The organism is Streptomyces sp. WG7, from assembly GCF_049975785.1.
Lineage (GTDB): Bacteria > Actinomycetota > Actinomycetes > Streptomycetales > Streptomycetaceae > Streptomyces.
The window spans coordinates 57,004-113,689 of record NZ_JBNGGE010000012.1 but is presented as its reverse complement, the minus strand read 5'-3'; the positions used below and the strand labels follow the sequence as shown (position 1 = coordinate 113,689).

General features: G+C 71.4%; 51 protein-coding genes, 1 tRNA gene and 1 pseudogene (2 of these 53 running past the window's edge). 39 read left to right on the top strand and 14 right to left on the bottom strand.

What is annotated here, in order from left to right:
* From ACP4J0_RS15500 to ACP4J0_RS15490, 3 genes are all read left to right on the top strand, one after another.
* Positions 1–389, top strand: the 3' end of a protein-coding gene (locus ACP4J0_RS15500) for a hypothetical protein (RefSeq protein ID WP_426599246.1). The gene continues 3,091 nt to the left of window position 1, outside the view; the window shows 389 of its 3,480 coding nt (coding positions 3,092–3,480); its start codon lies off the left edge, out of view; the stop codon is at positions 387–389.
* A gap of 29 nt (positions 390–418) precedes the next feature.
* Entirely contained in the window at positions 419–1,984 is a 1,566-nt protein-coding gene (locus tag ACP4J0_RS15495; protein ID WP_426599245.1) for a hypothetical protein, read from the top strand.
* A gap of 316 nt (positions 1,985–2,300) precedes the next feature.
* Positions 2,301–4,226 (top strand): hypothetical protein, encoded by a 1,926-nt coding sequence (locus ACP4J0_RS15490; protein WP_426599244.1) that lies wholly within the window; start codon positions 2,301–2,303, stop codon positions 4,224–4,226.
* Between the two features lie 292 nt (positions 4,227–4,518).
* Here ACP4J0_RS15490 and ACP4J0_RS15485 read toward each other — a convergent pair whose 3' ends face one another.
* On the bottom strand, positions 4,519–5,049 hold the full coding sequence (locus ACP4J0_RS15485) for a peptidylprolyl isomerase (protein WP_426599243.1): 531 nt from the start codon (positions 5,047–5,049) through the stop codon (positions 4,519–4,521).
* A gap of 259 nt (positions 5,050–5,308) precedes the next feature.
* Here ACP4J0_RS15485 and ACP4J0_RS15480 point away from each other — a divergent pair, with 259 nt between their 5' ends.
* From ACP4J0_RS15480 to ACP4J0_RS15470, 3 genes and pseudogenes are all read left to right on the top strand, one after another.
* On the top strand, positions 5,309–5,590 hold the full coding sequence (locus ACP4J0_RS15480) for a hypothetical protein (protein ID WP_164251275.1): 282 nt from the start codon (positions 5,309–5,311) through the stop codon (positions 5,588–5,590).
* Positions 5,587–5,985 (top strand): PIN domain-containing protein, encoded by a 399-nt coding sequence (locus tag ACP4J0_RS15475; RefSeq protein WP_426599242.1) that lies wholly within the window; start codon positions 5,587–5,589, stop codon positions 5,983–5,985. Before ACP4J0_RS15480 ends, ACP4J0_RS15475 begins: the two co-directional genes overlap by 4 nt.
* Before the next feature lie 55 nt (positions 5,986–6,040).
* Positions 6,041–6,517, top strand: a pseudogene (locus ACP4J0_RS15470) (DNA repair ATPase); the annotation flags it as partial.
* A gap of 263 nt (positions 6,518–6,780) precedes the next feature.
* Here the strand turns inward: ACP4J0_RS15470 and ACP4J0_RS15465 are convergent.
* Together ACP4J0_RS15465 and ACP4J0_RS15460 are read right to left on the bottom strand one after the other, a co-directional pair.
* A complete protein-coding gene (locus tag ACP4J0_RS15465) occupies positions 6,781–7,200 on the bottom strand; it encodes a hypothetical protein (protein ID WP_426599241.1) in 420 nt (139 codons plus the stop codon).
* A gap of 307 nt (positions 7,201–7,507) precedes the next feature.
* Positions 7,508–7,581, bottom strand: a tRNA-Gly gene (locus ACP4J0_RS15460).
* Positions 7,582–8,115: 534 nt separating this feature from the next.
* Between ACP4J0_RS15460 and dcd the strand changes: the two genes are divergently transcribed.
* Together dcd and ACP4J0_RS15450 are read left to right on the top strand one after the other, a co-directional pair.
* Positions 8,116–8,691 (top strand): dCTP deaminase, encoded by a 576-nt coding sequence (dcd, locus tag ACP4J0_RS15455; protein WP_055418772.1) that lies wholly within the window; start codon positions 8,116–8,118, stop codon positions 8,689–8,691.
* 28 nt (positions 8,692–8,719) lie between these two features.
* Positions 8,720–9,217, top strand: coding sequence for a phosphoribosyltransferase (locus ACP4J0_RS15450; protein ID WP_426520919.1), 498 nt, complete (start codon positions 8,720–8,722; stop codon positions 9,215–9,217).
* A 149-nt stretch (positions 9,218–9,366) separates the two neighbouring features.
* On the opposite strand, the gene ACP4J0_RS15445 is transcribed toward ACP4J0_RS15450, so the two are convergent.
* Positions 9,367–10,389 (bottom strand): Yip1 family protein, encoded by a 1,023-nt coding sequence (locus ACP4J0_RS15445; protein ID WP_426599240.1) that lies wholly within the window; start codon positions 10,387–10,389, stop codon positions 9,367–9,369.
* Between the two features lie 248 nt (positions 10,390–10,637).
* Positions 10,638–12,920, bottom strand: a complete 2,283-nt coding sequence (locus tag ACP4J0_RS15440) for a (Fe-S)-binding protein (protein WP_426599239.1) — start codon at positions 12,918–12,920, stop codon at positions 10,638–10,640.
* A gap of 333 nt (positions 12,921–13,253) precedes the next feature.
* On the opposite strand from ACP4J0_RS15440, the gene ACP4J0_RS15435 reads away from it, so the two are divergent.
* The 7 genes from ACP4J0_RS15435 to ACP4J0_RS15405 all read left to right on the top strand — a co-directional run bounded on the left by ACP4J0_RS15435 (position 13,254) and on the right by ACP4J0_RS15405 (position 21,605).
* Positions 13,254–14,795, top strand: a complete 1,542-nt coding sequence (locus tag ACP4J0_RS15435) for a hypothetical protein (RefSeq protein ID WP_426599238.1) — start codon at positions 13,254–13,256, stop codon at positions 14,793–14,795.
* 95 nt (positions 14,796–14,890) lie between these two features.
* The gene (dnaK, locus tag ACP4J0_RS15430; protein WP_426599237.1) at positions 14,891–16,741 is read left to right on the top strand and encodes a molecular chaperone DnaK; all 1,851 of its coding nucleotides are present in this window, start codon (positions 14,891–14,893) and stop codon (positions 16,739–16,741) included.
* Entirely contained in the window at positions 16,738–17,424 is a 687-nt protein-coding gene (grpE, locus tag ACP4J0_RS15425; protein ID WP_426599236.1) for a nucleotide exchange factor GrpE, read from the top strand. Before dnaK ends, grpE begins: the two co-directional genes overlap by 4 nt.
* A gap of 42 nt (positions 17,425–17,466) precedes the next feature.
* Positions 17,467–18,657 carry a molecular chaperone DnaJ gene (gene dnaJ / locus ACP4J0_RS15420; RefSeq protein WP_426599235.1) on the top strand — a complete coding sequence of 397 codons (1,191 nt, stop codon included), beginning with the start codon at positions 17,467–17,469 and terminating at the stop codon, positions 18,655–18,657.
* A gap of 5 nt (positions 18,658–18,662) precedes the next feature.
* Positions 18,663–19,118, top strand: coding sequence for a heat shock protein transcriptional repressor HspR (locus tag ACP4J0_RS15415; RefSeq protein WP_426520905.1), 456 nt, complete (start codon positions 18,663–18,665; stop codon positions 19,116–19,118).
* Between the two features lie 174 nt (positions 19,119–19,292).
* The gene (locus ACP4J0_RS15410; protein ID WP_426599234.1) at positions 19,293–20,411 is read left to right on the top strand and encodes a sugar ABC transporter substrate-binding protein; all 1,119 of its coding nucleotides are present in this window, start codon (positions 19,293–19,295) and stop codon (positions 20,409–20,411) included.
* Between the two features lie 150 nt (positions 20,412–20,561).
* Positions 20,562–21,605 (top strand): LuxR C-terminal-related transcriptional regulator, encoded by a 1,044-nt coding sequence (locus tag ACP4J0_RS15405; protein ID WP_426599306.1) that lies wholly within the window; start codon positions 20,562–20,564, stop codon positions 21,603–21,605.
* Here the strand turns inward: ACP4J0_RS15405 and ACP4J0_RS15400 are convergent.
* Both ACP4J0_RS15400 and ACP4J0_RS15395 read right to left on the bottom strand, forming a co-directional pair.
* The gene (locus ACP4J0_RS15400; protein ID WP_426599233.1) at positions 21,568–22,587 is read right to left on the bottom strand and encodes a helix-turn-helix transcriptional regulator; all 1,020 of its coding nucleotides are present in this window, start codon (positions 22,585–22,587) and stop codon (positions 21,568–21,570) included. The two genes, ACP4J0_RS15405 and ACP4J0_RS15400, sit on opposite strands and share 38 nt — an antisense overlap.
* Complete coding sequence (locus ACP4J0_RS15395; RefSeq protein WP_426599305.1) at positions 22,584–23,555, bottom strand: helix-turn-helix transcriptional regulator; 972 nt, start codon at positions 23,553–23,555, stop codon at positions 22,584–22,586. The genes ACP4J0_RS15400 and ACP4J0_RS15395 overlap by 4 nt, the downstream gene beginning before the upstream one ends.
* Before the next feature lie 363 nt (positions 23,556–23,918).
* On the opposite strand from ACP4J0_RS15395, the gene ACP4J0_RS15390 reads away from it, so the two are divergent.
* A complete protein-coding gene (locus ACP4J0_RS15390) occupies positions 23,919–24,254 on the top strand; it encodes a hypothetical protein (RefSeq protein WP_426599232.1) in 336 nt (111 codons plus the stop codon).
* A gap of 309 nt (positions 24,255–24,563) precedes the next feature.
* The gene (gene clpB, locus ACP4J0_RS15385) at positions 24,564–27,161 is read left to right on the top strand and encodes an ATP-dependent chaperone ClpB (protein WP_426599231.1); all 2,598 of its coding nucleotides are present in this window, start codon (positions 24,564–24,566) and stop codon (positions 27,159–27,161) included.
* 215 nt (positions 27,162–27,376) lie between these two features.
* On the opposite strand, the gene ACP4J0_RS15380 is transcribed toward clpB, so the two are convergent.
* Positions 27,377–27,907, bottom strand: coding sequence for a hypothetical protein (locus ACP4J0_RS15380; RefSeq protein WP_426599230.1), 531 nt, complete (start codon positions 27,905–27,907; stop codon positions 27,377–27,379).
* A 138-nt stretch (positions 27,908–28,045) separates the two neighbouring features.
* Between ACP4J0_RS15380 and ACP4J0_RS15375 the strand changes: the two genes are divergently transcribed.
* Positions 28,046–28,582: a YbjN domain-containing protein gene (locus ACP4J0_RS15375; RefSeq protein ID WP_426599229.1), complete on the top strand. Its 537-nt coding sequence runs from the start codon at positions 28,046–28,048 to the stop codon at positions 28,580–28,582.
* 72 nt (positions 28,583–28,654) lie between these two features.
* On the opposite strand, the gene ACP4J0_RS15370 is transcribed toward ACP4J0_RS15375, so the two are convergent.
* Positions 28,655–29,857, bottom strand: coding sequence for a pyridoxal phosphate-dependent aminotransferase (locus tag ACP4J0_RS15370; protein WP_426599228.1), 1,203 nt, complete (start codon positions 29,855–29,857; stop codon positions 28,655–28,657).
* Positions 29,858–30,144: 287 nt separating this feature from the next.
* Between ACP4J0_RS15370 and ACP4J0_RS15365 the strand changes: the two genes are divergently transcribed.
* From ACP4J0_RS15365 to ACP4J0_RS15275, 19 genes are all read left to right on the top strand, one after another.
* Positions 30,145–30,444, top strand: a complete 300-nt coding sequence (locus tag ACP4J0_RS15365) for a hypothetical protein (RefSeq protein ID WP_426599227.1) — start codon at positions 30,145–30,147, stop codon at positions 30,442–30,444.
* Positions 30,445–30,840: 396 nt separating this feature from the next.
* Positions 30,841–31,377 (top strand): DUF2617 family protein, encoded by a 537-nt coding sequence (locus ACP4J0_RS15360; protein WP_426599226.1) that lies wholly within the window; start codon positions 30,841–30,843, stop codon positions 31,375–31,377.
* 131 nt (positions 31,378–31,508) lie between these two features.
* Positions 31,509–33,230: a polyamine aminopropyltransferase gene (locus ACP4J0_RS15355; protein ID WP_426599225.1), complete on the top strand. Its 1,722-nt coding sequence runs from the start codon at positions 31,509–31,511 to the stop codon at positions 33,228–33,230.
* A 543-nt stretch (positions 33,231–33,773) separates the two neighbouring features.
* Complete coding sequence (locus tag ACP4J0_RS15350; protein ID WP_426599224.1) at positions 33,774–34,970, top strand: sensor histidine kinase; 1,197 nt, start codon at positions 33,774–33,776, stop codon at positions 34,968–34,970.
* A 107-nt stretch (positions 34,971–35,077) separates the two neighbouring features.
* Complete coding sequence (locus tag ACP4J0_RS15345) at positions 35,078–35,773, top strand: response regulator (RefSeq protein WP_426599304.1); 696 nt, start codon at positions 35,078–35,080, stop codon at positions 35,771–35,773.
* Positions 35,774–35,825: 52 nt separating this feature from the next.
* The gene (locus ACP4J0_RS15340; RefSeq protein ID WP_426599223.1) at positions 35,826–36,836 is read left to right on the top strand and encodes an SRPBCC domain-containing protein; all 1,011 of its coding nucleotides are present in this window, start codon (positions 35,826–35,828) and stop codon (positions 36,834–36,836) included.
* 79 nt (positions 36,837–36,915) lie between these two features.
* The gene (locus ACP4J0_RS15335; RefSeq protein WP_426599222.1) at positions 36,916–37,704 is read left to right on the top strand and encodes an aldose 1-epimerase; all 789 of its coding nucleotides are present in this window, start codon (positions 36,916–36,918) and stop codon (positions 37,702–37,704) included.
* 10 nt (positions 37,705–37,714) lie between these two features.
* Entirely contained in the window at positions 37,715–38,287 is a 573-nt protein-coding gene (pyrE, locus tag ACP4J0_RS15330; protein WP_426599221.1) for an orotate phosphoribosyltransferase, read from the top strand.
* 148 nt (positions 38,288–38,435) lie between these two features.
* Positions 38,436–39,467 carry a class II fructose-bisphosphate aldolase gene (gene fbaA, locus ACP4J0_RS15325; protein WP_426520875.1) on the top strand — a complete coding sequence of 344 codons (1,032 nt, stop codon included), beginning with the start codon at positions 38,436–38,438 and terminating at the stop codon, positions 39,465–39,467.
* 103 nt (positions 39,468–39,570) lie between these two features.
* Entirely contained in the window at positions 39,571–39,984 is a 414-nt protein-coding gene (locus tag ACP4J0_RS15320; RefSeq protein ID WP_426599220.1) for a DUF3151 domain-containing protein, read from the top strand.
* Between the two features lie 152 nt (positions 39,985–40,136).
* Complete coding sequence (locus ACP4J0_RS15315) at positions 40,137–40,952, top strand: tryptophan 2,3-dioxygenase (RefSeq protein WP_426599219.1); 816 nt, start codon at positions 40,137–40,139, stop codon at positions 40,950–40,952.
* Complete coding sequence (kynU, locus tag ACP4J0_RS15310; protein WP_426599218.1) at positions 40,945–42,174, top strand: kynureninase; 1,230 nt, start codon at positions 40,945–40,947, stop codon at positions 42,172–42,174. Before ACP4J0_RS15315 ends, kynU begins: the two co-directional genes overlap by 8 nt.
* Before the next feature lie 148 nt (positions 42,175–42,322).
* Entirely contained in the window at positions 42,323–43,234 is a 912-nt protein-coding gene (locus ACP4J0_RS15305; protein ID WP_426599217.1) for an alpha/beta hydrolase, read from the top strand.
* A gap of 239 nt (positions 43,235–43,473) precedes the next feature.
* Complete coding sequence (locus tag ACP4J0_RS15300; RefSeq protein WP_426599216.1) at positions 43,474–44,463, top strand: alpha/beta hydrolase; 990 nt, start codon at positions 43,474–43,476, stop codon at positions 44,461–44,463.
* Between the two features lie 157 nt (positions 44,464–44,620).
* On the top strand, positions 44,621–45,790 hold the full coding sequence (locus ACP4J0_RS15295) for an acyltransferase family protein (RefSeq protein WP_426599303.1): 1,170 nt from the start codon (positions 44,621–44,623) through the stop codon (positions 45,788–45,790).
* Positions 45,783–47,258: a sensor histidine kinase gene (locus tag ACP4J0_RS15290; RefSeq protein ID WP_426599215.1), complete on the top strand. Its 1,476-nt coding sequence runs from the start codon at positions 45,783–45,785 to the stop codon at positions 47,256–47,258. Before ACP4J0_RS15295 ends, ACP4J0_RS15290 begins: the two co-directional genes overlap by 8 nt.
* The gene (locus ACP4J0_RS15285) at positions 47,255–47,941 is read left to right on the top strand and encodes a response regulator (RefSeq protein WP_426599214.1); all 687 of its coding nucleotides are present in this window, start codon (positions 47,255–47,257) and stop codon (positions 47,939–47,941) included. The genes ACP4J0_RS15290 and ACP4J0_RS15285 overlap by 4 nt, the downstream gene beginning before the upstream one ends.
* A 92-nt stretch (positions 47,942–48,033) precedes the next feature.
* Positions 48,034–49,371, top strand: coding sequence for a sensor histidine kinase (locus ACP4J0_RS15280; protein ID WP_426599213.1), 1,338 nt, complete (start codon positions 48,034–48,036; stop codon positions 49,369–49,371).
* Positions 49,368–50,033: a response regulator gene (locus ACP4J0_RS15275; protein WP_426599212.1), complete on the top strand. Its 666-nt coding sequence runs from the start codon at positions 49,368–49,370 to the stop codon at positions 50,031–50,033. The genes ACP4J0_RS15280 and ACP4J0_RS15275 overlap by 4 nt, the downstream gene beginning before the upstream one ends.
* 176 nt (positions 50,034–50,209) lie before the next feature.
* Here ACP4J0_RS15275 and ACP4J0_RS15270 read toward each other — a convergent pair whose 3' ends face one another.
* Positions 50,210–51,349, bottom strand: coding sequence for an endo-1,4-beta-xylanase (locus tag ACP4J0_RS15270; RefSeq protein WP_426599211.1), 1,140 nt, complete (start codon positions 51,347–51,349; stop codon positions 50,210–50,212).
* Between the two features lie 194 nt (positions 51,350–51,543).
* Between ACP4J0_RS15270 and ACP4J0_RS15265 the strand changes: the two genes are divergently transcribed.
* Entirely contained in the window at positions 51,544–52,764 is a 1,221-nt protein-coding gene (locus ACP4J0_RS15265) for a cytochrome P450 (RefSeq protein ID WP_426599210.1), read from the top strand.
* On the opposite strand, the gene ACP4J0_RS15260 is transcribed toward ACP4J0_RS15265, so the two are convergent.
* From ACP4J0_RS15260 to ACP4J0_RS15250, 3 genes are all read right to left on the bottom strand, one after another.
* Positions 52,747–53,010: a hypothetical protein gene (locus tag ACP4J0_RS15260; RefSeq protein WP_426599209.1), complete on the bottom strand. Its 264-nt coding sequence runs from the start codon at positions 53,008–53,010 to the stop codon at positions 52,747–52,749. The genes ACP4J0_RS15265 and ACP4J0_RS15260 overlap by 18 nt on opposite strands.
* A gap of 185 nt (positions 53,011–53,195) precedes the next feature.
* Positions 53,196–54,800, bottom strand: coding sequence for an ABC transporter permease (locus ACP4J0_RS15255; RefSeq protein WP_426599208.1), 1,605 nt, complete (start codon positions 54,798–54,800; stop codon positions 53,196–53,198).
* Positions 54,797–55,741, bottom strand: a complete 945-nt coding sequence (locus tag ACP4J0_RS15250; RefSeq protein ID WP_426599207.1) for an ATP-binding cassette domain-containing protein — start codon at positions 55,739–55,741, stop codon at positions 54,797–54,799. Before ACP4J0_RS15250 ends, ACP4J0_RS15255 begins: the two co-directional genes overlap by 4 nt.
* Positions 55,742–55,814: 73 nt before the next feature.
* Between ACP4J0_RS15250 and ACP4J0_RS15245 the strand changes: the two genes are divergently transcribed.
* The gene (locus ACP4J0_RS15245) at positions 55,815–56,327 is read left to right on the top strand and encodes a GbsR/MarR family transcriptional regulator (RefSeq protein WP_426599206.1); all 513 of its coding nucleotides are present in this window, start codon (positions 55,815–55,817) and stop codon (positions 56,325–56,327) included.
* Positions 56,328–56,333: 6 nt separating this feature from the next.
* Here ACP4J0_RS15245 and ACP4J0_RS15240 read toward each other — a convergent pair whose 3' ends face one another.
* Positions 56,334–56,686 carry the final stretch of a diacylglycerol kinase gene (locus ACP4J0_RS15240; RefSeq protein ID WP_426599205.1) on the bottom strand. 535 nt of this gene lie beyond the right edge of the window, so 353 of the gene's 888 nt are visible here — the last part of the coding sequence; its start codon lies beyond the right edge, outside the window — the gene reads right to left on this strand; the stop codon is at positions 56,334–56,336.

Genomic DNA, 56,686 nt, shown 5'->3' with positions numbered 1-56,686 from the left:
TCACGGCCGGGACGCCGCGGCTCCTGACTCTGCTGGTGGACCCGCATGCCCCGGTGCACGCCACGACCGGCCTGCTGCCCACCACGGCACTGGAGATCCCCCGCCGCTTCACCGACGGGCCGCTGAGCCGCATGCGCACCGTCCTGCGCAGCGGACCGCTGCTCACCTCGGCGGCCGCCACGCAGGAGGACGCCGTCGCCCTGCCGGTACGGACCGTCGACGACCGGACGTGGACCTGGGCGGAACGCGCCCCGGACGGCGCCTGGACCCGCTTCGCCACCTCGGCCGCGAGCACCGCACCGAGCTGGACCGGCCGGGCCCCCGTCCTCCGCTCCGGCCTGCTCACCTCCTACGACCCGCCCCCGCCGGCCCCCGCCACGTCCCGGTAACCGCCGCAAGAGCCGAAGGAGAACCTGACATGAGCGGCCAGCGCGACAGCACCAGCGGCCTGACCTACGGCCTGGCCACGGCCCCGGCCACACCGGCCACCGGCCGGCCGGCCCGTCTCTACCTGGTCGTGTCCAACTCGGGCACCGTTCCCGTCCTGTGCAAGCAGATCGTCGTCGTACTTCCCACCGGCGACCTCGCCCAAGACCTCGTGCCCGCGGGCCAACATCTCCTGGCCTCGGTCGAACCGGCCGACCAGTGGACCGTCGACCAGCTCCAGGACGGAGTCCTCCTCACCCTGCCCCAGGACGAGACGGCAGCCTTCCCCGGCAGGGGCACGGAGCTGAAGGTCGTCCCCGCCAACGGCGAGTCGGTCTCCCTCACCACCCACGGACTCCTCGTGCGCGTCAAGGACCTCAGGATCAATGCCCGCACCGGAACCGCCCTGCTGCGCATCCGGGAGACCGTCAGCGTCGACAACGGGAACACCTGGGAGGACCACCAGGTCACCCTCTCCGTCGCCAAGTACCCGCCGGAGGAGGCCCTGACGGACGACGTGGTCGGCAACCTCGCCGTCCACGCCGTCGACACCGAGGGCAACCCCAGTGCCACCCCCGTCACTCTGCTCAAGCCGGAGCACCGGGGAAATGCCGTCCTCACCTGGACCGCACCGCCGGACGCCGTCTGCGAGGTCCACTACGACGGCAGGGAGCCCGCGCGGCTGAGCGGCCAGGAGAAATGGCAGCTCCCCGTCACCGACATCACCCGCGACACGCACTTCCGTGTCCAAGTGACGCTGCAGCGCTCCGGCGAGACCATCACCCACCACCTCTCGACCGCGGTCGCCGTCGCGGAGCCTGTCATCCCGCGACTGACCGTTGACAAGATCACCGCAGGCGGTCAGAAGAACCTGCGTGGGCACCAACTCCTGACCGTCGACGGTGCCGTGGTGGTGGAGAAGGAGAGCCACTTCTACGGAGCTGTCTACGGAAAAGAGGCCACACTCGTCGTGGCCGACGCCCTCACCACGAGCCAGAAGCTCTCCGCCCCGGAGATCCACTCCGTCAAGCTCGCCGTGGCCGACAAGGTCCTCGTCGGCTCCACCGACTACACCGGGATGGCGGAAGGCGACCTCCGGGTCAGGAACGACCTCACGGCAAAACGACTCGCCGCAACCGACAAGGCACTCGTCGGCTCCACCAATTACAGCGGGATGGCGGACGGCGATCTCTGGATCAAGGGCAAGGCAACGGCCGCTCGTGCCCACATCTCCTCCGTGCTCGGCGCACCCACGAAGCTGACCGGCGCGTTCGACGACACCAAGCGCCAGGCACCCTCCAACGGCGTGCTGCTCCTGTGGATCAGAACCGCCGATCGCTATGCCACCAGGACCATCTTCGTGGACATCAACACCGACGGGGCATGGGGAGGGGTGTACGAGACCGTGGCGGCCGCGTCCATCGACTACGGCAAGACTCCTGACGTGTGGATGGCTTCGGCCACCGTCCCACTGCACGCGGGCCAGTGGTACAAGATCTGGCAGGCCGGGGAAGGCGGCAGGACCGACGCGTACTTCTTCCCCGTTCTCGCCGGCTGATGGCGACGGCATCGAGGACGGACGGCAGCGGTTCCCGGACCGCGAGTGGCGGCCACAGCGGCGCGGCGGGCCGAGGCGGCACCGGGCAAGGACAGTGAGGCCGGTACGTCCGCGGCGGTGGCCGACGAGGCCACGGTGGTACCGGCCGCGACAGCCACTTCGACGTCGGTAAGACCACGCTGTCTCCGCCGATTGAACTAGGCCGCCGGGCGAGGAGACCCGGCGCTCCAGGGTCCGCCCATGACGCCGACCCCTGCCTTCACCACCACTTGGTCGGCCGCGGCCGGCCGCACACCACCGAGGACGGGAGTCAGCAATGCCGTTGTCCGTCGACACCATCACCGAAATGGCACGGGCCGGGAGTCTGCGGCTCCAGGCCGACCAGTTCGCCGACCCCGTGGTCAGCGGCGTACTGACCACGTATCTCGGCTCCGAGCTGAAAATCCTGGAGTCCCTGGAGCCGGAGCCCACTGCGGAGAGCGTGACGGTACGGGGGCGCTGCGCCGTACCCGGCCTGGGCCTGGAGCCGTGCCCGGCCGTGGCGGAGTTCCTCCGGTCCGACGCCCAGGACGGGACGGTCACGGGACTCGTCCTGACCGTGGACGCCCCGCAGTGGCGACTGCCGCAGCCCTTTCCCACGCACGACCTCAGTCCGCTCCGGGAGCTGGGAGCACAGTCGCCCGTCGTCGTGCTCCACGCGGTCCCCGCCACGAAGAAGGAAGCCGGACAGAAACGGCCACCTGCCGTCTCCGGAGCCCGGTGGGAACGCTCCGACATCACCGAACCGGTGCTTTTCCTCGCCTCGATGCGGGACGGCGTGCTCACGGCGTCAGCCGGCTTCCCCGACGGACTCGCCCTGCCGGCCCTGGAACACCTGGGGCACCTGCCAGGCTGCACCGGCGCGGAAGCGTTCAGCGAGCGCTTTCCCGCCGAGTGGCGGAACTGTCTCATCTCGGTACGGCCCACGCTCCGCGAGGTCACCGTCCAGTGCTCCTCCGACGGTAAGCAGGTGAGCGGAGAACTCGAGATCGACCTGGCGCCTCGGTGGCCGCTGCCGGAAGGCGTCACACTCGGCGCGGTCCGAGCACGGATCGCCGTGGACCCGACCGCCCGCAAGGAGGCCAAGAAGGCGGAGGAGACCGAAGAGACGGCAGAGGCGGAAAAGACCGAGGAGACGGAGGAGACCGGCAAGGCGGAGGAGACCGAGGAAACCGAAGAGGCCGAGGAATCCGAAGAGGCCGAGGAATCCGAAGAGAAGAAGGACTGGCTGTCGGTCACGCTGACCGGAAACCTGACCGCGTACAGCCTGAGCAGCGCCGTCACGGTCGTACTGCCGTCCATGACCGCAAAGGGCGTGCTCGCCCACGACAGCGGCTTCTTCGAGCACATGGCATCCGACCTCCGCAAGGACACCAACGGGGAGCTCTCCTTCCAGTACGACCTCCAAAAGGGCACCTACGACATCACGGGGAAGCTCTCCGCCGCCCAGAAGATCGCCGGAGTGCAGGTCGCGAACGTGACGGTGAAGGCGGTCGGCGACGGAGACCGGAAACGTGAGCTCACCCTGGACGGCAGGCTCACCGTAGGCGAGGCCGAAATCAAGGCGACGGCCAGGAGGAGCCAGAAAGCTGAGAGCTGGACACTGACCGCAGAGGCCGAAAACATCGCCTTTCGCGACATCAGCGCCTGGGCCGAGCAGACCATGGGCAGTGGCCTGCCGGCGTCCCTGACGGAGCTGACCTTGCAGAAGCTCAGCTTCACGGTTGTCTCCACCGCCGAGGAGCGCACGTTCGACGCGAAGGCGACCGCCGAGTTCCCGCTGACCGCGGACCTGCGGACCACTGTCGAACTCGCCGAAATGAAGATCACCGCCAAGGGCAAGACCTCAGAGGTCTTGGCCAAGGGGTCCTTCGCACTCGGCCATGCGGACGCGGAGTCACCGCTCATGAAGTTCGAACTCGTGGCGGACAAGGACCCGAAGTCGACGAGCTGGACCGCGACCTCGACCCTCGAAAGGGGCATCACACTCAGCCAGGCGCTCGCCCCCCTGCTGCCCGCCAATGGCCAGCCGACGGCAGGTCTGCCGGACCTGCTGCCACCACTCAAGAAAATCTCACTGCGCTACACCGCGCCGAAAGCCACGGACCGTACCGCGCCCGAGACGGCCGAAGCCGCCGCCTCCCTGGTCCTGACGGCCGAAACCCCGCAGGAGGCTCGGGCAGTTCTGGTCGTCATGGGTTGAGCACCGCAGTTTCAACGAACCGTCGGCCTGCCGTTGATACCGCGCCCCACTGGTCGGCAGGCAGCCCCGCGCTGCCGGTACCGACAGACCCCGAAACCCGTAACCCCCACGGCGCGAGTACTGGCTTGCGGTAGCTACGGCGCGCCGGGCCCAGCTGGGCGTCACCGTGGCCACCTGCAGTTGGGGCATGCGAGGGGCACTGGCTGCGCTAAGTCGAGCTTCGGCAGGTGGCCGTGGCGGGGCCCGTCGTGGGCACGGCTCTTCGCGAGGCACTGGGACACCTGGTGCCCGCCTAACTGCCCTCGATGGTGACGCGCTTGATCACGATGTCCTCAAGGGGTTTGTCGGAGGGGCCAGTACGAGCGTGCGAGATGTCGTCCAGGACTTCGGTAGAGGATTTGTCGGCTACTTCGCCGAAGATGGTGTGCTTGCTGTTGAGCCACGTCGTGGGTGCGACGGTGATGAAGAACTGCGAACCGTTGCTGTCTCGAGTGCCGGGATTGGCCATGGCCAGCCGGTACGGCTTGTCGAACTTCAGATCCGGGTGAATCTCATCCTTGAAGGAGTAACCGGGGCCGCCCCGTCCCGTGCCCGAGGGGTCGCCGCCTTGGATCATGAAGTCCTTGATCACGCGGTGGAAGATCGATCCGTCGTAGAACGGCCCGCTGGACTCGCCCTTGGAGTTCATCCCCTCGTACGGCTTTGTGCCCTGCGCCAGCTCCACGAAGTTACGGACGGTCTCCGGGGCGTGGGACGGGAACAGCGTCAGCTTGATGTCCCCTCGTGACGTGTGCAGGGTGGCGTGGACAGACTCATCAGCCATGGGCGGTGCCTTTCACCGTGATAGGTATCGCGACGCACCCATACTGACAGTACTGATAGGAATGCACAGTGTGACTGCTCCAGGGAGTGGACCTCCGCGACCCGCGACGCTGACGCCCGCCAGACGTAGCTCCGACTGATCCACACGAAACCGCCGGCTGCATCCACGAGCACCTGGCGCCGGGGCCTCTGTCATTCGATCGGAGCCGCGAGGTGCCACTTTCCACCCGCTGTGCTATTTCGAATGGCATACTCGGAGTGTGACTGACGACGACGTTGACTTCCCGCCCGGCGACGGCCCCACCAGTGGTATCTCCGTCACCTTGACCGCCGGAACCCTGCAGGCCATCCGTGAGCGGGTCGGCAAGCGAGGTGTCTCGGCTTACCTGGAGAAGGCGGCCCAGCGGCAGATCGAGCGCGACAATCTGGACGAGCTGATCGCAGACTTCGACAAGGTGCACGGTCCGGCCGATTCCGAGGCCGTGGCGGCCAAGCGTGCCCGGCTGACCGGAGGCGCCACGAACGCCGGGGCGGCCGCGTGAGCGGTGTCCTGGTCCTGGACAGTGAGGGCCTGGCGAAGGCCGTACACCGGGATCGGGAAATCCACGAGTGGCTGACGGCGGCTCGCGACGCGGATCTGCCCGTGATCACCTCGGCGGCCGTGCTGGTCGAGGTGATCCATCCGAAGATCAACGACGCCGCACTGAGGTGGACCCTGTCCCGTCTGAGCGTCGAGCCGGTGACCCAAGCCGTCGCGCAATCCGCTGCCGCCTTGCTGCGGGCAGCGGGGCTGCACGGCCACAAATACGCCATCGACGCCATGCTGTGCGCGACCGCCCTGCAGCATCCCGGCAGGGTGACGATCCTGACTTCCGACGTGCAAGACGTCGGAATGCTCACTGCCGGGCATCCACGCGTGAGCGCCGAAAAGGTCTGAGCCGAGGCAACTGCTGGCAAGACGTGCTTGCCTGTGCCTCCCTCTCACCGCCCCGGCCGCCCGCAGGCAACTCGTCGAGGCATGGCTGACCTCGTACACCTCGGCGACCGGCGCCGACCTCGCCCCGGGTGATCTGGCCGAGGCCGTGGCCGCCGAGCTGTGTCCCGACCTGCCCCGTTATGAGGCGGACGCCCTCGTGACCGAGACCGTCGAGGGGCTGCTCGGCACCCACCCGCGCGTCCACGACCGGACCCTGACCGTCCAGGTCGACGAGCTCATGGCCCGTGCGCAGGAGTTCCGCGCCCGTGAGGTTCCCGCCCACCCGGCCTACCAGCGCCGCCGCGCGGCACTGGTCTCCGCCGAGCGCAGCCGTCTGCGCCTGGACGAGTACCGGCCGCGCGTGATGTCCGCGTTCGTGCGCAGCAGGCTCATCGACGAGGTCTACCTCCCTCTGGTAGGCGACAGCCTCGCCAAGCAGCTCGGCACCACGGGCGACACCAAGCGCACTGACACCGGCGGCCTGCTGCTGCTCGAAGCCGCCGTATCCATGAGGCCGCTGCGTGCGCTGACCTCCCCCGTGATCTTCCTCGCCGCACCCGTGATCGGGTGGTGGGGGACCCGATTGCTCGTAGGGCCGCTGCGCGGGGGCTTTTCCCAGCCGATGACGGAGCCTCGGTTCTGCCATCGCGCCAGGTGAGCGAGATGATGCCGCTATCTGAAGTGCCACCATCAACGTACTGAGGTGTCCGCTACCAGCACCACCTTGAGCGCACTGCGAGGGAATCGAACGAGTGTCTATTTCAAGGCGTCCTCGATGGCCTCGAAGATGTCGGCGTCGGTTTCCTTCTGCCAGTCGGGCAGGTCGGGCCAGTCGGCGACATGGCCGGGCTTCGGGTTTCCGAAGTGCTTGTACATCTGCGCGGTCCAGCAGGTGGCGACGAAGCGGCTCTTCTGCTCGCGGGTGAGGCGGGAGGCGTGGCGGTCGCTGAGGTCGAGGAACTGGCGCACCTGGTCGTGGACGGCGCCGGCGGCCTGGCGCTCCCACTCGGGCGTCTCTTCCCAGGGGGTGACGTAGCCGGGCTTGGGCTCTCCGGGGAAGTGCTTGCGCACTCCGGTGATCCAAGCCTCGCGGAACAGTCGGGCGCCCTCGAGGGAGGATTCCAGCCCTCGTTCGAGGACCTGTCCATCTGCTGGGGCGCGCTTCTTCTCCGACATGGTCACGGAGGTGCAGCGCCGGGCTTGGCATCCAAGCGTGAGCCGAGCAGCGACCACCCTGACACGGCCTAGCGATGGCGAGGCCCTTTGCTTCGGCGACTGGCCCCCCATTTGCCGACCTTGTGACCCAGATCACCAAAAAGGCGTCTTATTGTTCGAGACGGTCGGGTGCCCTGTCGACCCAATCTGCGCCCGAGAGTCCCTAGAGGGAGCGGCTGACCTGCACTTGGGGCACGCAGAGGGCACGGAACCCCCGGAATGGTCTAGACAATGAAAACCCCCAGGGCTGTGACCTGGGGGTTACGCATGGAGCGGGTGACGAGAATCGAACTCGCACTCTCAGCTTGGGAAGCTGATGTTCTACCACTAAACTACACCCGCGTAAGACGCCGATCATGGTCGGTGCCTGGACGCCTGCTCACTCTACCTCATCTCCGGCCCCCGGTGTTCGCGCCGTGGGGCCGGCGGGCGTTTCGGCGGGGTGATGCGGCTGCGGGGGGCCGGAGTTGGGGCGTACGGTGGGGGGCCTCGGGGCGGTCCGGGAGGGGTCGGAGTGCCGCCTGGAGAGACGTCTCTTTGATCCCGTACTGTGGCTTTTGTCGTCACGGTAGTAAGCCAGACGCGGCTCTTGGGGAAGGGACTTGAAGGACTTGATGGATCGCACCGTCCTCCGCTGTGCCGATGGGCACGTGTTCACCGCCGCCTCGTTCCCGATGCAGCAGGCCGAGCGACTCGGCCCCGGCCGGCTCGTCCGATGTCCGCGGTGTGCGCGGCTGCGGAGTGCCGTGCCGGTGGGTTCCGGAAAGCGGTAGCCGGCCTCCCGTCGGGGGGACCCCCAGTAGGACTCCAGTAGGACCGGGCGCGCGGCGCGGCGGCGATTGTCGCTGCTCCGCGCGCCTTGCGTATCCTCGGTGCGTGCTTCTCTCAGACAAGGACATCCGGGCCGAGATCGATTCCGGGCGGGTCCGCATCGATCCTTTCGACGACTCCATGGTGCAGCCGTCGAGTATCGACGTGCGCCTCGACCGCTACTTCCGGGTGTTCGAGAATCACCGGTACCCGCACATCGACCCCTCCGTGGAGCAGGCGGACCTGACCCGGCTCGTGGAGCCGGAGGGGGACGAGCCGTTCATCCTGCACCCCGGTGAGTTCGTGCTGGCCAGTACGTACGAGGTCGTCTCACTGCCCGACGATCTCGCCTCGCGGCTGGAGGGGAAGAGCTCGCTCGGGCGGCTCGGGCTCGTCACGCACTCCACCGCGGGGTTCATCGACCCGGGTTTCTCCGGACACGTGACGCTCGAGCTCAGCAATCTCGCGACCCTGCCCATCAAGCTGTGGCCGGGCATGAAGATCGGGCAGCTGTGCATGTTCCGGCTCACGTCGCCGGCCGAGCACCCGTACGGGAGCGAGCGGTACGGGTCCCGTTACCAGGGGCAGCGTGGGCCGACGGCCTCGCGGTCCTTCCTCAACTTCCATCGGACCCAGGTATGAGCAGCGAGAACGCAGGCGGGACACGCGCATGAGTGATGTTCGGGAGAATCTGACCTACGAGCAGTTCGGCGTCGCCGTGCGTGAGCTCGCGCAGGCCGTCGCCGACGACGGGTACGAGCCCGACATAGTGCTCTCCATCGCGCGTGGCGGGGTCTTCGTGGCGGGTGGACTGGCCTACGCCCTCGACTGCAAGAACATCCACCTCGTGAACGTGGAGTTCTACACCGGGGTCGGCACCACGCTCGAGATGCCGGTCATGCTCGCGCCCGTGCCCAACGTCATCGACTTCTCCCGGAAGAAGGTCCTCATCACCGACGACGTCGCCGACACCGGCAAGACGCTCAAGCTGGTGCGGGACTTCTGCCTGGACACCGTCGCCGAGGTCCGCAGCGCCGTGATCTATGAGAAGTCCCACTCGCTCGTCCAGTGCGAGTACGTGTGGAAGCGGACCGACGAGTGGATCAACTTCCCGTGGTCGGTTCAGGAACCTGTCGTGCGACGGGCCGGGCAGGTGCTCGACGCCTGATCTCCGGAAGACGCCTGGTCTTCGGAAGACGTCCGCTCTCCGGAAGGTGCCTGGTTTCCGGAAGTCCGGAAGTCCGGAAGACGTGCGTAGGGCCCCCGGCGTGACGCCGGGGGCCCTACGTGTGCGGTTTCCGCGTGTCGGCCGGCTCGTCAGAAGGTGCCCAGCTTCACGATCGACAGCAGCGCGATCAGCTGGATCGCGGCAGCGCCGAGCGCCTTCGGCCAGGGCAGGTCGTGGGAGCGGCTGACCATCAGGGTCAGCAGGGCGCCGGCCGCGACCCAGGTGGCCCAGCCGAGGATCTGGACGAAGGGCGCGTCGCCGCCGGCGAACATCGCGACGACCAGGCGCGGCGCGTCCGTGATCGACATGATCAGCATGGAGAGGCCGACCGTGGGCTGCCACGCGCCGTCGCCGCCGAGCTGGCGGGCCATGGTGTGGGTGACCACGCCGAGGATGAACGCGCTCAGCACCATCGCCACGGCCGTGGTCAGGACGATCGGGATCGCGCTCGAGAGGGTGGCGTTGATCGCCTCCTCGCGGGCGCCGTCGAAGCCGAAGACCGCCAGCAGGCCGTAGAGGAACGTCACGATGAGCGCCGGGACCCACATCGCGTAGTCCCGCATCTGGAGGAAGGTCTGGTTCGGGGCGAGGACTACACCCTTCAGCAGGGCCTTCCAGTGGAGGCGGGGGCCGACCGGGCCGGGCGGCGGGGCGGCGCCGGCGCGGTAGGTCTCGCCCTGGTTGTAGGGGTCGTCGCCGACCATGAACGCCTGGGTGTGGCCCGGGTTGTTGGCCGCGTACGGGTCGTACGGGGCCTGGCCTCCCTGCGGGTGGTGCGGGCCGCCCTGGGGATAGCCGCCGCCGTCGCCGAAGTACTCCGGCTCGCCGTGTCCTCCGCCGTGCGGCTGGGGCCACGGGCCGCCGGGGGCGGGGCCGCCACCCCCGTACGGCTGCTGCGGGTACGGCTGCCGAGGCGTCGCGGGACCGCCGTACGACGGTCCCTGGGGCGCCTGCTGTCCGTACGGAGGGTTCTGCGGTCGCGCGTGAGGAGCGCCGTTGTCCCGGCCGCGTCCGATCCTGAATCCAGCCACGCCTTCGAACGTACCTGGTCCCGGAGAGTGACGTGCCGGACCCGGCCTTCCGGGGCGGCCTTTGCGGCCGAGCTGTGACATCCCCTACGGGTGTTCCCCGAGGGCTCCCCGGGTGTTTCCCGAGGGCTCCCCGAGGACTTTCGGAGGGTTCCCCCGCGGGTGCCCCGGCGGGGGACCCCGGCGGGGCACCCGCGGGTTCCCCGGTGGCTCGGCGGCGGGCTCGGTGGTGGCGGGCGCGTACGGGCCATGACGCGCGTGTCCGGCGTACGGCGACACCCCCAGGTCCGGACGGGACCTGGGGGTGTCTGCGAGGGAAAGGCGCGGGCCGGTTACTTCACCGGCTCGGGCGTCGGCTCGCTCTCGGCCTCCGGCTCGTCCGCCGGGTCGGCCGGGGTCCTGACGGAGTCCAGCAGGAGCTGGGCGACGTCGACGACCTGGATGGACTCCTTGGCCTTGCCGTCGTTCTTCTTGCCGTTGACCGAGTCGGTGAGCATGACGAGGCAGAAGGGGCAGGCGGTGGAGACGATGTCGGGGTTGACCGACAGGGCCTCGTCGACGCGCTCGTTGTTGATGCGCTTGCCGATCCGCTCCTCCATCCACATCCGCGCGCCGCCGGCGCCGCAGCAGAAGCCGCGTTCCTTGTGGCGGTGCATCTCCTCGTTGCGGACGCCCGGGACGGCGGCGATGATCTCGCGCGGCGGCGTGTAGATCTTGTTGTGGCGGCCCAGGTAGCACGGGTCGTGGTACGTGATGATGCCCTCGACCGGGGTCACCGGGAGCAGCCTGCCCTCGTCGACGAGGTGCTGGAGCAGCTGGGTGTGGTGGATGACCTCGTAGTCGCCGCCGAGCTGCGGGTACTCGTTGCCGAGGGTGTTGAGGCAGTGCGGGCAGGTGGCGACGATCTTCTTCGCCGACTTCGGCTTGCGCGACTCCTCGGTGACCTTGCCGTCGTCGTCCATCTCCTCGCCGAAGGCGGCGTTGAGGGACATGACGTTCTCCATGCCGAGCTCCTGGAAGAGGGGCTCGTTGCCGAGGCGGCGGGCGGAGTCGCCGGTGCACTTCTCGTCGCCGCCCATGATGGCGAACTTGACGCCCGCGATGTGGAGGAGTTCGGCGAAGGCCTTGGTGGTCTTCTTGGCGCGGTCCTCCAGGGCGCCGGCGCAGCCGACCCAGTAGAGGTACTCGACCTCGGTGAGGTCCTCGATGTCCTTGCCGACGACCGGGACCTCGAAGTCCAGCTCCTTGAGCCACTCCAGGCGCTGCTTCTTCGCCAGGCCCCAGGGGTTGCCCTTCTTCTCCAGGTTCTTGAGCATCGTGCCCGCCTCGGACGGGAACGCCGACTCGATCATGACCTGGTAGCGGCGCATGTCGACGATGTGGTCGACGTGCTCGATGTCGACGGGGCACTGCTCGACGCAGGCGCCGCAGGTGGTGCAGGACCACAGGACGTCCGGGTCGATGACGCCGTTCTCTTCGAGGGTGCCGACCAGGGGGCGCTCGGCCTCGGCCAGGGCCGTGGCGGGGACGTCCTTGAGCTGCTCCTCGGACGCCTTCTCCTCGCCCTCCATGGTCTTGCCGCCGCCGGCCAGCAGGTAGGGGGCCTTGGCGTGCGCGTGGTCGCGCAGGGACATGATCAGGAGCTTGGGGGAGAGGGGCTTGCCCGTGTTCCAGGCGGGGCACTGCGACTGGCAGCGGCCGCACTCGGTGCAGGTGGAGAAGTCGAGCAGGCCCTTCCAGGAGAAGTGCTCGACCTGGGAGACGCCGAAGACGTCGTCGTCGCCGGGGTCGGTGAAGTCGATCGGCTTGCCGCCCGACGTCATCGGCAGCAGCTCGCCCAGCGCGGTGCCGCCCTTCGCGTCGCGCTTGAACCAGATGTTGGGGAAGGCGAGGAAGCGGTGCCAGGCCACGCCCATGTCGGTCTTCAGGGCGACCGTGATCATCCAGATGAAGGAGGTCGCGATCTTCAGGCCGGCGAAGAGGTAGACGAGGTTCTGGAGCGTGGAGACGTCCAGGTCCTGGAGCGCGGAGACGACCGGGTACGAGATGAAGAACGACGCCTCGTAGCCGTCCACGTGGTGGAGGGCGCCCTCCAGGGCGTGCAGCATGAAGATGCAGACGCCGACGACGAGGATGACGGCCTCGACGAAGTACGCCTGGCCGAAGTTGGAACCGGCGAAGCGGGACTTGCGGCCCGGCTTGTTCGGCTTGCTCACCTGGCGGATCGCGATCAGGGCCAGGATGCCGAGCACCGTCATCGTGCCGATGAACTCGACGAAGACGTTGTACGGCGCCCAGTCGCCGATGACCGGCAGGATCCAGTCGGCCTGGAACAGCTGGCCGATCGCGTTGACGATCGTCAACAGCAGGGAGAAGAAGCCCACCGCCACGAACCAGTGCGCCACCCCGACGACGCCCCAGCGGTTCATCCGGGTGTGGCCGAGGAACTCCCTGACCACGGTGAGGGTGCGCTGCGCGGGGTCATTGGTCCGCGTGCCGGCCGGCACCGGCTGGCCCAGCCGCATCGAGTTGTAGATCTGCAGGACGGCGCGGCCGAACAGTGCGACGCCGACCACGATCAGGACCAGCGACACGATGATCGCGGCGAGTTGCATTTGGGGGCTCCTCGGGCCTGCGAGGTTGCGAGGGTCGTATTACTAAGCGGTAACTTATTCAGTCCGTCTGAGACTACCCCCATCCTCTGCCGCACTGTAGCCGGACGTGCGGTGATCTGCGTCGCTGAGGCAACCCTGACCGGGCCGATGCCGTCTGCGGCCGGCCGGTGCGGCCTCCCCCGGGCCGGCGGGTGGCGTTCCCCGGTCGGCCGACCCGACGGCGGCAACCCTGGTCGCGGGGTCCGTCCGCCGGGACCGGTGGTCTCGCTGAGTCGGACGCGCCATTCTTCGCAAATCATGATATTCAGCCTGATTCAGGCATAGGTTGTGCCCGTGCTCTACGGGATCGCTGCAGCCACCGCCTCCTTCCTCCTCGCCGCCCTGCTCACCGCGCTGCTGAGGGGGCCCGCCCTGCGCCTCTCCCTCGTCGACCGGCGACGGCAGCGGCCCGTCCCCCTGCTCGGCGGTGTGGCCGTGGTCCTCGTCACCGGGCTGGTCGCGTGGGCCGGGGACCGGGGCGGCGCCGTACCGCTCGGGACCGGGGTCGGCCGGCTGCTCGTGGCCGGGGCCGCCGTCGGCGCGCTCGGCCTGGCCGCCGACGTCTGGCGGCTGCGGCTGCGGTGGCTGGTCGCCGGTACGGCTGTCGCGGCGGCGTGCGTGGTGCCGTACGGCGAGACCGGTCCGGTACTGGGGGCGCTTGCCGTGGGCTGGATGGCGCTGGTCACCGCCGCCTTCCGGGGGCTCGACCACGCCGACGGGGTGGCCGGCACGGTGGGTGTGGTGACCGCCTTCGGTATCGGTGCCTGTGCCGCCGCGGAGCTGATGGACGGGCTGGCGGTGCTGCTGAGCGCGCTGGCCGCCGCTCTGGCCGGGTTCCTGCTGCACAACCGGCATCCCGCGCGGATCGCGCTCGGGGCGTGCGGGTCGCTGTTCGCGGGTTTCCTGCTCGCCGGGGCGGCCGTGTTCACCCGGGCGGGGCACGCGCCCGGGGCCGGCGTGGCGGTGCTGTTCGCGCTGACCGCTCTGGCGACCGCCGACGCCGTCCTCGTACTCCTCTCGCGCCGGCTGGCCGGGCGCCCCCTGCTGCGCGGCGGGCCCGACCACCTCGCGCACCGGCTGCGGCGGCTCGGACTCACTCCGCAGGGCGCGGTGGTGGTCCTCGGTGCGGCCGCGTTCTGCGGAGTACTCGTGGGCGTGCTCGTGCACACCCGCTGGGTGGAGGAGACGGTGGTGCTGTGGCTGGCGGGCGGAGCGGTCGCCGGGGTGGCGGCGCTGCTGCGGGTGCGGGTGTACGAGCCGCCGAAGCGGCGCGCGGGGGCGGACACCCGGGTCGCCCGCACGTCGCCGTACGGGACTCGCGCGGAGTTTCCTGGGTATGCGCGGGGGCGGGCACGGGCACGGGCACGGGCGCAGGCGCGGCCCGGGGCGCGGGGGTGGGCCCGGGTGCGAGGCCAGGCGCAGGTCCGGGTGCGAGATCAGGCGCAAGGGCAGACGCAGGTCCGGGTGCGAGATCAGGCGCAGGGCCAGGCGTCGGCCCAGGTGCCGGCCCGGGCGCAGGGGCAGACGCCGTCCCGGGTACAGGACCGGGTGCAAAACCAGGCGCAGGACCAGGCGCAGGACCAGCCGCAGGACCAAGCGCGGCCCCGGGCTCGGATCCAGGCGCAGCCGCAGGAGCGCCCCCGGGCGCGGGCGAAGGCGCCGGGGCAGTCCCGGGCGCAGCTCCGGCCGCAGCGGTGGGTGGAGCCTCAGGGGCTCTCCGAGGTGACCGGTACCCCGGCCCGTACGCCCTCCCGGGCGTCGATTTTCCCGGTTCGGCAGGCCAGGCGCGCCGAGAAAGCCCAGGTCAGCGCGTCGTTGCGCGTAAGGAACGGATAAGAGTTGAGTGAGCTCGACTCACCTCTGTTGACCCGGCGGGGGGTGTCGTGCACACTTGAGCCTGTTCCACTCAAGTCAGCTGGAGGTTATTCACCATGGCACGTGCGGTCGGCATCGACCTGGGCACGACTAACTCCGTCGTCAGCGTTCTGGAGGGCGGCGAGCCCACCGTCATCACCAACGCCGAGGGCGCCAGGACCACGCCGTCCGTCGTCGCCTTCGCCAAGAACGGTGAGGTGCTGGTCGGCGAGGTGGCCAAGCGCCAGGCGGTCACGAACGTCGACAGGACCATCCGCTCGGTCAAGCGCCACATGGGCACCGACTGGAAGGTCAACCTGGACGGCAAGGACTTCAACCCGCAGCAGATCAGCGCCTTCGTGCTGCAGAAGCTGAAGCGGGACGCCGAGTCCTACCTGGGCGAGAAGGTGACCGACGCGGTCATCACCGTCCCGGCGTACTTCAACGACGCCGAGCGCCAGGCCACCAAGGAGGCCGGTGAGATCGCGGGCCTCAACGTCCTGCGCATCGTCAACGAGCCGACCGCCGCCGCGCTGGCGTACGGCCTGGACAAGGACGAGCAGGTCATCCTGGTCTTCGACCTCGGTGGCGGTACGTTCGACGTCTCGCTGCTGGAGATCGGCGACGGCGTCGTCGAGGTGAAGGCCACCAACGGTGACAACAACCTCGGTGGTGACGACTGGGACCAGCGCGTCGTCGACTACCTGGTCAAGCAGTTCCAGTCCGGCCACGGCGTGGACCTCGGCAAGGACAAGATGGCCCTCCAGCGCCTGCGCGAGGCCGCCGAGAAGGCCAAGATCGAGCTGTCCTCGTCCACCGAGACCTCGATCAACCTGCCCTACATCACGGCGTCCGCCGAGGGCCCGCTGCACCTGGACGAGAAGCTCACCCGCGCCCAGTTCCAGCAGCTGACGTCCGACCTGCTGGAGCGCTGCAAGACGCCGTTCCACAACGTCATCAAGGACGCCGGCATCCAGCTGTCCGAGATCGACCACGTCGTCCTCGTCGGTGGCTCCACCCGTATGCCCGCCGTCGCCGAGCTCGTCAAGGAGCTGACCGGTGGCAAGGACGCCAACAAGGGCGTCAACCCGGACGAGGTCGTCGCCATCGGCGCCGCCCTGCAGGCCGGTGTCCTCAAGGGCGAGGTCAAGGACGTCCTGCTCCTCGACGTCACCCCGCTGTCCCTCGGCATCGAGACCAAGGGCGGCATCATGACCAAGCTGATCGAGCGGAACACGACGATCCCGACGAAGCGTTCGGAGATCTTCACCACCGCCGAGGACAACCAGCCCTCCGTGCAGATCCAGGTCTACCAGGGCGAGCGCGAGATCGCGGCGTACAACAAGAAGCTCGGTATGTTCGAGCTGACCGGTCTGCCGCCGGCGCCCCGCGGCGTCCCGCAGATCGAGGTCGCCTTCGACATCGACGCCAACGGCATCATGCACGTCACGGCGAAGGACCTCGGCACCGGCAAGGAGCAGAAGATGACCGTCACCGGCGGCTCCTCGCTGCCGAAGGACGAGGTCGACCGGATGCGCCAGGAGGCCGAGAAGTACGCGGAGGAGGACCACGCCCGCCGCGAGGCCGCCGAGTCCCGCAACCAGGGCGAGCAGCTCGTCTACCAGACGGAGAAGTTCCTCAAGGACAACGAGGACAAGGTCCCGGGCGACGTGAAGACCGAGGTCGAGGGTGCCGTCGCCGAGCTGAAGGAGAAGCTCAAGGGCGAGGACACCGCCGAGATCCGCACGGCCACGGAGAAGGTCGCCGCCGTCTCGCAGAAGCTGGGCCAGGCCATGTACGCCGACGCCCAGGGCGCGCAGGCCGCCGGCGGCGAGGCCCCGGGCGCGGGTGCCGCCTCCGGTGACAAGGACGACGATGTCGTCGACGCCGAGATCGTGGACGACGAGCGCAAGGACGGTGCCGCGTGACGGAGGAGACCCCGGGTTTCGAGGAGAAGCCCGACGTCCCCTCCGGCGCCACTCCCGACGACGCCGAGCCGAAGGCCGCCTCCGAAGAGGGGGCGGCCCCGGCCGGGGACGCAAGCGAGAACGCGGGCCTGCTGGCCCAGCTGGACCAGGTGCGCACGGCGCTGAACGAGCGCACGGCGGACCTCCAGCGGCTCCAGGCCGAGTACCAGAACTACCGCCGCCGGGTCGAGCGGGACCGCGTCGCGGTCAAGGAGGTCGCCGTCGCGAACCTCCTGTCCGAGCTGCTTCCCGTACTCGACGACATCGGCCGGGCCCGGGAGCACGGCGAACTCGTCGGCGGCTTCAAGTCCGTCGCGGAGTCGCTGGAGACGACCATCGCCAAGATGGGCCTCCAGCAGTTCGGCAAGGAGGGCGAGCCCTTCGACCCGACGATCCACGAGGCCCTGATGCACTCCTACGCACCGGACGTCACCGAGACGACGTGCGTGGCGATCCTGCAGCCCGGGTACCGGATCGGCGAGCGCACCATCCGCCCCGCGCGGGTCGCGGTCGCCGAGCCGCAGCCCGGTGCGCAGACGGTCAAACCGGCCGAGGAGAGCACCGAGGCCACGGACGGCTCCGACTCCGCGGACAACGCGGGGAACGCCGGCACCAAGGAGAGCGGTGGCCCGGACGAGGGCTGAGCTTGAAGTGACGAAAGAGGCGCGAGAGGAGGGACGTCGGGGATGAGTACCAAGGACTTCATCGAGAAGGACTACTACAAGGTTCTCGGCGTCCCCAAGGACGCCACCGAGGCCGAGATCAAGAAGGCGTACCGGAAGCTCGCCCGCGAGAACCACCCGGACGCCAACAAGGGAAACGTCAAGGCGGAGGAGCGCTTCAAGGAGATCTCCGAGGCCAACGACATCCTCGGTGACCCCAAGAAACGCAAGGAGTACGACGAGGCCCGCGCCCTCTTCGGCAACGGCGGTTTCCGCCCGGGGCCGGGCGCGGGCGGCGGCACCTTCAACTTCGACCTGGGCGACCTCTTCGGAGGCGGCGCCCAGGGCGGGGGCCAGGGTGCCGGCGGCTTCGGCGGCGGGCTGGGCGACGTCTTCGGCGGCCTGTTCAACCGCACCGGCGGCGGTCCCGGCACCGGCACGCGGACCCAGCCGCGGCGCGGCCAGGACATCGAGTCCGAGGTCACCCTGAGCTTCACGGAGGCCATCGAGGGCGCGACGGTCCCGCTGCGGATGTCCTCGCAGGCGCCCTGCAAGGCCTGTTCGGGCACCGGCGACAAGAACGGCACGCCCCGCGTGTGCCCGACCTGCGTCGGCACCGGCCAGGTCGCCCGGGGCTCGGGCGGCGGCTTCTCGCTGACCGACCCGTGCCCGGACTGCAAGGGCCGCGGCCTGATCGCCGAGGACCCCTGCGACGTCTGCAAGGGCTCCGGACGCGCCAAGTCCTCGCGGACGATGCAGGTCCGCATCCCGGCCGGGGTCTCCGACGGGCAGCGCATCCGGCTGCGCGGCAAGGGCACGCCGGGCGAGCGGGGCGGCCCGGCGGGCGACCTGTACGTGGTCGTGCACGTCAAGGAGCACCCCGTCTTCGGACGCCGGGGCGACAACCTCACCGTCACCGTCCCGGTCACCTACGCCGAGGCGGCTCTCGGCGGCGAGGTCCGGGTCCCGACACTGGGCGGCCCGCCCGTCACGCTGAAGCTGCCGGCGGGCACCCCGGGCGGCCGCACCATGCGTGCCAGGGGCAAGGGCGCGGTCCGCAAGGACGGCACCCGCGGTGACCTTCTGGTCACCGTCGAGGTGAGTGTTCCGAGGGACCTGACGGGGAAGGCTCGTGATGCGCTGGAGGCGTATCGCGAGGCGACCGCGGACGAGGACCCGCGGGCGGAGCTGTTCCAGGCCGCGAAGGGAGCTTGACGGAGATGGACGGTCGTCGACGCAATCCGTATGAACTGACCGAGGACACCCCGGTCTACGTCATCTCGGTGGCGGCCCAGCTCTCCGGCCTGCACCCGCAGACCCTGCGCCAGTACGACCGCCTCGGCCTGGTCTCCCCGGACCGCACGGCCGGCCGCGGCCGGCGCTATTCGGCCCGCGACATCGAACTGCTCCGCACGGTGCAGCAGTTGTCGCAGGACGAGGGCATCAACCTGGCCGGAATCAAGCGCATCATCGAACTGGAGAACCAGGTCGCCGCGCTCCAGGCCCGCATGGCGGAGCTGCAGGACGCCCTCGACGGCGCGGCGTCGGCGATGCGCCAGCGCGAAGCGGCGGTGCACGCCTCGTACCGCCGGGACCTGGTCCCGTACCAAGAGGTACAGCAGACCAGCGCCCTGGTGGTGTGGCGGCCGAAGCGGCGCGGTCAGTCCCCGGACTGACCGGCCGTACCAGGCAGAACGGCTGTGACGGGCCCGGAGGTTCGACCGAACCTCCGGGCCCGTTCGCAACGGTGATGTCTCATTGGTCTAGTACTTCTTGACGATTTCGTGAAGACAGCGTTGGCTTCCCTCACCTGGGTCACCACAACACCCGTGTGTCGGAAGGTAAGCGCAGTGAACAGCCGTGCCCGTCGTATCGCCATATCCGTGGCCGCGTCCTTGATGACCTTCTCGCTGGCCGCCTGCGGTGCGCTGGACGCGTCGGAGAGCAGTGACGCGGCGAGCCCGACCAAGGGCAACGACATCACGGTGGGACTGCTGCTTCCGGAGAAGGAGAACACGCGCTACGAGCAGTTCGACTACCCCTTCTTCAAGGCGAAGATCGCCGACCTCACGCGCGACGAGGGCAACGTCAAGTACGCCAACGCCGAGGCGAGCCCCTCGAAGCAGGCCGCCCAGATGCAGCAGATGATCGACGACAAGGTCGACGTGATCGTCCTGGACGCGGTCGACGCCAAGTCCATCGGGGACAGCGTGCAGAAGGCCAAGGACGCCGGCATCCCGGTCATCGCCTACGACCGGCTGGCCGAGGGCCCGATCGACGCCTACATCTCCTTCGACAACGAGCTGGTCGGCGAGGTCCAGGGCCGCTCCCTCGTCGAGGCGCTCGGCAGCGACGCGGACAGCTCCGACAAGATCGTCATGATGAACGGTTCGCCCACCGACCCGAACGCCAAGCAGTTCAAGGCGGGGGCGCTGGCCCAGCTGACCGGCAAGGTGACGATCGCCCAGTCCTTCGACACCAAGGACTGGAAGGCGCAGAACGCCGAGGCGAACATGATCGAGGCGATCGAGAAGATCGGCAAGAAGAACATCGCGGGCGTCTACTCCGCCAACGACAGCATGGCGGGCGGGATCATCAAGGCCCTGGAGGACGCGGGCGTCACCGACCTGCCGCCGATCACCGGCCAGGACGCGGAACTCGCCGCGGTGCAGCGGATCGTCACCGGCGAGCAGTACATGAGCGTGTACAAGTCCTACCCGCAGGAGGCCGAGAGCGCCGCGGAGATGGCCGTGGCGCGGGTCCAGGGACGGGACATCCAGTTCGACGCGCTCGCCCGCGACAAGGTCGACAGCCCCAGCCACAAGGGCATCCCCGCGCAGCTCGTCCCCGTCGTCGCCCTGACGCGGGAGAACATCGAGCAGACCGTCGTCGCGGACGGCTTCTACAAGATCTCCGACATCTGCACCGCCAAGTACGCCGAGGCCTGCGCGGAGATCGGGCTGAAGTAGTCCGCTCCGGCCCGGCACCGCCACGCCGGGCACAGTGGCCGCAACCAGCGTTTTCCGGCCGTCGTTCCCTGCGGAGCCGTGTTGCGGACCCGGTCCCGGCCGCGCATAGTTGCGCTGCGGAAGGAGCCGGAACCGGGGGTGGGATGGGCGATGGCCGGGCACGGGGCGGATGAGCATCCACACGGTGCCGACCGGCTGTGCGCGGCCGGGGACCGCATGTACTCCCGGGCCGTACGGCGCGGCCGGGTGCCGCGCCGGGACGCCGAGCCGGTGCCCTGCCTGCTGGAGCTGGCCCTGCTGCACCCGGACCCGGACGACATGGACTGGCTGGTGCCGACCTCCCCGCAGGAGGTCATGACACGGCTGCTGCGCGGGGTCCACGACGAGATGAGCGCCAGCCAGCGGCGGGTGGGCTCCGCGGTGGAGGCCTTCGAGCGGTACGCGGATCTCGGACGGCAGATCCAGACGCCGGCCGCGGCCGGGGGCGCGGCGATCCGGGTCCTCGACGGCCTGGCCCGCATCCAGGGGGCGATGGACGAGGCGACGCAGGCGTGCACGACGGAGGTGCTCACCGTCCAGCCCGGCGGCATCCGGCGTGAGCACGAACTGTCGGAGGGACTGCACCGCGCGCTGGCGCTGCGCGGGCGCGGGGTGCGGATGCGGGACCTGTACACGCACGTGGCCCGGCACGGGCAGGGCCTGCTCAACTACCTGGACCTGATGGGCGACACGGTGGAGGCCCGCACCCTGGACGAGGTCATCGACCGCCTCATCCTCTTCGACCGCACGGTGGCCTTCATCCCCGCCAACACCGACCGCACGATGGCCCTCGAACTGCGCCACCCCGCCCTGATCGCCTACCTGGTCACGGTCTTCGAACGCCTGTGGCGCCTCGCGATCCCCCTGACCGCCCCCCTCCCCGACACCGGCATCGAGGGCATCTCCCACCGCGAGCAGTCCATCGCGGCGCTCCTGGCGGAGGGCCACCAGGACGCGGTGATCGCGGAACGGCTGGGCATCAGCGTCCGCACGGCCCGTGCCCACATCGCCCGTCTCTCGGAGACCCTGGGCGCGGCCAGCCGGACGCAGTTGGGGGTGCGCATAGCCCAGGCCGGCCTGGACGGCTCCCCGCGGAGCGCGCCGCCTCCCGCCGTCGTCAGGGTTCCCGGTCCAGAATCCCCGACCGTCCGATGAGGTAGCCGAGCTGTGCCCGGCTCTCGCTGCCGAGGGTGGCGGCGAGTTTGGCGATGTGGACGCGGGCGGTGCGGACGTTCATGCCGAGGCGGTCGGCTATGACGTTGTCGGTGTGCCCTTCGATGAGGAGTGCGGCTATGGCTCGCTGGCGGGGGGTGATGCCGTTGAGGGTGGGCTGGTGGACGGCTTGCGGGTGCATGGGGGTGGCCAGGCGCCACAGGCGGTCGAACGTGGTGGTGAGATAGGAGACGAGGGCGGGCTGGCGGACCTCCAGTGCGAGGCTGCGGTCCTCGTTGGCGGGGATGAAGGCCACGGTCCGGTCGATGAGGATCAGGCGGTCCGTGACCTCGTCCAGGGTGCGGGCCTGGACGTCACCGCGGAGTTGTTCGTAGCGCGCGAGGATCGGTGGCGCGTGGCGCAGGGTGTGCTGGTAGATGGCCCGGATGCGGCCGCCGCGGTCCAGCAGGTCCTGGTCGCGCCGCAGAGCGGCGTCTCTGTACCGGGTCTTGGACGGTGCGTAGCTGTTGTGCGGCTGAATGGCCAGGACCTCGGTGGCGGCGGTCATGGCCGCGTCGAGGATGGAGCTGATGTGCTCCTTGTCGCTGTGCACGGTGATCAGGGGGTCGGCCGGCGGGGTGTCGTACCGCCCGCTCACCCGCATCAACGGTTCGAATGTCGCGGCCAGTTGCTCCGACCGTCGGCGTTCGTCGGCGACGCGGTCCTCCGAAGCGCGCAGCAGCCTGTGCAGGGCCACGGCGGGTGCCACCGGCTCCAGCCACTCCACGTCGTCCAGCGCGGGCCGCAGCAGGCCGTGAGCGGCGAGGCAGGGTGCCGGCTGTGCGGCTGACGCGCGCAGCCGTCCTTCCCGCAGGGCCCGTACGTACACCTCCGTCCCCACGGCGCACAGGTCCTCCGGGCCGTGCGCGGGGTGCGGGACGGTGGGGTCGGCCGCCGTCTGCCGGTCGTACGTCTCCTCGGTCACGGGTGGCCCTCTCCCACGGGTCCTTGCTGCCCCTGTTCCAGGATCCCCGACTGGGCTATGAGGTAGCCGAGCTGGGCGCGGCTGCCGCTGCCGAGGACCGTCGCGAGTTTCGCGATGTGGGCTCGGCACGTGCGCACGTTCATGCCCAGGCGGCGGGCGATGGCCTCGTCGACGTGGCCCTCCACGAGGAGCTTGGCGATCGAGTGCTGGATGTCGGTGATGCCGTCGGGAGCCGTTTCGTAGGGGGCGCCGGCGGTGAGGGGGACCGCTCGGCTCCAGATGAACTCGAACACCTTGATCAGGTAGCTGACCAGGCCCGGGTGCCGGATCTCCAAGGCGACCTGCCGGTCGTCCCGGATGGGGATGAAGGCCACGGCCTCGTCGCAGATGACGAGGCGTTCGACCAGCTCGTCGATGGTGCGGTACTCGGCCTTCCCGTTCGGGAACTGGTCCACGTAGGCCAGGCGTTCGGGGTTGTACCGCGCCGTGTGCTGGTAGAGGGTCCGGATCCGCACGCCCCGCTCTATCAGCGTCCTGTCGCGTTCCAGGGCTTCGATGAGCCTGCGCTCGGGGTGCCGTGCGCTCGGCTGGACCGTGAGCATCTCGCTCAGGCACTGGTCCGTGGCCAGGTCGAGGGCGGCGTTGATGCGGTCGAGACCCTCCAGCACGGTGATCGAGTGCGTCGGTGCCGCGCCCTGGGCGCTGATGGCCATGAAGGGCTCGAAGGCCGCGGCCAGCTCGATCGAGGTGCGCCTGCGTTCGGAGATCTCGTACTCGATGGGATTCAGCCGTCGGGCGAGGGCGACCGCGGGAGCCACGGGGAGCAGCCAGTTCGCGTCGTCGGGATCGGGGTGGAGGAGCGCGAACTCCATCAGGCAGGGGACGGACTCCGCCTCCCCGCGGGCAATACGTCCGGTCCGCAGGGCGTTCGAGTAGAGGCGTCCGCCCTCCTCACACAGTTCAGTAATGGCATGGGGATGTATCGTTTTGGCCTGATTTGTTGTCAAGTCTCCACCCCCCAGGGTCCTGAACGTGCAGGAACATGATGCACCGATTGTGTGGCCATGACGTGCCTGAATGAGCCATCGTCTTATCCGACGGGGGAAGAGGGGACCTTCAAGTGAGGACGAAGCCGACTATGTCTAAGAGAATGCTTCGCTCGGTGCTTGTCGCCGCCTTCTCCGCCGTTGTGGCCTTCGGAACACTGAGTGGCCTCTCCGTCGAGAAGGGTGACGCTCGAGCGGACAGCGCCTGGTCACTGGCGATGGTGAACGCCTCGCCCGCCGGCGGGGACGGAGAAGCCACCACGGACGACAGTGCGTGGTCGTGACATGACGACACCACCCGACGACCGCTCCTTCCGGCGCGAGATGGCCACCGCCTACCGCTCCGGCTGGCACTTCATCGACCTGGTCACCGCGGTCCCCCACCCCGGTGACTCCCTGATGGTGACCGTCTTCGGTGAGCCGGTCGTCGTCACGCTGGACGAGGACGGCGACGTACGGGCGTACCGGTGCCTCCGGCGGCCGCGAGGGGCGCCGCAGCCCGTGCGGTGTGCCATCCGGTACGGAATGATCTTTGTGAACCTGGACCAGAGGGACCACCGGCTCGCGCAGCCGGAGGTCCCCGAAGTGAGGACCATCTCGGCCACCCCCCGCAGTGCCTGACGCGATTCCCCCGTCGTAACAGATCGCTCAGGTGCTTCCCCCCGGCAGCGGCGTCACCGTGACCTGAACACGGTGACGCCGCTGTCGTTTGCGTGGACATTTCGCGGTATCACATGGTTCCGAGCCTGGCCGAAAAGGCCCTCGCGTCGCGCCTCCGCCAGTCGTGCGAGACGACCCTGGTACCGGCCGAGGGGGCCCGCGCCTCTTTCCCTTGAGTGGAATAGACTCAACTTTGTGTACGTTGTCTGAGTCAGCACTGGGAGACACGGCCGGACCGCCGACGGCCGACGCGAGGAGGAGAGCCAGAACGTGGACGCCGAGCTGACCAACCGGAGCCGGGACGCGATCAATGCGGCCAGCAACCGGGCCGTGACCGAGGGGAACGCCGACCTCACCCCCGCCCACCTGCTCCTGGCCCTGCTCCAGGGGCAGGACAACGAGAACATCACCGACCTGCTCGTCGCCGTGGAGGCCGACCTCGCGGCCGTGCGCGCCGGCGCCGAGCGCATCGTCGCCGGGCTGCCCAGCGTGACCGGGTCCACGGTCGCGCCGCCGCAGCCCAGCCGTGAGATGCTCGCGGTGGTCGCCGACGCCCAGGCCCGCGCCAAGGATCTCGGGGACGAGTACCTCTCCACCGAGCACCTGCTCCTCGGCATCGCCGCGAAGGGCGGCGCGGCCGGTGAGGTACTGGAGGGGCAGGGTGCCAGTGCGAAGAAGTTGCAGGAGGCCTTCCGCAAGGCGAGGGGAGGGCGCAGGGTGACCACCGCCGACCCCGAGGGCCAGTACAAGGCCCTGGAGAAGTTCGGCACCGACCTCACCGCGTCCGCCCGGGAGGGCAGGCTCGATCCCGTCATCGGGCGGGACCAGGAGATCCGGCGCGTGGTGCAGGTGCTCAGCCGCCGTACCAAGAACAACCCCGTCCTCATCGGCGAGCCCGGCGTCGGCAAGACCGCCGTCGTCGAGGGGCTCGCCCAGCGGATCGTCAAGGGGGACGTGCCCGAGTCGCTCAAGAACAAGCGGCTGGTCGCGCTGGACCTCGGCGCGATGGTCGCCGGGGCCAAGTACCGGGGTGAGTTCGAGGAGCGGCTGAAGACCGTCCTCGCCGAGATCAAGGACTCCGACGGGCAGATCATCACCTTCATCGACGAGCTGCACACCGTCGTGGGCGCCGGGGCCGGCGGCGACTCCGCCATGGACGCCGGGAACATGCTCAAGCCCATGCTCGCGCGCGGTGAGCTGCGCATGGTGGGGGCGACGACGCTGGACGAGTACCGGGAGCGGATCGAGAAGGACCCGGCGCTGGAGCGACGCTTCCAGCAGGTGCTGGTCGCCGAGCCGACCGTCGAGGACTCCATCGCGATCCTGCGCGGGCTCAAGGGGCGGTACGAGGCACACCACAAGGTGCAGATCGCCGACAGCGCGCTGGTGGCCGCCGCCACGCTGTCCGACCGGTACATCACCTCCCGCTTCCTGCCCGACAAGGCCATCGACCTCGTCGACGAGGCCGCCTCGCGGCTGCGCATGGAGATCGACTCGTCCCCCGTCGAGATCGACGAACTCCAGCGCGCCGTCGACCGGCTGAAGATGGAGGAGCTGGCGATCGGCAAGGAGACCGACGCCGCCTCCCTCGAACGCCTGGAGCGGCTGCGCCGCGACCTCGCCGACAAGGAGGAGGAGCTGCGCGGCCTCACCGCCCGCTGGGAGAAGGAGAAGCAGTCCCTCAACCGGGTCGGTGAGCTGAAGGAGAAGCTCGACGAACTGCGCGGACAGGCCGAGCGGGCCCAGCGCGACGGCGACTTCGACACCGCGTCCAAGCTGCTCTACGGCGAGATCCCGGCCCTGGAGCGTGACCTGGAGGCCGCCTCCGAGGCCGAGGAGGAGGTCGCGAAGGACACCATGGTCAAGGAGGAGGTCGGCGCCGACGACATCGCGGACGTCGTCGCCTCCTGGACCGGCATCCCCGCCGGTCGGCTGCTGGAGGGCGAGACGCAGAAGCTGCTGCGGATGGAGGACGAGCTGGGCAGGCGGCTCATCGGGCAGCGGGAGGCCGTGGAGGCCGTCTCCGACGCCGTGCGCCGCAGCCGCGCCGGGATCGCCGACCCCGACCGGCCCACCGGGTCCTTCCTCTTCCTCGGCCCCACCGGCGTCGGCAAGACCGAGCTGGCCAAGGCGCTCGCCGACTTCCTCTTCGACGACGAGCGGGCCATGGTCCGCATCGACATGTCGGAGTACAGCGAGAAGCACAGCGTCGCCCGGCTGGTCGGAGCCCCACCCGGCTACGTCGGGTACGAGGAGGGCGGCCAGCTCACCGAGGCCGTGCGGCGCCGGCCGTACAGCGTCGTGCTGCTCGACGAGGTGGAGAAGGCGCACCCCGAGGTCTTCGACATCCTGCTCCAGGTGCTGGACGACGGGCGCCTCACCGACGGGCAGGGCCGTACCGTCGACTTCCGCAACACCATCCTCGTCCTCACCTCCAACCTCGGCAGCCAGTACCTGGTCGACCGGACGACCGGCGAGGCGGAGAAGAAGCGGCAGGTCCTGGAGGTGGTCCGGGCGTCCTTCAAGCCGGAGTTCCTCAACCGCCTCGACGACCTCGTGGTCTTCTCGGCACTGGACAAGGAGGAACTGAGCCGGATCGCGCGGCTCCAGATCAACGCCCTGGCCCGCCGCCTCGCCGAGCGCCGCCTCACCCTGGAGGTCACCGACGAGGCCCTGGCCTGGCTGGCTGAGGAGGGCAACGACCCGGCGTACGGCGCCCGCCCGCTGCGCCGCCTCGTGCAGACCGCGATCGGCGACCGGCTCGCCCGGGAGATCCTCTCCGGCGAGATCAAGGACGGCGACACGGTCCGCGTGGACCGCTTCGGCGACGACCTGATCGTGGGGCCGGCGAGCGGGAAGACGCTGTAGAACCGGTGCGGCGGACGGGCCGGCCCGGCCCGTCCGTCCGTCGCACCGGGCCGGGGCCGGCCCGTCATCCCGGCGGGCGGCGGGCCGCCGCGCCTCACGCGGTGAACGGGCTCACGCGGTGAACGGGCTCACGCGGTGAACGGGCTCACGCGGTGAACGGGCTCACGCGGTGAACGCGCCTCACACGGTGAACGGGCTCACGCGGTGAACGCGCCTCACACGGTGAACGCGGAGAACCGCACCAGGGCGGTGCCGGCGTCCTCGTACACCACGCTCACCCGGACGGCGTGGGCGTCCACGCCGTCCGGCAGACCCCGCGTGTAGTCCGGATCCAGACACAGATCCGCGTCGTCGTCCGCGCAGAACTCGGTCTCGGGTCCGGAGGCGTCCGGGTAGGTGTGCGCGAGCCAGTTCTGGACACCCGTGCGCGGCATGCGGAAGGCCGCGCTGTAATGAGTGTCCTGGAAGCTCTGGAGTGTGCACGTGCCGACCGGCCGGGCGCCGTCCGGCAGGGTGGCCCCGCCGAACGCGAGCGCCTCGGAGCAGGGGACGACGCCGGACGCCCGGCCGCCGCCGTCCCGGTCGTCCGACTCGGACAGGACGAGGCCCACGAGAACGACGAGGAACGGAAGCAGGACCAGCGCCGACAGCGTCACGAGCGCCGCGGACAGTCCCCACCCGGTCCGCCCCCGCGGCACCTCCTCGGCGTCTCCGGGCCCCGTCGGCGCGTTCGGTGTCCGTCTCATGCCCCCGCCTCTGTCCGCCGCACGTCCACCCGTCCGGCCGGATCATGTCAGCCCAAGGCTGACAGGCCCCCGGCGGGCTTGCCACGCCCCTCCCCGCATGGGGGAGGATGGCCAGATCCGTACGAAGGGAAATTCACGGTGACCATCGACCCGTCCTCGATTCCGAACTTCGGGGGCAAGCAGCCCGAGCCGCAGCCGCAAGGACCGGCGGGCCCCGTCGTCCCGGATCAGGATCTTGTGAAGCAGCTCCTCGACCAGATGGAGCTGAAGTACGTCGTCGACGACGAGGGTGACCTCGCGGCGCCGTGGGAGCAGTTCCGTACGTACTTCATGTTCCGCGGCGAGGGTGACCAGCAGGTCTTCTCGGTGCGGACGTTCTACGACCGGTCCCACCAGATCGACGAGAAGCCGCAGCTGCTGGAGTCGGTCGACGACTGGAACCGGCGCACCCTGTGGCCCAAGGTGTACTCCCACACCCACGACGACGGCACGGTCCGCCTGATCGGCGAGGCCCAGATGCTGATCGGCATGGGTGTCAGCCTGGAGCACTTCGTCACCTCGACGGTCAGCTGGGTCCGGGCCGCCATCGAGTTCGACCGGTGGCTCGTGGAGCAGCTCGGCCTCGAGCAGGAGGTCAACGAGTCGGAGAAGCCGACGGACGAGGACGGCGAGTAGTCCGTCCCGTACGCGGGTGAGCCCGGCCCCCCGGCATTCCGGGGAGCCGGGCTCCCGTCGTTCCGCCGTGGCTCATCCGGCCAGCGTCTTCAGCCGTCCCACCGCCTCCTCCAGCACCGACGTACGCTTGCAGAACGCGAACCGGACGAAGGGGGCGCCCGCCTCCCGGTGGTCGTAGAAGACCGCGTTGGGGATGGCGACGACGCCGGCGCGTTCCGGCAGGGCACGGCAGAAGGCGAAGCCGTCGCTCTCGCCGAGGGGGCGGATGTCGGTGGTGACGAAGTACGTCCCGGCGGGGCGGTAGACGCCGAAGCCCGCCTCTTCCAGGCCGGTCGCCAGCAGGTCCCGCTTGGCCCGCATGTCCTCGCGGTAGGCGGCGAAGTACGAGTCGGGCAGCGCGAGGGCCTCGGCGACGGCGTACTGGAAGGGTCCGGAGGCCACGTACGTCAGGTACTGCTTGGCCGAGCGGACCGCCGTGACCAGGGCGGGAACGGCGGTGATCCAGCCGACCTTCCAGCCCGTGAACGAGAACGTCTTGCCGGCCGACCCGATGGTCACCGTGCGTTCGCGCATCCCCGGGAAGCTCGCCAGGGGGATGTGCTCGGCCGTGTCGAAGACCAGGTGCTCGTAGACCTCGTCGGTCACCACCAGCAGGTCCCGTTCCACGGCCAGCTCGGCGATCGCGGCCAGTTCGCCGCGGGTCAGGACCGTGCCCGTCGGGTTGTGCGGGGTGTTCAGCAGGAGCAGGCGGGTGCGGTCGGTGACCGCGTCGCGCAGCTCGTCGAGGTCCAGCCGGAAGGCCGCACGCCCGTCCGTGGAGTGCGGGCGCAGGGTCACGGGCACGCGCGTGCCGCCCGCCATCGCGATGCAGGCCGCGTACGAGTCGTAGTACGGCTCCAGCGCGACGACCTCGTCGCCGGGCTCCAGCAGGGCGAGCAGGGAGGCGGCGATGGCCTCCGTGGCACCGGCGGTGACCAGGACCTCGGTGTCCGGGTCGTAGGACAGGCCGTAACGGTGGTGCTGGTGCGCGGCGACGGCGGTACGCAGCTCGGGAACACCGGGGCCCGGCGGGTACTGGTTTCCGCGCCCGTCGCGCAGTGCCCGTACGGCGGCCTCCCGGATCTCCTCGGGACCGTCGGTGTCGGGGAAGCCCTGGCCCAGGTTGATCGCCCCGGTCCGTACGGCCAGGGCGGACATCTCGGCGAAGATCGTCGTTCCGAACTCGGCGAGCCGGCGGTTGAGGACGGGGCGTGCGCTGGAGCTCATGGGGGTCATGGCGGTCATCCTGCGCCGAAGCTCTGGAGTTCCTCAACTCTGCTTTGGGGCGTGGCGGCGAGGGGCATCTCCCGTTCACGCGATGAGCTTCGCCAAGCTTCACCAAGTTCGAGCTTCGCCGAGCCTGATCGGGCTTGACCCAGGTCGCATCGGACCTGGACCAGCTTGCGACGAGCTCCACGTCGAGCTTCATACAGAGACAGAGATACAGAGAGCGGGGCGCCCAACGGGGGGTTGCTTCGGGGGACTCCGGGCGCGAGCCCGGGAAGTGGAAGGAGGGTGACGCCATGGTCATCGGCATCATCCTGATCGTGTTCGCCGCGCTGGTGATCGGCGGGCTGGTGGCCGGGGCGCGGAGCTCCGGCGCGCGGAGCGGTCCGTCCGCGAGCCGGGCACGGGGCCGGCGCTCGGGGTCGTCGGGCGCGGGCGGCGGCAGCAGCAACAGCTGGTGGGCCGGCGGGGGAGACGGCGGTTCGTCCTCCGGCGGCAACGACTCAGGCCACTCCTGCGGAGGCGGCTCGTCCTGCGGAGGCGGGTCGTCGTCCTGCGGGGGAGGGGGCGGCGGCGGATGCGGTGGAGGCAGCTGACACGGGGCAGCTGAGCTCTGGCAGGGGGAACCGCATCCCCGACACGGGGCCCGTTCCTGGGACCGGGCCCCGCGCCCATCACAGGCGCCCACCGGGAAACACACCCGGTGGGCGCTGCCACGCACCGGCGCACGCCTCACGGGCGGGTTGTGCGCCCGGGTTGAACAGTTGAGCTGTGGAGCCCCCTGAGGGATGGAAACGCCACGAAGTTGGGTAAAAACGCTGTGGTGGCGCCACAGTTCATGATTCCCTCTCCATCACCAACGCAGCTCCTCGGACGACCTGTTGACCCCCCTCCTGACCGGCCGACTGGGCTGAGCGGGCCGTATCCCCGGCAGTGCTCGGGATGCGCAGGCCCCACACCTTCCTCTCCTTGTGTGCTTGCGGAGCCGATCCATGCTCACGACCCTGAAAACCGCCTACACCGACACGCGCGCAGCCGATCTCGCCTGGGCCCTGGGGCGCGAGCCGCTGCCCGCGCTCGCCAGTCTTGATCTCGAACTGACTGGCGCCAAAATGCAGTTGAGACTTCTGGGGGCCTCTCACCAAGTCCTGCTCGAGGAGGAGCAGGGCAGCTGTTCGGAGACGGTGGCCTGCATCCCGGGCAGCAGCACCCCTCTTCCGCTGGGCGTCGCCAAGCGGGTGGGCGACTGGGAGTACGAGTTCGCCGCCCGGGTCGAGGTGCTGACGCCGGGTTCCTTCGCCGGACGCGCCCAGGAACTGCTGGCCCTGGTCGCCGACCATCCGCACGGGCTGGCCGGCGTCTTCCCCGGCAGCCCGCACGCCTTCACCGCGCTGCTGGCGCAGCGGCACGAGGGGCAGGTGCACTGGCGGACCTGGCACGCCTACCCGCAGGACGGCCACCTGGTGGCGACGCGGACCCGGGTGGGTGTCCGGGTGCCGACGTCGCAGCTCAGCCCGTCCGGGGTGTGAGCGGGTAGGGGCGGGTGGGCGCGGGCTCGGGCCCGCGCCCGGGCGGGATAAACCTGTGGTGGCCCATGGGAACGTCAGTTTCACACGTGTGGGTGACGAAGTGCAGTGAGAGAGTGACGTAACGTCACTCCGTGATCGAACCGCACGCGCCCGCCCCGCCCGGCTCTCCGCCGTCCTGGGGCGGCCCCGGCGGCCCCGGCGGCCCCGGCGGCTCCTCGGACACCTCCGGCGGGCCCCCGGGCGGTCCCGGGGCGCCGGGCGGTCCCGGGGTGCCGGCGCGGCTGCCCGTCCGGCCGGCCACCGGGCGGTTCCTGGTGCTGGCGGGCGTGTTCGTCTGCGCGGCCTGTGGGCTCGTCTACGAGCTCGAACTCGTCGCTCTCGCCTCGTACCTGATCGGCGACTCGGTCACCCAGGCGTCCGTCGTCCTGTCCGTCATGGTCTTCGCCATGGGCCTCGGCTCGCTCGCCGCCAAACGGCTGCGCCGGTTCGCGGCGGCCGGCTTCGGCGCGGTCGAGGCCGTCCTCGCGCTCGTCGGCGGCTCCAGCGCGATGGTGCTGTATGCCCTCTTCGCCTGGACCGGTGGCTGGGGCGGCCTGTGGGCGGACGGACCGCGTTTCCTCCTGGTCGCCTTCTCGCTCGCCATCGGTGTGCTGATCGGCGCCGAGGTTCCGTTGCTGATGGAGCTGATCCAGCGCGTTCGCCGCCAGGACGCGGGTGGCGCGGTCGCCGACCTGTTCGCCGCGGACTACGTCGGCGCGCTCGTCGGCGGCCTCGCCTTTCCTTTCGTGCTGCTGCCCTTCCTCGGCCAGCTGACCGGCGCGCTGCTCACCGGCATCGTCAACGCGTTCGTCGGCGCCGCCCTGGTCCTCGGCCTGTTCCGGTGGGACATGACCCGCCGGGCCCGCTGGCTGCTGCTGGCCGCCAACGTCGTCGTGCTCGCGCTCCTCGCCGCGGCGACCGTCCTCGCCGACGACTTCGAACGCGCCGCCCGGCACGCCGTGTACGGCCAGGACGTCCGCGTGGCCGTCCAGACCGACGTACAGGAAGTGGTCCTCACCGGCGACGCCGACGGCCGGCCCCTCGACCTGTTCCTGGACGGCCGGCTGCGGGTCAGCGGCAGCGACGAGCGGCGTTACCACGAGGCGCTGGTGCATCCCGCGATGAGCGGCACGCACGCGCGCGTGCTGATCCTCGGCGGCGGTGACGGCCTCGCCGCGCGGGAGGTGCTGCGCCACCCGGACGTGCGCCGCGTCGACGTCGTCGAACTCGACCCCGGGCTGACCCGGCTGGCCCGGCACGACCCGGGCCTGTCCGCGCTGAACGAGCACGCCTACGGTGACCCGCGCGTCCACGTCATCACGGCGGACGCCTTCCGCCGGCTGCGCTCGACGCCCACCGCGATGTACGACGTGGTGATCTCGGACCTGCCCGATCCGGGCATCACGGCCAGCACGAAGCTGTACTCGCAGGAGTTCTACGGCCTGCTCCGGCGGGTGCTCGCCCCTGACGGGCGGCTGGTCGTGCACGCCGGTCCGGTCTCCGCACGCCTCGACGCCTTCTGGACGGTGGACGCCACGCTCCACGCGGCCGGTCTGCGGGCCGTCCCCTACCGCGTCGACGCCCGCGACACGGGCTTCGCACCGGGCCCCGACCGTACGGCCGCCACCTCGCACGCCCCCCGCGAGTGGGGCTTCCTCCTGGCCGCCCGTACGGCCCCCGCTCTGCGCCTCGAGCCGACGGCCCCCCGCCCGCGCACCCTGACGCCCCGGTCCCTGGCCCGGGACGCCCGTGCCGCGTCCCGCACCCGGATCCCCGGCCTGCCGCCGTCGACGCTGGTGCATCCGCGGTACTGAGCGTGCCGGGGCCAGGGACGGGGCTGGGGCCGAGGGCCGGGGCCAGGGACGGGGCTGGGGCCGGGAGTGACGGGCCTCGGGCGGTCGGCGCGAGGCCCGTCACGGGGGCCCACCCGGATTCCGTGGGGCAGCGGGAGCCCCGAGCCCGCCCCCGAGCCCCCTCCCGCAGTACGCGCACACCCGCGTGACCGTCCGTCCTCTTCCTCGGGCACCTCGCCCGTGTACGCCCTGGGAACCGGCCGGCCCGCGCCCCCCGGCACGAGCCCGCCGTCCGCCCCCGGCACGTCCCCGGCCCGCCCCCGTACGAGCCTCGTACGACCCCGTGCGGCGGCCCGGCCCTCTCCCCCCGGGTACGGGACGGACCGCCACACCCCCCTGCGGATCGTTCGCACCGAGAACCTATGGCCGTCCCGTCCGTCCCGGAATCCCGCAGGGGGTGGATACCGGACCCAACCCAGCGTGGTAGGCGCCCGGTTCCTGCAACTTCCGCGGTACGGCGGAAGGATGACGCCGCTGCCGGGCGGGCGGACTTACCCTGCCGCAATGCGCCTGCACCCTCTGGCGGCCGACGGCCTGATCGCCGCGGCGCTGACGACCGTGGCCGTCCTGCTCGGCACCGAGGCCGTCGCCCAGGGGTGGCCGGCGCTGGACCCGCTCGCCTGGACGCTGGTCGCCCTGCTGAACCTCCCGCTCGCGCTGCGCACCCGTGCTCCCGTCACCGTCTGCCTCGCCGTCCACGCCTGCTGGGCGGTCCACATCACCCTCGGCTACTGGCCCGTGGTCGGCTCCTTCGGCCCGATGCTCGCCGTCTACACCGTGGCCTCCCTGTGCCCCACCCGCACCGCCGCCGCCTGCGCCGCCCTGCTCGCCGGTGTCTGGATCTACGCCGGGGTGGTCAGCGACGCCGCCGCGATGGCGTCGGTCGCGGGGCAGGCGTTGGGCTTCCCGCTGGTGCTGTGGCGGTTCGGGTACGTCGCCCGCCGGACCGGCGAGCTCACCCGGCAGCTCCGCGCCGAACAGGCCGACCGGGCCCGGCGCGAGGTGGCCGGGGAACGCGTCCGGATCGCCCGTGAACTGCACGACGTGGTCGCCCACCACATCGCCGTCATCAACGTCCAGGCCGGACTGGCCCGCTTCGTCTTCCACTCCGACGCCCGCACCGCGCGCGATGCCCTGGACACCATCGAGGGGGCCAGCGGTGAGGCCCTCGCCGAACTGCGCCGCATGCTCGGCCTGCTGCGGGCGGACGGGGTGCAGGGCGCGGTCGGCGCCCCCGCTCCCGGCCTCGACCAGCTGGACGAGATGGTCACCCGGGTCCGTACCGGCGGCGTGGGCGTGGAGCTGCGTGTCACCGGCGCACCGCGTCCCGTGCCGCCCGGCGTCCAGCTGTGCGTCTACCGGGTGGTGCAGGAGGCGCTCACCAACGTGCTCAAGCACGCGCCGGGAGCGACCGCCGCCGTCGAACTCGCCTACCGCGCGGGCGAGGTGGTGGTGTCGGTGACCGACGACGGCCGGGGAGAGGGGGCCCGCGAGGGAGGCCGGGAGGGAGGCCGGGAAGGGGTGGATCCGGACACATTCCCCGTGCGCGGTGGCCATGGCTTGATCGGGATGCGGGAGCGGGCCAAGCTCTACGGCGGGACGATCGTCGTCGGCCCGCGCAGCGAGGGGGGATTCGGCGTGCGCCTGACCCTGCCGACGCCGGTACAGACCGCACGCCGGGGAGACGCCGTCAGGGAATGACCGACGCAGAGCATCCGACGGGCCGACCGGGGGACCACCCGACGGGCCCGCCGGGAGACCGCCCGGAGAACCGCCCGACGGACGGGGAGCGGGGCGGTCCGATACGACTGCTCGTCGTCGACGACCAGTTCCTCGTCCGCAGCGGGCTGGCCGCACTGCTGCGCGCCGCCCCGGGCATGGAGGTCGTCGGCGAGGCGGCCGACGGTGCCGAGGCGGTGGTGCTGGCCGGGCGGACCCGGCCGGACGTCGTCCTGATGGACATCCGCATGCCCGGCATGACCGGTATCCAGGCCACCGAGCGGATCCTCGCCGAGGCCGTGGACCCCGCGCCCCGCGTCCTGGTCCTGACCACCTTCGACCTCGACGAGTACGTCTACGGCGCCCTGCGCGCCGGTGCCTCCGGCTTCCTCCTCAAGGACGCCGGCCCCGAACGGCTGCTGGCCGCGGTCACCGCGGTGCACGGCGGTGACGCGCTGTTCGCCCCCGCGGTCACCCGGCGCCTGGTGGAGGCGTTCACGCGGATGTCGGACACGAGGCGGCCCGGCCCGTCGGACGCCGGCGCGCCGCCCGGGCTGACGACGCTGACCACCCGCGAGGCCGAGGTCCTGAAACTGGTGGCCCGCGGCCTGAGCAACGCGGAGGCCGCCGACCGCCTGTTCATCAGCGAGGCCACGGTGAAGACCCACCTCAACCGCACGATGACCAAGCTGGGCCTGACCAGCAGGGCGCAGGCGGTGGTGGTGGCGTACGAGACGGGACTGGTGAGGCCCGGAGGCACGGGGGGCGGGGGAGGCCTCGGGTGAGTTTGCGCAGCCGGGGGGTGTATCGGGCGCCTGCTGGGTAGGCTGCGCTGACATGGAGCATGAGGTGTTCGTTCCGGTTCCGGCCGAGCGGCTCAGGGACGTGCTGGCCGACCCGGCCCGGGTCGCCCGGGCGGTTCCGGGGCTCCAGCAGGACGCCGGTGCCGAGCCCGTCGCGGGACGGCTGAAGGTGCGCGTCGGCAGTCACTCCATCACCTATCGGGGCTCCCTGCGCCTGTCCGTTCGGGAGGACGGGTCGTACGCCGTCGAGGGCGGCGCCACCGAGTCGCGCGGCACGGGCACGGTCACGCTCGCGCTCACCCTGCGGGTGCGGGACGCCGACGGCGGCTCCACCCTGGCCTGCACCGGGACGGCCACCGCGGACGGCCGCGTCACGGAGCTGCCGCGGGAGTCGGTGGCGTCGGCGGCGGCCCGGCTGCTGACCCGGTTCGCGGAGAACCTGGGTACGGCGGCGGAGGAGGGGGCGAAGGAACGGCCTGCCGCGGAGGCGGAGCCGCGGCACACCTCCGTCCTCGACACCGAGGTCTCCCCGCCGACCCTCGCGGACGCGGGCCCGGGCGAAGTCGTCGGGGACGTCGAGGGCGTCGAGAACGAGCCGGACGTCCCGGAAGCCCCGTCGGCCCCCGCCGCGCCCGAAACCCCCGCCACGCCTGAAACCCCCGCCGCGCCTGAAACCCCCGCGACGCCCGAGCCCCCTGCCGGCCCCAAGATCCCTGCCGTGCCCGAAACGCCCGCCGCTCCTGAGTCCCCTGCCGCGCCCGAGCCCCCTGCCGCTCCTGAGCCCCCTACCGCGCCCGAGCCCCCTGCCGCGCCCGAGCCCCCTGCCGCGCCCGAGCCCCCCGCAGAGGCCGCGCACGCGCGCCGCACGATGATCGGCCGCAGCGCCGAGGAGGTGGACCACGCCCCGCCGCGCGGCCGGTACGCCCCCGTTCCCGCACCCCAGGCGAGCGCGGCCGGTGCTCCCCTGCGCTGGGCCGTCCCCGCGGCGGCACTGGTCGTGGCGTCGGCGATCGTGGTGGGCCGCGTGCTGCGCAGGCGCCGCTGAACCGCCGCGGCCCGGCCGCCGGGCTCCGCCGCGCCGGACGTACTGGGGGATCCCTTGATCGCCCCAGTAGGGTCGTGGCGTGAGCAACGAACCCATCACGCTGACCGCGGGTGACGCGGAGGCGACCGTGCTGCCGGGCAACGGCGGCCGGATCGGCGGGCTGCGCGTCGGCGGCACGGAACTGCTCCGTCAGGGCGAGCGCTACGGCTGCTTCCCGATGGTCCCCTGGTGCGGCCGGATCCGCGAGGGCCGCTTCCGGGACGGCGCGGCCGTCCACCGGATGCCGCTGAACTCCCCGCCGCACGCCATCCACGGCACCGCCCGCGACGCCGCCTGGCGCACCGCCCGTGTCACCGGGAACGAGGCCGTCATCACGTACGACCTCACCGACCCCTGGCCCTACTCCGGCCGCGTCACCCAGGTGATCGCCCTCGCCGGGGACGCGCTGACGCTGACGATGTCCGTGGAGACGTACGAGTCGTCCTTCCCGGCGCAGATCGGCTGGCACCCGTGGTTCAACCGGACCCTCGACGGCGCGGACGTGGCGATCGCCTTCGATCCCGCCTGGCAGGAGGAACGCGGCGACGACCACCTGCCCACCGGCAACCGCGTCGACCCGAAGCCGGGCCCGTGGGACGACTGCTTCGGCATGCCGGACGGCGTCGACGTCACCCTCACCTGGCCGGAGCGGCTGGAACTGAAGGTGACCAGTCCGGAGCAGTGGGCCGTGGTGTACGACGAGCAGGAGGCCGCCGTCTGCGTGGAGCCGCAGACCGGTCCGCCCAACGGCCTGAACACCCTCCCGCGCCTGGTCACACCCCTGGAGCCGCTGGAGGCCACGACCACCTGGAGCTGGACCCGGCTCTAAGCTGGACGGCATGACGGACGTCAACGAAGCAACGCCGCCAGGCACACGCGGCGCGCTGCTGCAGCAGATCAAGGACAAGGCCGTGGTGCACGGCAAGGTGACCCTCTCCTCGGGTCTTGAGGCCGACTACTACGTCGACCTGCGCCGCATCACCCTGGACGGTGAGGCCGCCCCGCTGGTCGGACAGGTGCTGCTGGACCTGACCGCCGACCTGGACTTCGACGCGGTGGGCGGGCTGACCATGGGCGCCGACCCGGTCGCCGCGGCCATGCTGCACGCCGCCGCCGCCCGCGGGAAGCGCCTGGACGCGTTCGTCGTCCGCAAGGCCGCCAAGGCGCACGGGCTGCAGCGTCGCGTCGAGGGCCCGGACATCAAGGGCCGCCGCGTGCTGGTCGTCGAGGACACCTCCACCACCGGCGGTTCCCCGCTCACCGCGGTCGAGGCCGTGCGCGAGGCGGGTGCCGAGGTCGTGGCCGTGGCGACGATCGTCGACCGGGCGACGGGTGCCGCGGAGAAGATCCAGGACGGCGCGGGGGTGCCCTACCTGTACGCGTACGACAAGGACGAGCTGGGCCTGGACTGATGTCCGCCGGGCGGAGGCGGGGCCGAGGTCCACTCGGAGTATCCCGCTTCGTCTGGAAGGATGGGGCCGACGATGACGTCGCCCCCCAGGTCTAGGTCAGGGCCATAAGCACGTTTCACGCCCACCCGCACATACAAGGAGCGGACAGATGCCCATCGCAACTCCCGAGGTCTACAACGAGATGCTGGACCGGGCGAAGGCAGGAAAGTTCGCCTACCCGGCCATCAACGTGACCTCTTCCCAGACGCTGCACGCGGCCCTGCGCGGTTTCGCGGAGGCGGAGAGCGACGGCATCGTCCAGATCTCCACCGGCGGCGCCGAGTTCCTGGGCGGCCAGCACAGCAAGGACATGGTGACGGGCGCCGTGGCCCTCGCCGAGTTCGCGCACATCGTGGCCGAGAAGTACGACGTCACCGTCGCCCTGCACACGGACCACTGCCCGAAGGACAAGCTCGACGGCTACGTCCGTCCGCTGCTGGCGGTCTCCGAGGAGCGCGTCAAGGCCGGCCGCAACCCGCTGTTCCAGTCCCACATGTGGGACGGCTCGGCGGAGACGCTGGCCGACAACCTCTCCATCGCCCAGGAGCTGCTGGAGCGCGCCCGCGCCGCGAAGATCATCCTCGAGGTCGAGATCACCCCGACGGGCGGCGAGGAGGACGGCGTCTCCCACGAGATCAACGACTCCCTCTACACGACGGTCGACGACGCGGTCCGCACCGTCGAGGCCCTGGGCCTGGGCGAGAAGGGCCGCTACCTGCTCGCCGCGTCCTTCGGCAACGTGCACGGCGTGTACAAGCCGGGCAACGTCGTGCTCCGCCCCGAGCTGCTCAAGGAGCTGAACGAGGGCATCGCCGGGAAGTACGGTCAGCCGGCCGGCAGCAAGCCGTTCGACTTCGTCTTCCACGGCGGCTCCGGCTCCTCCGCGGAGGAGATCGCGACCGCGCTGGAGAACGGCGTGGTCAAGATGAACATCGACACGGACACCCAGTACGCCTTCACGCGTCCGGTCGTCGACCACATGTTCAGCAACTACGCCGGCGTCCTGAAGGTCGACGGCGAGGTCGGCAACAAGAAGACCTACGACCCGCGCACCTGGGGCAAGCTGGCCGAGGCCGGCATGGCCGCGCGCGTCGTCGAGGCCTGTGGCCACCTGCGCTCGGCGGGCCAGAAGATCAAGTAGCGGCCGTCGCACGCCGCCCACGAAGGGCCCGGTACCGGCGGGATCGCCCCGCCGGTGCCGGGCCCTCGTACGTATGCCGGCGGCATGGCGCAGACTTGTGCCCATGGCCATTCACGAGAACCTCCTCGGGGGACCGCCCCCGACCCACCTCCCCGACGACCCCGGGCCGCGCGAGCTGCTGGCGGGAGGGACCTCTCCCGCCGACGTCGCCGCCAAGTACCCGACGTCCTCGCTGGCCTGGGCGCAGCTGGCCGACGAGGCGTTCGAGCGGGGCGGCGTCGTGGAGTCGTACGCGTACGCCCGTACCGGCTACCACCGCGGCCTGGACGCCCTGCGCCGCAGCGGCTGGAAGGGCCACGGTCCGGTGCCCTGGGAGCACGAGCCGAACCGCGGCTTCCTGCGCGCCCTGCACGCCCTCGCCCGCGCCGCCCAGGCGATCGGCGAGAAGGAGGAGTACGAGCGCTGCAGCCAGTTCCTGAAGGACTCCTCGCCGTCGGCGGCCGAGGTGCTGGGCTGAACCCGGATCCGGTCGTGTCCCGGCCCGCCTGCCGTGCGCAGGCGGGCCTTGCGGTTTGCTGCGACGATTGCGGAGGATGACGTTGGGGACCGGGGCCCCGTGTCGGTAACGGCAGGGCGGACCGCTACCCGAAGTGCACTCAGGAGACAGCGATGTCCCACGACGCCCCGAATCTCGATTTCGAGGGCAGCACGCCGTACGAGGACTATGTCAAGGCGGACGTGCTCACCCATCTCCAGCACCCCCTCTCCGACGATCCCGGAGAGATGGTCTTCCTGGTCACGACCCAGGTCATGGAGCTGTGGTTCACCGTCATCGTCCACGAGTGGGAGACCGCCGCCCGCGCTCTGCGCGAGGACCGGATCCAGGTGGCGACCGACGCGCTGAAGCGCTCGGTGCGGGAGCTGGAGGCGCTGAACGCCTCCTGGACGCCGCTGGGGCAGCTCACCCCGGCCCAGTTCAACTCGTACCGGAGTGCCCTCGGCGAGGGTTCCGGCTTCCAGTCGGCCATGTACCGCCGCCTGGAGTTCCTGCTCGGCGACAAGTCCGCGTCCATGCTCGTCCCGCACCGAGGCGCCCCGCGGGTCCACGCGGAGCTGGAGAAGGCGCTGCACGAGCCGAGCCTGTACGACGAGGTGGTCCGGCTGCTCGCCCGGCGCGGGTACGACATTCCGGACGCCGTGCTCCAGCGTGACCTGACCCGGAAGTACGAGGCGGCGCCCGAGGTCGAGGCCGCCTGGACGGCCGTGTACGCGGGCGACCAGAACGGCGAGCTGGCCCGCCTCGGCGAGGCGCTCACCGACGTCGCGGAGCTGGTGTGGCGCTGGCGCAACGACCACCTGGTCGCCACCCGCCGCGCGATGGGCTCCAAGACCGGCACGGGCGGCTCCGCCGGGGTGGCCTGGCTGGAGAAGCGGGCCCGCAACAACGTGTTCCCCGAACTGTGGACCGCGCGGTCGTATGTCTGAACCGACCGAACAGGCTGGAGTGTGTGACGTGTCCGAACTCAAGGACGAGGCCGGGAAGCTGGACGCCGCCGACGAGCTGGCGGCGCTGCGCGAGCGGTTCGTGCTCGACGACGTGACGTACCTGGACGGCAACTCGCTCGGTGCCCTCCCGGCCGGGGTCCCCGCGCGCGTGGCGGACGTCGTACGCCGTCAGTGGGGCGAGCTGCGCATCCGGTCCTGGGAGGAGAGCGGCTGGTGGACCGCGCCCGAACGGATCGGCGACCGGATCGCCCCGCTGGTCGGGGCGGCGGCCGGGCAGATCGTGGTGGGCGACTCCACCAGCGTCAACGTCTTCAAGGCACTCGTCGCCGCCGTACGCATGGCGGGCGAGGACGGTACGGGCCGGGACGAGATCCTTGTCGACGCCACCACCTTCCCCGCGGACGGGTACATCGCCGAGTCGGCGGCCCGGATGACGGGCTGCGCCCTGCGTCCGGTGACGCCGGCCGAGGTGCCGTCGGCGCTCGGCGACCGCACCGCCGCCGTCCTGCTCAACCACGTCGACTACCGCACGGGCCGGCTGCACGACCTGCCCGCGCTCACGGCCGCGGTGCACGAGGCGGGGGCGTACGTCGTCTGGGACCTGTGCCACAGCGCGGGCGCACTGCCGGTCGGGCTCGACGAGTACGGCGTCGACCTGGCGGTCGGCTGCACGTACAAGTACCTCAACGGCGGCCCCGGTTCGCCCGCGTACCTGTATGTGCGTCACGGCCTCCAGGACCGTTTCGACTCCCCGCTGCCGGGCTGGAACTCGCACGCCGAGCCCTTCGGCATGCGGCCCGGGTACATCCCTGCGGCAGGTGCGTCGCGCGGCCGGGTCGGCACACCGGACATCCTCTCCCTGCTCGCCCTGGAGGCGGCCCTCCAGGTGTGGGACGGGGTGTCGGTGGAGGCGGTGCGGGCCAAGTCCCTGGCGCTGACCGACTTCTTCCTGCGCTGCGTCGGGGAGTACGTCCTGGACGGCCGGGTGGAGTCCCTGACTCCGGCGGCACACGCCGAGCGGGGCAGCCAGGTCGCACTGCGCTGTGACGACGCCGGTGACGTCATGAAGCGGCTGATCGAACGCGGTGTGGTCGGGGACTTCCGCGCCCCGGATGTCCTGCGCTTCGGCTTCACCCCCCTGTACGTCGGCTTCGCGGACGTGGAGCGGGCGGCGCGGGTGCTGGCGGAGACGCTGGTGTGACGAGCGGGTGGGGACCGGGCGGGAAGCCCGGTCCTCACCCAGCGTCACATCCCCATGTCGGCGCACGTCACCGGCCTGATACCGTCCCGCCAACGGCCGATTCCATTCCCCGGTCAGCCAACATCGTTTCGCCGCTGAGAGGTTGAGCATGCCGGATGCCGCCGCAGAACCGGGCACCGCTGCCGCGAGGGACGCCGCGGAGGAGAAGTCGGCCTTTTCGCACCCGGCGGTCGACCCCGACAGCACCGCTGTGTACGGCGACCATCCCGACCAGCTGATCGACTTCTACGTGCCGCGTGGCGCGGAGGGCGCGGGTGGTGCCGCTCCCGTCGTGGTGGTGCTGCACGGAGGTTCGTGGCGGGCGCCGTACGACCGTCGCCACGTCAGCCCGTTCGCCGATTTCCTGGCCCGTCGGGGTCTCGCCGTCGCCAGCGTGGAGTACCGGCGTGGTGCGGAGGGCGGGGGCGAGGACGGGAGTGAGGCCGGGGGCGGCCCCGTCGCGGGGCGCTGGCCCGACACCTTCGACGACGTGGCCGCCGCGCTGGACGCGCTGCCGGCGCTGGTGCGGCAGCATCTCCCGCAGGCCGACGGGCGCCGTGTCGTGCTCACCGGCCACTCGGCCGGCGGCCACCTCGCCCTGTGGGCGGCGGGCCGGCACCTGCTGCCCGCCGACGCCCCCTGGCGCACCGACCGCCCGGCACCTCTGCGCGGTGTGGTGGCCCTCGCGCCGATCGCCGACTTCGAGGTCGCCGGCAAGCTCGACGTGTGTGGTGGCGCGGCGCTTCAACTCCTCGGCGGGGAGGAGCTGTTCGCCGAGCGCAGGCCCTACGCCGACCCGGCCCTGCTGCTGCCGACCGGCATCGCGACGACTCTCGTCCAGGGCCGTGCCGACGTGGACGTTCCGCAGGCGGTCGCCGAGGCGTACGCCGACGCGGCGGCGAGGGCCGGGGAGGTGGTGGGCGTGACACTGCTGGAGGACGTCGGGCACTATCCGCTGATCGACCCGGCGGCGGACGCGTGTGCGGTGGTGGCGGAGGAGATCGCGCAGCTGGCTTGGTGAGCCTGGCCGGGGGGGGAGGGTGAGGCACGAAAAGCGTGAACTTTTCGCTGGAAAAGTTCACGGCCCGCTCAGATGAGTGTGTCGGTATCGTCGGCGCGGCCTCGAGCCCTGGCCCGTACCCGTAGTACCTGAGAGCTACCCCGCAGGTGAGTTCTCTGGCGGGACGCGGTTTACCCGGTGCAATTCATAACTTCCCTTACAGACAAGCCCGATGGACGGGCGGTCTGGAGGGAGAGGCCATGGGGCCCGGGACGGCGGTACGTTGGCGGCGGTGCGTGAGCAGATGGCGCCGTGCCACCCTCGCCGCGCTCATCTGCGGTGCGGTGGTCCTCCCCCTCTCCGGTGCCGCGCGCCCCGAGATCCCCGCTCCGGCCCCCGCCGTTCTCGCCGCCCCGACGTCCGACACGCTGGACGAGGCGTACGCCGCCAACCGGGCCAACGCCGCCGAGGCGTCCCGGATGGCCGCCGACCACGGCGACCGGCACCGCGCAGCGGCGGACCGCTCGATGGCGGACCCGTCCCGGCGCCTGCTCGCCTTCGACGGCCAGGGTGCCGGACGGGCCACGGAGGTCTTCGGAGACCTGGCCCACGCCGACCACGTCGCCGTCCTCGTCCCCGGCTCCGACACGAGCCTCGACACGTACGACCGGTTCCGTGCCGCCGCGCTCGCCCTGCACCGGCAGCTCGCCGCCGAGGCGCCCGAGGGGACCCGCACGGCGGTCGTGGCCTGGCTGGGCTACGAGACGCCGGGCACCGTCAGCACCGCGGTCGCCACCACCGGCCGCGCCGACCGGGCCGCCCCGAAGCTCCGCTCCCTGGTCGACGACCTGCGGGGCATCACAGGCGCCGACACCTCCCTCACCCTCCTCTGCCATTCCTACGGCTCGGTCGTCTGCGCCCGCGCCGCCGACGGCCTGGACGTCGCCGACATAGCCCTGGTCGGCAGCCCCGGCACCGGTGCCGACTCCGCCGCGGGCCTGCACACGAGCGCCCGGATCTGGGCGGCGCGGGGCACCGACGACTGGGTGGAGCACGTGCCGCACCTCAGCGCCGGCCTCTTCGGCACCACCGTCGGCTTCGGCACCGATCCGCTCTCCCCGGACTTCGGTGCCCGGGTCTTCGCGGCCGGCGACGGCGGCCACAGCGACTACTTCGACACCGGATCCGTCTCCCTGACGAACCTGGCCCGGATCGTCCTGGGCGAGACCGCGGAGGTGACCCATGACTGATGCGACGCGACGGACACCACCGAGTCCTGCGCACGGCGCGCCGAACCGGTGGCGCGGTGCCGCCGACCGGCGGGGGCTACGCCGTGCCGCCCTCGGGCAGGGGCTGCGCCGCACCGCACCCGGGCAGGCTCTGAGCCGTGCCGCCCCCGTGCGGAGGCTGCGCCGCGCCGCCGTCCGGATCGACTCCGCCACCCCGGTGGACCGGGACCGGGCCGTCGACGCCCTGCGGGCCTTCGCCATCCTCGGCGTGGTCCTCGGCCACTGGCTGGTGACGGCCCTGGTCGCCGACGGCAACAGCCTGCGCGCGGCCAGCCCGCTGCAGGACATGCCCTGGCTGTCCCCGATCTCCTGGGTCTTCCAGACCCTGGCCGTGTTCTTCCTGGTAGGCGGCCATGTGGCCACCCGGGGTTACGCGTCGGCCCGGTCCCGCGGCACCTCCTACGGCGGGTGGCTGTCCGCCCGGTTGTCCCGGCTGTTCCGCCCGGTCGCGGCCGTCCTCGGCCTGTGGATGGTGGCGGCGGTGCTGCTGCTCCTGACGGGCGCGGAGTTCGTGACGGTCCACACCCTGGTGAAGCTGGCCCTGTCCCCGCTGTGGTTCCTCCTCGTCTTCGCCGCGCTGACCGCGGCGACGCCGCTCCTGCCCCGGCTGCACCCGCTGTGGCCGCTGGTCGTCGTCCTCCATGTGGACCTGCTGCGCTTCGGGTTCGGAGCCCCCGCCTGGCTCGGCTGGATCAACCTCGCCGCCGGCTGGCTGGTCCCCTACACCCTCGGCGCCGCCTGGACCCGCGGCGAACTGGACCACCACCGCGCAGGCCGGGTCCTGCTCACCGGCGGTGCGGCGGCGACCGCGGCCCTCGTCGCCTGGGCGGGCTATCCGGCGTCGATGGTCGGCGTCCCCGGTGCCGGGATATCGAACCTCAACCCGCCGACGCTGGCCGCGGTCACCTTCGGCCTGGCGCAGTGCGGCCTCGCGCTGCTGCTGCGCGAGCCGCTGCGCCGCGCGATGCGGCGGCCCGTGGCATGGGCGGTGGTCGCGCTGGTCAACCTCTCCGCGATGACGATCTTCCTGTGGCACCAGACCGCGCTGATGGCGACCACGGCCACCGGCCTCCTCACAGGCCGTCTGCCTGGTCTGCACACGCTCCCCGACGGCCTGGGCTGGGTCGCGGCGCGGCTCGCCTGGCTCCCGGTGTTCGCGCTGGCCCTGGCAGGCTGCTGGGCCGCCTTTCGCTCCTTCGAGCGCGGCGGCGGCCGGCGCCGCTCCCGGGTCGTCCGGACGCATCGTCCGCGGCGCCGGACGGGGGCGGCGGGCGCGCGTCATGTCTAGGGTGGTCCGTGTGATGCGACGGGGGATCCGGCAGATGACCACGGGCGGTCGGATCGGACGCATGCTGCGCGTGCTGCACGACGACCTGTGGACCTGGCGGGCGGACCCGCTGCCGCCGTCGGTGTGGCTGCTCTGGTTCCCGCACGGGGTCGTCTGCCTGGCCGCCCTCGGCGTGCTGCTCGGTGACGCGGCCCAGCTCAACGACAACGGCGGGATCGAACCCGAGTTCGCCTTCCTGGTCGCCCTCGGCCAGGCCGGCGCGATGGTGTTCGCACTGTGGCGGCCGGTCCCGGCGTGGTGGCTGTCGATGGCGGCCATGCTCGTGGGGGCCTTCGCCGTGCGGGCCGAGATGGTCGCCGATGGCGGCCCGTTCACCCGGCCAGGGCCGGGTGTATTCGTCCCGGGCGGCGAGAAGTTCACCTGGCCCTGGACGGCCGCCGGGATCATCGCGCACCTGTTCGTCCTGTTGCTGCTCGCCCTGCGGGTCCGTACCCGGGTGTCCGTGGAGGCGCTGGCCCTGACCGCGCTCGCCACCTACATCGTGCAGGGCATGGTGGGCGCGCTGGACTACCAGCCGACCGGCCAGCTCGCCGTCATCCTGTTTGCGGTCGTCGTGGTGCTGGGCACCGCCCTGCGCGGACGCCGCGAGGCCCGCACGGAACTCGCGCAGCAGACCTCGCTGACCGCCGAGGAGAGAGCCCGGCGCACCCTGCTGGAGGAGCGCGGGCGCATCGCCCGCGAGCTGCACGACGTGGTCGCCCACCACATGTCGGTGATCTCCATCCAGGCACAGGTCGCCCCCCTCCTCGTCGAGAACCCGCCGGACGAGCTGAAGGAAAACCTCGCGGGCATCCGGCAGAACGCGCTGGAGGCCCTCACCGAGCTCCGCCGGGTGCTGGGTGTGCTGCGTTCCGAGCACCCCGACGCGCTGGAGACGCCCGACGGGGGCGACGCCGCCCCGCACGCCCCGCAGCCCACCCTCGACCGGCTCGACGCGCTGGTGGAGAACATCCGGGCCGCCGGGCTGACCGTCACCACCGAGACGAGCGGGACGCGCAGGCCCCTGCCGCCCGGTGTGGAGCTTTCGGCGTACAGGATCGTGCAGGAGGCCCTGAGCAACGTCCTGCGGCACGCGCCGGGCGCGACCGCCCGGGTCCACCTCACGCACCTTCCCATCGGGCTGCGCGTGGACGTCTCCAACACGCGGCCGAAGCGGGCCCCGGCGCCGTCGGACGGTGCGGGGCACGGCCTGCTCGGCATGCGGGAGCGGGTGGCGATGCTCGACGGCACCCTGACGGCGCAGCCACTGCCGGACGGCGGCTACCAGGTGGCCGCGTTCCTGCCGGCCGACGGCCCCGGCCGTCCTGTCCACGACTCCGCCCCTGATTCCGCTCCCGATTCCTCCGCTCCTGATTCCTCCGCTCCTGATTCCTCCGCTCCCGACTCCACCGAGGACGACACCCGATGACGACCAGCAGCAACGGCCGCGTGATCCGCGTGCTGATCGCCGACGACCAGCAGATGGTCCGGCAGGGTTTCACCGTGCTGCTCAACACCCAGCCCGACATCGAGGTGATCGGGCAGGCGGTGGACGGCCTGGACGCCGTGGCCAAGGTCGCCGAGCTGGCCCCGGACGTCGTCCTGATGGACATCCGCATGCCCGAGCTGGGCGGCATCGACGCCACCCGCCACATCACCGGGGAGACCCCGGACATCAGAGTGCTGGTGCTGACCACCTTCGACCTCGACGAGTACGTGTACGAGGCGCTGCGGGCCGGCGCGTCCGGGTTCCTGCTGAAGGACGCCTCCGCCGACCAGCTCGCCGAGGCGGTCCGGGTCGTGGCGGCCGGGGACGCGCTGCTCGCGCCGGGCATCACCCGGCGGCTGATCGCCGAGTTCTCCCGGCTGGACGACCGGCCGCGCGCCCCGCTGAAGACCCGCGTCGGCGATCTGACCGAGCGGGAGACCGAGGTGCTCGCCCTGATCGCGCAGGGCCTGTCGAACGCGGAGATCGCCCAGCGGCTGGTCGTCGCCGAGCAGACGGTGAAGACGCACGTCGGCCGGATCCTGGTGAAGCTGGGGCTCAGGGACCGGACGCAGGCGGCGGTGTTCGCGTACGAGTCGGGGCTGGTGCGGCCCTCCGGGTACTGAGCGGGCCGGGCCCGTAGTACCTGAGACGGATACCGAAGAACCCCTCTCGCTGGTGACGACCGCGACCCCCGGCGACGCCTACCGTTGCGAACGTGACCGAGACGACACAGACGCTGACCGCCCCTTCCGGGGGCGGCGAGCGCAGCCCCGAGTTCCGGCTGGCCATGGATGCCCTGAGCGGACTGCGCCAGGACCTGTTCCACGACGCCTTCGCCTGCCGTCCGCTGCCGCTCGTGGCGACGGACGGCCCGCTGACCCGCCGGCTCTCCGGCAAGCCGCAGTGGTACGCCGCCCGCCTGCCGCACGCGGTGGTGGTGGCCCTCGCCGTGATCGCGTTGCTCGGCGGTTGCTTCGCCAGCACCATGGACGGGCCGATGGCTCTGCTGACCGGGCTGGTGTGCGCGGCACCGGTGCTGGCCACGCTGGTCCGGCCGGTCGGCGCCTTCTGGATGTCGATGCTGGCGACACCGGTGGTCGCGCTGCTCGACGGCAGCCTGGGCGAGTGGCCGTGGCAGCCCGGCGTCTTCATCTGCCACCTGGCGGTGCTGGTGGTCGTGGCGATACGCACCCGGCCCCGCACGGCCGCGTGGATGTGGGTCCTCACCGCCGCCTACGCCTTCCTCGTGGAGACCGTACTCGGCGACGGTGAGTACAGCACCTCCGCGCCCATGCTGCTGCTTTCCGCCCTGGCCCTGCTGATGGTCGCCGTCCGGCACGTCCGCCGCGAGGCGCGGCAGGAGGTCACCGCCCAGCAGACGGTCACCGCGCACGAGCGGTCCCGGCGCACCCTGCTGGAGGAGCGCACCACCATCGCCCGCGAGCTGCACGACGTGGTCGCCCACCACATGTCGGTGGTCGCCATCCAGGCGGAGGCGGCGCCCTACCGGGTGGAGAATCCGCCGGAGGAGCTGGAGCGCGCCTTCGCCACCATCCGGGAGAACGCGGTGGCGGCACTGACCGAGCTGCGCCGCGTGCTCGGAGTCGTCCGCGCCGAGGACTACGAGGCCCCGGACGCCCCGCAGCCCACCCTCGCCGACCTGGACGCCCTGCTCACCAACGTGCGCGATGCCGGCCTGAGCGTGGAGAAGGCGGCGACCGGCGCGGTGCGCGAGCTGCCGCCCGGCGTGGAGCTGTCGGCGTACCGGATCGTGCAGGAGGCGCTGAGCAACTCCTTGCGGCACGCGCCGGGCGCGACCGCCCGCGTCGAGGTCTCCTACGTGCTGGGCGGCCTCGGCCTGCGGATCGTCAACGGCCCGATCCCGGAACTCTCCTTGGTGAAGCCCTCGCCCGGCGCGGGCCACGGCATCACCGGCATGCGCGAGCGCGTCTCGATGCTGAACGGCGAGATGACGGCGGGCCCCACCGACGACGGGGGTTACGAGGTGGTGGTGTTCCTGCCGGTCACCGCGCAGACCGAAGGTGAAGCATGACGATCCGCGTACTGATCGCCGACGATCAGATGATGGTGCGCGAGGGCTTCTCGGTCCTGCTGAACGCGATGCCGGGCATCGAGGTCGCCGGCGAGGCGGTCAACGGCCGGGAGGCGGTGGCGAAGGTCCGCGAGCTGGCCCCCGACGTCGTCCTGATGGACATCCGCATGCCGGAGCTGAACGGCATCGAGGCGACGCGGGAGATCGTCGCGGCGGACGCCGCGGCGAAGGTCCTCGTCCTCACCACCTTCGACCTCGACGAGTACGTGTACCAGGCGCTGCGCGCGGGCGCTTCCGGCTTCCTCCTCAAGGACGCCTCGGCGCGCCAACTGGCCGACGGCGTCCGGGTGGTGGCAGCCGGTGAGGCCCTCCTCGCCCCCTCGGTCACCAAGCGCCTGATCACCGAGTTCTCGAAGCTGTCCGACGGCCCGCGCCCGATGTCCTCGGCGCAGGGGGCGTACGGCGACCTGACCGAGCGGGAGACGGAGGTGCTGGTCCTGATCGCGCAGGGCCTGTCCAACTCGGAGATCGCCGAGCGCCTGGTGGTCGCCGAGTCGACGATCAAGACACACGTCAGCCGGGTCCTGGTGAAGCTGGGCCTCAGGGACCGCACCCAGGCGGCGGTCTTCGCCTACGAGGCGCGGCTGGTGACGCCGGGCTGACCGGCACCGAACACCTGCGTCGGGATTGCCGCCCTCCCCACCTGCATGGCCATGCGCGACTCCAGGGCCCCCACTCGCGCCTCCCCCTCCGTCCCCGCCCTCTCCTTCGCGGCGGTCTCCGCCGCGGGGTGTGGGGCGATGGGCCCCGCGGCGGACAGCGCGGCGGACAGCGGTGGTCAGTGGTTGCGTGCCGCCGCCTTCAAGGTGTGCCGCAGGGCGTGGAAGGCGGGCTTGCGGCGGAAGTCGTGGGTCATGACCGTCGCGGACCCCTCGCCCTCGAAGAACACCGGCACCCATGAGTACTTGTCGGTGAAGCCCCAGATGGTGAACGAGTTGCAGTCCTCGACGGCCAGGCAGGCCGACAGTGCCCGCTGGTAGTAGTCGGCCTGCTGCTTCTGCTGCGCGGCGGTCGGCACACCGCCGGCCGGCAGGTCCATCCGTACGTCCAGCTCGGTGACGGCGGTTTCCAGGCCCAGCGCGTCGAAGCGCTTCAGGTTGGTCTCCAGGTCCCCCGGGAAGCCGTACCGCGTGCTCAGGTGCGCCTGTACGGAGAAGCCGTGCACCGGCACGCCCTGCTGGAGCAGGTCCTGGGTGAGGGCGTAGTAGGCGCCGCTCTTGGCGTTGACGCTCTCGACGCCGTAGTCGTTGAAGAACAGCTTCGCCTTCGGGTCGGCCTCGTGCGCCCAGCGGAAGGCGTCCGCGACGATGCCGGGGCCGAGCTCGCGGATCCAGATGTTGTCCTGCGTGCGGAGCCTGCCCTGGTCGTCGAAGATCTCGTTCGCGACGTCCCACTGCTGGATCCGGCCGGCGTACCGGCCGACGACGGTGGTGATGTGCTCGCGCAGGATCGCGCGCAGCTCCTCGTCGGAGAAGTCGCCCTGCTCCAGCCACTGCGGGTTCTGGCTGTGCCACAGCAGCGTGTGACCGCGTACGACCTGATCGTGGCGTTCGGCGAACTCGACGATGGCGTCCGCCGCCGCGAAGTCGTACCGGTCGCGCTCCGGGTGGAGGAACTCCCACTTCATCTGGTTCTCGGGGGAGACCGAGCTGAACTGGCGCGCGAGGATCTTCCGGTACTTCTTGTCCGAGGTGAACGGGTCCGGGTAGTCCTGCTCCAGGTGGTGGCCGCCGCCCGCCACGGCGGTGCCCACGTAGAAGCCGTCGGGGGCGGCCTCGCGCAGTCGGTCGAACTTGGCGTGGGAGTGCGGTGCGGGGTGTCGGCCGGCTGCCGGGTCGGCCGTGGCCACCCCCGCTACCAGCGGCAACGACAGGGCGGCAGCGGCGAGGGTCGCGGTGGCGAAACGAACGGATCTCATGCGGGAGTCTCATTCCGTCGTGCTTCGAAAGTTTCGAAGGTCGTTCCGAAACATTGGTGAAGGAAGCTAGGCCTCCGGCGGCGCGAGGTCAAGACCCCTGCACGCGGGCGCCGGGCGGGCCCGGTCCGCGCTACGCGGCTCACGTACGGGCGGACCTCTGGGCACAGGGCCGGTCGAGGTCTTACTGTCCGTCCATGACGGCAGCATCCGACCTCGCCTTCGACCCGTGGGACCCGGCGTTCGTCGCCGACCCGTACCCTGCCTTCGCCGACCTGCGGGCCCGGGGGCGCGTGCTCTACTACGAGCCGAGCGACCAGTGGCTGGTCCCGCACCACGCGGACGTGTCGGCGCTGCTGCGCGACCGCCGTCTGGGCCGGACGTACCGGCACCGGTTCACGCACGAGGAGTTCGGCCGCACCGCGCCCCCGCCGGAGCAGGAGCCGTTCCACACGCTCAACGACCACGGGATGCTGGATCTGGAACCGCCGGACCACACCCGTATCCGGCGCCTGGTGTCGAAGGCGTTCACGCCGCGCACGGTGGAGCGGCTGAAGCCGTACGTGCGCGCGCTGGCGGACGACCTGGTGTCCCGGCTGGTGGCGGCGGGCGGCGGCGACCTGCTGCGGGACGTGGCCGAACCGCTCCCGGTCGCCGTGATCGCCGAGATGCTGGGCATCCCGGAGTCCGACCGCGCCCCGCTGCGCCCCTGGTCGGCGGAGATCTGCGGGATGTACGAGCTGAACCCGTCCGAGGAGACGGCGGCGAAGGCGGTCCGCGCGTCGCTCGACTTCTCGGAGTACCTGCGCGGACTGATCGCGGCCCGTCGCAGGGAGCCCGGCGACGATCTGGTCTCGGGCCTGATCGCGGCCCACGACGAGGACGACGACCGGCTCACCGAGCAGGAGATGATCTCGACCTGCGTGCTGCTCCTGAACGCCGGTCACGAGGCCACGGTGAACGCCACGACCAACGGCTGGCTGGCCCTCTTCCGCAACCCGGACCAGCTGGCGGCCCTGCGCGCCGACCACTCCCTCGTCCCGTCCGCCGTCGAGGAGCTGATGCGCTACGACACCCCGCTCCAGCTCTTCGAACGCTGGGTGCTGGACGAGATAGAGATCGACGGGACGACCCTCCCGCGCGGCGCGGAGATCGCGATGCTGTTCGGCTCCGCCAACCACGACCCGGCGGTCTTCACCGCCCCGGACCGCCTCGACCTCACCCGCCGCGACAACCCCCACGTCTCCTTCAGCGCCGGCGTCCACTACTGCATCGGCGCCCCACTGGCCCGCATCGAGCTGGCGGCGTCCATGACGGCCCTGCTGGAGAAGGCCCCGGCGCTGCGCCTGGCGGCGGAGCCGGAGCGGAAGCCGAACTTCGTGATGCGGGGGCTGAGGGAGCTACGAGTGGAGGTCTGAGCGCCGGCGCCGTCCCAGCAGCCAGGCGCCCAGCGCCCAGACCGCGGCCGGCGCGACGGCTCCGCCGAGGAAGACGAAGGGCAGTTCGGTGAAGAGGACGCCGAGGTCCATGCCGTTGTTCTCGAAGGCGTGACCGAGGTGCCGCCGGGTGCGGTCCGACGTCCCCCAGGCGAGCACCGCCCCCGCGGCTCCCACCGCCGACACCAGACACCCACCGCAGGTCACCGCGTCACTCCGTCGTCCCATGGCCATCAGGACGCCCCGGGCGCCCTGCCCGGTTTCCGGCACCGCCGCCCGGGCCCGGGCTCACCCGTGAGGCGGGCCGTGGGCTGATCACCGCCCGCTACGGCGCGACAGGCCACGTCACAGCACGGCAGGTCGCGGCAGGACAGGCCACGCCACACCACGGCAGGTCGGCACGTCACGACAGGTCACGTCACGTCCCGCCGCCGCAACCCCGCCAGTCCCACCGCCACCAGCACCACGGCGATCGACGTCAGCACCAGCACCGGCGCCCAGCTCATCTCCCCGCCCGGCAACTTCGGCAGGTGCCCGTACGGCGACACCTCCAGCACCCGCTGCGGCACGTCCAGCGCCGGCCCGACCCAGCCGAGCAGCAGCACGGCCCCCGCGACGCCCCACGCGGCCACGGCACCGCGCGGCAGCACTCCGTGCAGCAGCACCGCCGCCCCGCCGATCACCCACACCGCCGGCACCTGCACCAGGCACGCACCCAGGATCGCCCCGGCGTCCCGGCCGTACCCGAGCGCGAATCCGGCCCCGGCGAGCAGCATGACGAGTGCCGCGCCCCCGAAGGCGATCACCAGGTGGCCCGCGGCCCACCGCAGCCGTCCCACCGCGGCCGCGAGCACCGGTTCCGCCCGCCCGGACGTCTCCTCGCCGTGCAGCCGCAGCACCGACGCGACCACGTACAGCGCGGCGACCAGCCCGAGCATCCCGACCATCGCCGAGACGAACGAGTCGGTCAGCCCGGCCTGCCCGCCCATCCGCTCGATGATGTCGCGGGCCTGCTCGTTGTCCCCGACCAGGTCGGCCGCGCCCTCGGTCATCGACCCGTAGACGGTCCCGGCGACGAGGAAGCCGGCGCTCCAGCCGAGCACGCTGCCCCGCTGCAGGCGCCAGGCCAGCGCACCGGCCGTGCGCAGGCGCCCGGCGGCGGGTCCGGGCCGGGTCGGCAGGAAGCTCATGCCGAGGTCCCGGCGTCCGGCCAGCTCGTAGGCGACCGCGCCCTGCACCACCGCCACACCGGCGATCAGCGGCAGCACCCACCACCGCTCGGCCGCGAAGGCCCGCAGGTTCTCCAGCCAGCCCAGCGGTGACAACCACGTCAGTACGGACGAACCGTCGGCCCTCGCCGAGTCGCCCGCCGCGCGCAGCACGAACGCCCCGCCCAGCACCGCCGCCGTCAGCCCCCGGGCCTGCCGGGCGCTCTCGGTCAGCTGGGCGACGATCGCCGCCATGGTCGCGAAGAGCATCCCGACGCCCGCGATCCCGAGCCCGAGGGCCACCGCGCCGGCCGCTCCCTGCCCGGCCAGCCCGGCGATCACCAGCAGCGCGAGGACACCGTTGGCGACGGCCGCCGTGAGCAGGGCCGCCGTCAGCGGGGCCCGGCGGCCCACCATCCCGGAGGCGACCAGCTCCTGCCGGCCGCTCTCCTCCTCGTCACGGGTGTGCCGTACGAGGATCAGCAGGCTCGTCACGGCGGCGAGCGCGGCGGCGTACACACCGACGCGCCAGGCCGTGAGCGCGCCGAGGGAGTCGTCGAAGACGGGGCCGACCATCGCGCGCAGCGAGGAGTTGGTCTCCATCTGCCGCATCAGGTCGGCGCGTTCGGCGGCGGTGCCGTACAGGCCCTCGATGGTTCCGGGCATGGAGAGGACCATCAGCGCGTTCACCGCGGTCCATACCGGGATCAGCACCCGGTCGCGGCGCAGGGCGAAGCGCAGCAGCGTGCCGGTGCCGGCGAGTGGCCGCGCGCCGCCCGTCCGTACCCCGAAGGAGGCCGCGGCGCTCATCGGACCGTCACCTCGCCGGCCTCATCGGGATCGGCGGGCTCGGCGGCCTCGCCGGCCACGTCCGTCCGGTAGTGCCGCAGGAACAGCTCCTCCAGCGTCGGCGGCGTCGACGTCAGCGACCGCACGCCCGACTCGCTCAGCGACCTGAGTACGGCGTCCAGCCCGTCGGTGTCGACCTGCAGCCGGACGCGGTGGCCCCGGACCTCGAGGTCGTGCACGCCGGGCAGCAGCTCCAGCCCGCTCGGGACGCCCGCGAGTTCGGCGCTCACGCTGGTCCGCGTCAGGTGGCGCAGGTCGGCGAGCGAGCCGCTCTCGACGGTCCGCCCCTTGCGGATGATGCTGACCCGGTCGCACAGCTCCTCGACCTCGCCGAGGATGTGGGAGGAGAGCAGGACCGTCCGCCCGCGCTCGCGTTCCTCCTCCACGCACCTGCGGAAGACCCCCTCCATCAGCGGGTCCAGTCCCGAGGTGGGCTCGTCGAGGATCAGCAGGTCGACGTCGGAGGCGAAGGCGGCCACCAGGGCCACCTTCTGCCGGTTGCCCTTGGAGTAGGTGCGGCCCTTCTTGGTCGGGTCGAGTTCGAACCGCTCGATCAGCTCGGCCCGGCGCCCGGTGTCCAGGCCTCCCCGCAGCCGGCCGTAGAGGTCGATGACCTCGCCGCCGGAGAGGTTGCGCCACAGGGTCACGTCGCCGGGGACGTACGCGATCCGGCGGTGCGCCTCCACCGCGTCCGCCCACGGGTCGCGGCCGAGTACCTGCGCGGCGCCCGAGTCGGCGCGCAGCAGGCCGAGCAGGACGCGGATGGTGGTGGACTTGCCGGCGCCGTTGGGGCCGAGGAAGCCGTGCACCTCGCCGGTCTCGACGGCCAGGTCGAGCCCGTCCAGCGCGTGCGTCCGGCCGAACGACTTGTGGAGCCCGGAGACACTGATGGCCTTCGTCATGATTCCGAAAGTACGCTTCCTTCAGAAATTTGTGAAGTTAAGGAAGCGTCAGGATGTGAGGGATGATCGAAGGATGAGGGAAGCAACGGAGCCGGTGGAACGGGATCGCGACCCCGAGGCGGTGTCGAAGTTCGTGGAGGGCTTCGCCGCCCGGCTCGTCGAGGCCGGGATGCAGCGCATGCCGGCCCGGGTCTTCGCCGCGCTGCTGGCCTCCGACTCGGGCTCGCTGACCTCGGCGGAACTGGGCGAGCAGCTCCAGGTCAGCCCCGCCGCCGTCTCCGGGGCCGTGCGCTACCTCTCGCAGCAGCACATGGTCGCGCGCGAGCGGGAACCGGGCTCACGCCGGGAGCGGTACCGGGTGCACAGCGACCAGTGGTACGAGGCGCTCACCAACCGCGAGGCCGTCCTGAAGAGCTGGGGGAGCGCGCTGCGCGAAGGCGTCGCCAGCCTCGGCGCCGAGACCCCGGCGGGGCGCCGCATGGCCGAGACGCTCGCCTTCTTCGAGTTCGTCGACGGTGAGATCGCCGCGATGATGGAGCGCTGGCGCGTGCACCGGGAGGAGCGGTTCGGGCGGCGCCGAGGGTGACCGGCCCTACCTCGCCGGCAGCGTCAGCCCCCACGCCCCCTCCCGCACCGTCCACGTCCGCGTCCCCACCGGCCCCGACACCACCGCGTCGGCCCGGTACCGGAAGTGCGCCCCCGACACGGTCACCGTCCGCCCCCGTGCCGTCAGCGGCGACGACTCCGCGCCCACCGACAGCGGCCGCACCTCCACCTCGGCCACCCCGCCGGCGCCCGGCACCAGCGACACCGCCTCGACCGGCTGGTCCAGGTCGACCAGTGTCACCCCGTCGACCTCCACCCGCAGCCGCGCCGGACCGGCCGCCCCCAGGGGTGCCGTGATCCTGGCCGGCCGTGAGGACGCCAGCGTCCGCACGAGGGACT

Excerpts from the sequence above, each read along its gene's own strand:
- ACP4J0_RS15495 (WP_426599245.1), top strand. The coding sequence starts at position 419 with ATGAGCGGCCAGCGCGACAGCACCAGCGGCCTGACCTACGGCCTGGCC.
- ACP4J0_RS15490 (WP_426599244.1), top strand. The coding sequence starts at position 2,301 with ATGCCGTTGTCCGTCGACACCATCACCGAAATGGCACGGGCCGGGAGT.
- ACP4J0_RS15485 (WP_426599243.1), bottom strand. The coding sequence starts at position 5,049 with ATGGCTGATGAGTCTGTCCACGCCACCCTGCACACGTCACGAGGGGAC.
- ACP4J0_RS15465 (WP_426599241.1), bottom strand. The coding sequence starts at position 7,200 with ATGTCGGAGAAGAAGCGCGCCCCAGCAGATGGACAGGTCCTCGAACGA.
- ACP4J0_RS15450 (WP_426520919.1), top strand. The coding sequence starts at position 8,720 with ATGAGTGATGTTCGGGAGAATCTGACCTACGAGCAGTTCGGCGTCGCC.
- ACP4J0_RS15445 (WP_426599240.1), bottom strand. The coding sequence starts at position 10,389 with ATGTCACAGCTCGGCCGCAAAGGCCGCCCCGGAAGGCCGGGTCCGGCA.
- ACP4J0_RS15440 (WP_426599239.1), bottom strand. The coding sequence starts at position 12,920 with ATGCAACTCGCCGCGATCATCGTGTCGCTGGTCCTGATCGTGGTCGGC.
- dnaK (WP_426599237.1), top strand. The coding sequence starts at position 14,891 with ATGGCACGTGCGGTCGGCATCGACCTGGGCACGACTAACTCCGTCGTC.
- dnaJ (WP_426599235.1), top strand. The coding sequence starts at position 17,467 with ATGAGTACCAAGGACTTCATCGAGAAGGACTACTACAAGGTTCTCGGC.
- ACP4J0_RS15415 (WP_426520905.1), top strand. The coding sequence starts at position 18,663 with ATGGACGGTCGTCGACGCAATCCGTATGAACTGACCGAGGACACCCCG.
- ACP4J0_RS15405 (WP_426599306.1), top strand. The coding sequence starts at position 20,562 with ATGGCCGGGCACGGGGCGGATGAGCATCCACACGGTGCCGACCGGCTG.
- ACP4J0_RS15390 (WP_426599232.1), top strand. The coding sequence starts at position 23,919 with ATGACGACACCACCCGACGACCGCTCCTTCCGGCGCGAGATGGCCACC.
- ACP4J0_RS15380 (WP_426599230.1), bottom strand. The coding sequence starts at position 27,907 with ATGAGACGGACACCGAACGCGCCGACGGGGCCCGGAGACGCCGAGGAG.
- ACP4J0_RS15370 (WP_426599228.1), bottom strand. The coding sequence starts at position 29,857 with ATGACCCCCATGAGCTCCAGCGCACGCCCCGTCCTCAACCGCCGGCTC.
- ACP4J0_RS15365 (WP_426599227.1), top strand. The coding sequence starts at position 30,145 with ATGGTCATCGGCATCATCCTGATCGTGTTCGCCGCGCTGGTGATCGGC.
- ACP4J0_RS15360 (WP_426599226.1), top strand. The coding sequence starts at position 30,841 with ATGCTCACGACCCTGAAAACCGCCTACACCGACACGCGCGCAGCCGAT.
- ACP4J0_RS15350 (WP_426599224.1), top strand. The coding sequence starts at position 33,774 with ATGCGCCTGCACCCTCTGGCGGCCGACGGCCTGATCGCCGCGGCGCTG.
- ACP4J0_RS15340 (WP_426599223.1), top strand. The coding sequence starts at position 35,826 with ATGGAGCATGAGGTGTTCGTTCCGGTTCCGGCCGAGCGGCTCAGGGAC.
- pyrE (WP_426599221.1), top strand. The coding sequence starts at position 37,715 with ATGACGGACGTCAACGAAGCAACGCCGCCAGGCACACGCGGCGCGCTG.
- fbaA (WP_426520875.1), top strand. The coding sequence starts at position 38,436 with ATGCCCATCGCAACTCCCGAGGTCTACAACGAGATGCTGGACCGGGCG.
- ACP4J0_RS15320 (WP_426599220.1), top strand. The coding sequence starts at position 39,571 with ATGGCCATTCACGAGAACCTCCTCGGGGGACCGCCCCCGACCCACCTC.
- ACP4J0_RS15315 (WP_426599219.1), top strand. The coding sequence starts at position 40,137 with ATGTCCCACGACGCCCCGAATCTCGATTTCGAGGGCAGCACGCCGTAC.
- kynU (WP_426599218.1), top strand. The coding sequence starts at position 40,945 with ATGTCTGAACCGACCGAACAGGCTGGAGTGTGTGACGTGTCCGAACTC.
- ACP4J0_RS15305 (WP_426599217.1), top strand. The coding sequence starts at position 42,323 with ATGCCGGATGCCGCCGCAGAACCGGGCACCGCTGCCGCGAGGGACGCC.
- ACP4J0_RS15300 (WP_426599216.1), top strand. The coding sequence starts at position 43,474 with ATGGGGCCCGGGACGGCGGTACGTTGGCGGCGGTGCGTGAGCAGATGG.
- ACP4J0_RS15290 (WP_426599215.1), top strand. The coding sequence starts at position 45,783 with ATGTCTAGGGTGGTCCGTGTGATGCGACGGGGGATCCGGCAGATGACC.
- ACP4J0_RS15285 (WP_426599214.1), top strand. The coding sequence starts at position 47,255 with ATGACGACCAGCAGCAACGGCCGCGTGATCCGCGTGCTGATCGCCGAC.
- ACP4J0_RS15275 (WP_426599212.1), top strand. The coding sequence starts at position 49,368 with ATGACGATCCGCGTACTGATCGCCGACGATCAGATGATGGTGCGCGAG.
- ACP4J0_RS15270 (WP_426599211.1), bottom strand. The coding sequence starts at position 51,349 with ATGAGATCCGTTCGTTTCGCCACCGCGACCCTCGCCGCTGCCGCCCTG.
- ACP4J0_RS15265 (WP_426599210.1), top strand. The coding sequence starts at position 51,544 with ATGACGGCAGCATCCGACCTCGCCTTCGACCCGTGGGACCCGGCGTTC.
- ACP4J0_RS15260 (WP_426599209.1), bottom strand. The coding sequence starts at position 53,010 with ATGGGACGACGGAGTGACGCGGTGACCTGCGGTGGGTGTCTGGTGTCG.
- ACP4J0_RS15255 (WP_426599208.1), bottom strand. The coding sequence starts at position 54,800 with ATGAGCGCCGCGGCCTCCTTCGGGGTACGGACGGGCGGCGCGCGGCCA.
- ACP4J0_RS15250 (WP_426599207.1), bottom strand. The coding sequence starts at position 55,741 with ATGACGAAGGCCATCAGTGTCTCCGGGCTCCACAAGTCGTTCGGCCGG.
- ACP4J0_RS15245 (WP_426599206.1), top strand. The coding sequence starts at position 55,815 with ATGAGGGAAGCAACGGAGCCGGTGGAACGGGATCGCGACCCCGAGGCG.